The 56879-nt window shown below is 61.8% G+C and carries 54 protein-coding genes (2 of these 54 running past the window's edge); 14 read left to right on the top strand and 40 right to left on the bottom strand.

From position 1 onward, the window contains the following. Positions 1-171: the 5' portion of an S-(hydroxymethyl)glutathione dehydrogenase/class III alcohol dehydrogenase gene (locus tag OUY36_RS08130; protein ID WP_133455894.1), read on the bottom strand. 945 nt of this gene lie to the left of the window's left edge; the window shows 171 of its 1116 coding nt (coding positions 1-171); it begins with the start codon at positions 169-171; its stop codon lies beyond the left edge, outside the window. A 165-nt stretch (positions 172-336) separates the two neighbouring features. On the opposite strand from OUY36_RS08130, the gene OUY36_RS08125 reads away from it, so the two are divergent. The 3 genes from OUY36_RS08125 (at position 337) to OUY36_RS08115 (ending at position 2928) form a co-directional block, all read left to right on the top strand. Further along, on the top strand, positions 337-1236 hold the full coding sequence (locus OUY36_RS08125; RefSeq protein WP_200595086.1) for a LysR substrate-binding domain-containing protein: 900 nt from the start codon (positions 337-339) through the stop codon (positions 1234-1236). Positions 1237-1372: 136 nt separating this feature from the next. Beyond that, complete coding sequence (locus tag OUY36_RS08120; protein ID WP_102840862.1) at positions 1373-1687, top strand: HPF/RaiA family ribosome-associated protein; 315 nt, start codon at positions 1373-1375, stop codon at positions 1685-1687. A gap of 74 nt (positions 1688-1761) precedes the next feature. Beyond that, the gene (locus OUY36_RS08115; RefSeq protein WP_267937485.1) at positions 1762-2928 is read left to right on the top strand and encodes a baeRF3 domain-containing protein; all 1167 of its coding nucleotides are present in this window, start codon (positions 1762-1764) and stop codon (positions 2926-2928) included. Positions 2929-2964: 36 nt separating this feature from the next. Here the strand turns inward: OUY36_RS08115 and ispD are convergent, their stop codons facing one another. The 23 genes from ispD to rpsB all read right to left on the bottom strand — a co-directional run bounded on the left by ispD (position 2965) and on the right by rpsB (position 28942). After that, positions 2965-3681 carry a 2-C-methyl-D-erythritol 4-phosphate cytidylyltransferase gene (gene ispD / locus OUY36_RS08110; protein WP_267937483.1) on the bottom strand — a complete coding sequence of 239 codons (717 nt, stop codon included), beginning with the start codon at positions 3679-3681 and terminating at the stop codon, positions 2965-2967. After that, on the bottom strand, positions 3678-3956 hold the full coding sequence (ftsB, locus tag OUY36_RS08105) for a cell division protein FtsB (RefSeq protein WP_063543813.1): 279 nt from the start codon (positions 3954-3956) through the stop codon (positions 3678-3680). Before ftsB ends, ispD begins: the two co-directional genes overlap by 4 nt. A gap of 140 nt (positions 3957-4096) precedes the next feature. Further along, the gene (gene eno / locus OUY36_RS08100; RefSeq protein ID WP_230725799.1) at positions 4097-5386 is read right to left on the bottom strand and encodes a phosphopyruvate hydratase; all 1290 of its coding nucleotides are present in this window, start codon (positions 5384-5386) and stop codon (positions 4097-4099) included. 34 nt (positions 5387-5420) lie between these two features. Further along, positions 5421-6266: a 3-deoxy-8-phosphooctulonate synthase gene (gene kdsA / locus OUY36_RS08095; protein WP_102840858.1), complete on the bottom strand. Its 846-nt coding sequence runs from the start codon at positions 6264-6266 to the stop codon at positions 5421-5423. Further along, complete coding sequence (locus OUY36_RS08090) at positions 6263-7894, bottom strand: CTP synthase (protein ID WP_063543807.1); 1632 nt, start codon at positions 7892-7894, stop codon at positions 6263-6265. Before OUY36_RS08090 ends, kdsA begins: the two co-directional genes overlap by 4 nt. A 167-nt stretch (positions 7895-8061) precedes the next feature. Then, positions 8062-9351 carry a tRNA lysidine(34) synthetase TilS gene (gene tilS / locus OUY36_RS08085; RefSeq protein WP_267937481.1) on the bottom strand — a complete coding sequence of 430 codons (1290 nt, stop codon included), beginning with the start codon at positions 9349-9351 and terminating at the stop codon, positions 8062-8064. Between the two features lie 126 nt (positions 9352-9477). Then, positions 9478-10428 carry an acetyl-CoA carboxylase carboxyltransferase subunit alpha gene (locus OUY36_RS08080; RefSeq protein ID WP_014819915.1) on the bottom strand — a complete coding sequence of 317 codons (951 nt, stop codon included), beginning with the start codon at positions 10426-10428 and terminating at the stop codon, positions 9478-9480. A gap of 184 nt (positions 10429-10612) precedes the next feature. Continuing rightward, on the bottom strand, positions 10613-14134 hold the full coding sequence (dnaE, locus tag OUY36_RS08075) for a DNA polymerase III subunit alpha (RefSeq protein ID WP_267937480.1): 3522 nt from the start codon (positions 14132-14134) through the stop codon (positions 10613-10615). Between the two features lie 155 nt (positions 14135-14289). After that, positions 14290-14928, bottom strand: coding sequence for a ribonuclease HII (gene rnhB / locus OUY36_RS08070; RefSeq protein ID WP_110777614.1), 639 nt, complete (start codon positions 14926-14928; stop codon positions 14290-14292). Continuing rightward, positions 14928-16061 carry a lipid-A-disaccharide synthase gene (gene lpxB, locus OUY36_RS08065; protein ID WP_267937479.1) on the bottom strand — a complete coding sequence of 378 codons (1134 nt, stop codon included), beginning with the start codon at positions 16059-16061 and terminating at the stop codon, positions 14928-14930. The genes rnhB and lpxB overlap by 1 nt, the downstream gene beginning before the upstream one ends. A gap of 1 nt (position 16062) precedes the next feature. Further along, complete coding sequence (lpxA, locus tag OUY36_RS08060) at positions 16063-16839, bottom strand: acyl-ACP--UDP-N-acetylglucosamine O-acyltransferase (protein ID WP_063543797.1); 777 nt, start codon at positions 16837-16839, stop codon at positions 16063-16065. Continuing rightward, a complete protein-coding gene (gene fabZ, locus OUY36_RS08055; RefSeq protein WP_264884526.1) occupies positions 16836-17276 on the bottom strand; it encodes a 3-hydroxyacyl-ACP dehydratase FabZ in 441 nt (146 codons plus the stop codon). Before fabZ ends, lpxA begins: the two co-directional genes overlap by 4 nt. Positions 17277-17378: 102 nt before the next feature. Continuing rightward, a complete protein-coding gene (lpxD, locus tag OUY36_RS08050) occupies positions 17379-18437 on the bottom strand; it encodes a UDP-3-O-(3-hydroxymyristoyl)glucosamine N-acyltransferase (RefSeq protein ID WP_267937476.1) in 1059 nt (352 codons plus the stop codon). A gap of 1 nt (position 18438) precedes the next feature. After that, positions 18439-18942, bottom strand: coding sequence for an OmpH family outer membrane protein (locus tag OUY36_RS08045; protein ID WP_063544005.1), 504 nt, complete (start codon positions 18940-18942; stop codon positions 18439-18441). Positions 18943-18990: 48 nt separating this feature from the next. Beyond that, entirely contained in the window at positions 18991-21342 is a 2352-nt protein-coding gene (bamA, locus tag OUY36_RS08040; protein WP_156244559.1) for an outer membrane protein assembly factor BamA, read from the bottom strand. A gap of 69 nt (positions 21343-21411) precedes the next feature. Next, the gene (gene rseP / locus OUY36_RS08035; protein ID WP_133455905.1) at positions 21412-22764 is read right to left on the bottom strand and encodes an RIP metalloprotease RseP; all 1353 of its coding nucleotides are present in this window, start codon (positions 22762-22764) and stop codon (positions 21412-21414) included. Between the two features lie 61 nt (positions 22765-22825). Beyond that, a complete protein-coding gene (gene ispC, locus OUY36_RS08030; protein ID WP_267937473.1) occupies positions 22826-24016 on the bottom strand; it encodes a 1-deoxy-D-xylulose-5-phosphate reductoisomerase in 1191 nt (396 codons plus the stop codon). Continuing rightward, positions 24013-24828 (bottom strand): phosphatidate cytidylyltransferase, encoded by an 816-nt coding sequence (locus OUY36_RS08025; protein WP_267937472.1) that lies wholly within the window; start codon positions 24826-24828, stop codon positions 24013-24015. Before OUY36_RS08025 ends, ispC begins: the two co-directional genes overlap by 4 nt. Continuing rightward, on the bottom strand, positions 24822-25583 hold the full coding sequence (gene uppS, locus OUY36_RS08020; protein ID WP_102840848.1) for a polyprenyl diphosphate synthase: 762 nt from the start codon (positions 25581-25583) through the stop codon (positions 24822-24824). Before uppS ends, OUY36_RS08025 begins: the two co-directional genes overlap by 7 nt. A 133-nt stretch (positions 25584-25716) precedes the next feature. Beyond that, positions 25717-26274, bottom strand: coding sequence for a ribosome recycling factor (frr, locus tag OUY36_RS08015; protein WP_063543781.1), 558 nt, complete (start codon positions 26272-26274; stop codon positions 25717-25719). Further along, positions 26271-27014, bottom strand: coding sequence for a UMP kinase (pyrH, locus tag OUY36_RS08010; protein ID WP_102840847.1), 744 nt, complete (start codon positions 27012-27014; stop codon positions 26271-26273). Before pyrH ends, frr begins: the two co-directional genes overlap by 4 nt. Positions 27015-27210: 196 nt before the next feature. Continuing rightward, positions 27211-28074 (bottom strand): translation elongation factor Ts, encoded by an 864-nt coding sequence (tsf, locus tag OUY36_RS08005; RefSeq protein ID WP_102840846.1) that lies wholly within the window; start codon positions 28072-28074, stop codon positions 27211-27213. 127 nt (positions 28075-28201) lie between these two features. Next, a complete protein-coding gene (rpsB, locus tag OUY36_RS08000; protein ID WP_063543775.1) occupies positions 28202-28942 on the bottom strand; it encodes a 30S ribosomal protein S2 in 741 nt (246 codons plus the stop codon). A gap of 286 nt (positions 28943-29228) precedes the next feature. Here rpsB and map point away from each other — a divergent pair, with 286 nt between their 5' ends. Together map and OUY36_RS07990 are read left to right on the top strand one after the other, a co-directional pair. Beyond that, the gene (gene map, locus OUY36_RS07995; protein ID WP_110777623.1) at positions 29229-30011 is read left to right on the top strand and encodes a type I methionyl aminopeptidase; all 783 of its coding nucleotides are present in this window, start codon (positions 29229-29231) and stop codon (positions 30009-30011) included. A gap of 35 nt (positions 30012-30046) precedes the next feature. Next, complete coding sequence (locus tag OUY36_RS07990; protein ID WP_156244564.1) at positions 30047-32749, top strand: [protein-PII] uridylyltransferase; 2703 nt, start codon at positions 30047-30049, stop codon at positions 32747-32749. 44 nt (positions 32750-32793) lie between these two features. On the opposite strand, the gene OUY36_RS07985 is transcribed toward OUY36_RS07990, so the two are convergent. The 7 genes from OUY36_RS07985 to OUY36_RS07955 all read right to left on the bottom strand — a co-directional run bounded on the left by OUY36_RS07985 (position 32794) and on the right by OUY36_RS07955 (position 39180). Beyond that, positions 32794-33123, bottom strand: a complete 330-nt coding sequence (locus OUY36_RS07985) for a Na+/H+ antiporter subunit G (protein ID WP_152481068.1) — start codon at positions 33121-33123, stop codon at positions 32794-32796. A gap of 9 nt (positions 33124-33132) precedes the next feature. After that, positions 33133-33402 carry a K+/H+ antiporter subunit F gene (locus OUY36_RS07980; protein WP_063543767.1) on the bottom strand — a complete coding sequence of 90 codons (270 nt, stop codon included), beginning with the start codon at positions 33400-33402 and terminating at the stop codon, positions 33133-33135. Beyond that, positions 33396-33887, bottom strand: coding sequence for a Na+/H+ antiporter subunit E (locus OUY36_RS07975; RefSeq protein WP_156244565.1), 492 nt, complete (start codon positions 33885-33887; stop codon positions 33396-33398). Before OUY36_RS07975 ends, OUY36_RS07980 begins: the two co-directional genes overlap by 7 nt. Then, entirely contained in the window at positions 33884-35383 is a 1500-nt protein-coding gene (locus OUY36_RS07970) for a monovalent cation/H+ antiporter subunit D (RefSeq protein ID WP_156244566.1), read from the bottom strand. The genes OUY36_RS07975 and OUY36_RS07970 overlap by 4 nt, the downstream gene beginning before the upstream one ends. Further along, positions 35380-35709 carry a Na+/H+ antiporter subunit C gene (locus tag OUY36_RS07965; RefSeq protein WP_063543761.1) on the bottom strand — a complete coding sequence of 110 codons (330 nt, stop codon included), beginning with the start codon at positions 35707-35709 and terminating at the stop codon, positions 35380-35382. The genes OUY36_RS07970 and OUY36_RS07965 overlap by 4 nt, the downstream gene beginning before the upstream one ends. Continuing rightward, entirely contained in the window at positions 35709-38501 is a 2793-nt protein-coding gene (locus tag OUY36_RS07960; RefSeq protein WP_267937471.1) for a monovalent cation/H+ antiporter subunit A, read from the bottom strand. Before OUY36_RS07960 ends, OUY36_RS07965 begins: the two co-directional genes overlap by 1 nt. Before the next feature lie 217 nt (positions 38502-38718). After that, positions 38719-39180: a glycine zipper domain-containing protein gene (locus OUY36_RS07955; RefSeq protein WP_125868501.1), complete on the bottom strand. Its 462-nt coding sequence runs from the start codon at positions 39178-39180 to the stop codon at positions 38719-38721. 163 nt (positions 39181-39343) lie between these two features. Here OUY36_RS07955 and OUY36_RS07950 point away from each other — a divergent pair, with 163 nt between their 5' ends. Beyond that, positions 39344-39580: a hypothetical protein gene (locus OUY36_RS07950; protein WP_063543755.1), complete on the top strand. Its 237-nt coding sequence runs from the start codon at positions 39344-39346 to the stop codon at positions 39578-39580. A gap of 70 nt (positions 39581-39650) precedes the next feature. Here OUY36_RS07950 and pdxH read toward each other — a convergent pair whose 3' ends face one another. The 4 genes from pdxH to dinG form a co-directional block, all read right to left on the bottom strand. Next, a complete protein-coding gene (pdxH, locus tag OUY36_RS07945; RefSeq protein WP_156244568.1) occupies positions 39651-40298 on the bottom strand; it encodes a pyridoxamine 5'-phosphate oxidase in 648 nt (215 codons plus the stop codon). A 188-nt stretch (positions 40299-40486) separates the two neighbouring features. Continuing rightward, positions 40487-41116 (bottom strand): OmpA family protein, encoded by a 630-nt coding sequence (locus OUY36_RS07940; RefSeq protein ID WP_156244569.1) that lies wholly within the window; start codon positions 41114-41116, stop codon positions 40487-40489. A 135-nt stretch (positions 41117-41251) separates the two neighbouring features. Further along, a complete protein-coding gene (locus tag OUY36_RS07935; RefSeq protein WP_267937470.1) occupies positions 41252-42400 on the bottom strand; it encodes a serine hydrolase domain-containing protein in 1149 nt (382 codons plus the stop codon). A 115-nt stretch (positions 42401-42515) separates the two neighbouring features. Continuing rightward, positions 42516-44660 (bottom strand): ATP-dependent DNA helicase DinG, encoded by a 2145-nt coding sequence (gene dinG / locus OUY36_RS07930; RefSeq protein ID WP_200595058.1) that lies wholly within the window; start codon positions 44658-44660, stop codon positions 42516-42518. 86 nt (positions 44661-44746) lie between these two features. Between dinG and OUY36_RS07925 the strand changes: the two genes are divergently transcribed. After that, positions 44747-45211, top strand: a complete 465-nt coding sequence (locus OUY36_RS07925) for a CopD family protein (protein WP_125868495.1) — start codon at positions 44747-44749, stop codon at positions 45209-45211. A gap of 58 nt (positions 45212-45269) precedes the next feature. On the opposite strand, the gene OUY36_RS07920 is transcribed toward OUY36_RS07925, so the two are convergent. Further along, the gene (locus tag OUY36_RS07920) at positions 45270-45872 is read right to left on the bottom strand and encodes an OmpA family protein (protein WP_063543743.1); all 603 of its coding nucleotides are present in this window, start codon (positions 45870-45872) and stop codon (positions 45270-45272) included. Between the two features lie 219 nt (positions 45873-46091). Between OUY36_RS07920 and OUY36_RS07915 the strand changes: the two genes are divergently transcribed. Continuing rightward, a complete protein-coding gene (locus tag OUY36_RS07915; RefSeq protein WP_442807064.1) occupies positions 46092-46541 on the top strand; it encodes a DUF6231 family protein in 450 nt (149 codons plus the stop codon). A 1-nt stretch (position 46542) separates the two neighbouring features. Continuing rightward, complete coding sequence (locus OUY36_RS07910) at positions 46543-47028, top strand: YchJ family protein (protein ID WP_253747898.1); 486 nt, start codon at positions 46543-46545, stop codon at positions 47026-47028. Between the two features lie 59 nt (positions 47029-47087). Here the strand turns inward: OUY36_RS07910 and fpr are convergent, their stop codons facing one another. After that, positions 47088-47864 carry a ferredoxin-NADP reductase gene (gene fpr, locus OUY36_RS07905; RefSeq protein WP_019407133.1) on the bottom strand — a complete coding sequence of 259 codons (777 nt, stop codon included), beginning with the start codon at positions 47862-47864 and terminating at the stop codon, positions 47088-47090. 113 nt (positions 47865-47977) lie between these two features. Between fpr and OUY36_RS07900 the strand changes: the two genes are divergently transcribed. Continuing rightward, entirely contained in the window at positions 47978-48904 is a 927-nt protein-coding gene (locus tag OUY36_RS07900) for a LysR family transcriptional regulator (RefSeq protein WP_063543739.1), read from the top strand. 21 nt (positions 48905-48925) lie between these two features. Here OUY36_RS07900 and erdR read toward each other — a convergent pair whose 3' ends face one another. Further along, a complete protein-coding gene (gene erdR / locus OUY36_RS07895) occupies positions 48926-49576 on the bottom strand; it encodes a response regulator transcription factor ErdR (RefSeq protein ID WP_063543737.1) in 651 nt (216 codons plus the stop codon). 247 nt (positions 49577-49823) lie between these two features. Between erdR and OUY36_RS07890 the strand changes: the two genes are divergently transcribed. Then, complete coding sequence (locus tag OUY36_RS07890) at positions 49824-50723, top strand: DMT family transporter (protein ID WP_063543735.1); 900 nt, start codon at positions 49824-49826, stop codon at positions 50721-50723. Here OUY36_RS07890 and OUY36_RS07885 read toward each other — a convergent pair. Then, positions 50718-51428 (bottom strand): tRNA-uridine aminocarboxypropyltransferase, encoded by a 711-nt coding sequence (locus OUY36_RS07885; protein ID WP_156244574.1) that lies wholly within the window; start codon positions 51426-51428, stop codon positions 50718-50720. The genes OUY36_RS07890 and OUY36_RS07885 overlap by 6 nt on opposite strands. Before the next feature lie 124 nt (positions 51429-51552). On the opposite strand from OUY36_RS07885, the gene OUY36_RS07880 reads away from it, so the two are divergent. Beyond that, positions 51553-51951, top strand: coding sequence for a PA3611 family quorum-sensing-regulated virulence factor (locus OUY36_RS07880; RefSeq protein ID WP_063543731.1), 399 nt, complete (start codon positions 51553-51555; stop codon positions 51949-51951). A gap of 24 nt (positions 51952-51975) precedes the next feature. On the opposite strand, the gene OUY36_RS07875 is transcribed toward OUY36_RS07880, so the two are convergent. Beyond that, on the bottom strand, positions 51976-54384 hold the full coding sequence (locus OUY36_RS07875) for a xylulose 5-phosphate 3-epimerase (protein WP_267937467.1): 2409 nt from the start codon (positions 54382-54384) through the stop codon (positions 51976-51978). 132 nt (positions 54385-54516) lie between these two features. Here OUY36_RS07875 and OUY36_RS07870 point away from each other — a divergent pair, with 132 nt between their 5' ends. Then, positions 54517-55926 carry an MBL fold metallo-hydrolase RNA specificity domain-containing protein gene (locus tag OUY36_RS07870; RefSeq protein WP_267938123.1) on the top strand — a complete coding sequence of 470 codons (1410 nt, stop codon included), beginning with the start codon at positions 54517-54519 and terminating at the stop codon, positions 55924-55926. Between the two features lie 106 nt (positions 55927-56032). Further along, on the top strand, positions 56033-56879 hold the 5' portion of the coding sequence (locus OUY36_RS07865; protein ID WP_267937466.1) for an LOG family protein. Its footprint extends 245 nt past the window's final position; 847 of the gene's 1092 nt are visible here — the first part of the coding sequence; it begins with the start codon at positions 56033-56035; its stop codon lies beyond the right edge, outside the window.

Raw genomic sequence — 56879 nt, 5'->3', positions numbered from 1 at the left:
TACACCTTCCGAATCCTCTCCGGAGAGGGTGTAGGCGTCGGTATGGCAAACACCGGTGGCGACGATACGGATCAGGACCTCGCCAGCCTTGGGCGGGGCGACATCCACTTCAACGATCTGCAGGGGCTGGTTGGGGCCGAAGGCAACGGCGGCGCGCGATTTGACGGTCATAAACATCACTCTCGACTGATGCAGGAAAAACAGAGAGTGTAATTCACGACTCCGTGGGGATTGACCGGCGTCCAAGGAAACATTGTTGCGGTACAGGGACAATCAGCAAACATCAGGCTAGGATTCGTATCTGTTTCACTGCTGTACCCATTTTGCGGAGCCAACATGAATCGCTGGGAAGGCCTCGATGAGTTCGTCGCCGTGGTCGAGTGCGGCAGTTTCATGCGCGCCGCCGAGCGACTGCGTGTTTCTACCTCGCACGTCAGCCGCCAGATTGCTCGTCTGGAAGAGCGCCTGCAGGCCCGCCTGCTCTACCGCACCACTCGCCGCGTGTCGCTGACCGAGGCCGGCCATACATTTTTTGCACGCTGCCAGCGATTGATCGAGGAGCGTGACGATGCCTTCCTCGCCATCAGCGACCTGCACAGCGCGCCGACCGGCCTGCTGCGCATGACCGCCGCAGTGGCCTACGGCGAGCGCTTCATCGTGCCGCTGGTAAACGAGTTCATGGCGCGTCATCCACAGCTGCGTGTCGATATCGAGCTATCCAACCGCACCCTGGATCTGGTCCAGGAAGGCTACGACCTGGCCATTCGCCTGGGCAGACTCGGCGAGTCACGCCTGGTCGCGACGCGCATCGCGCCACGCGCCATGTACCTGTGCGCCGCGCCGGGCTACCTGGAGCGCTATGGCCGCCCGCACACGCTCTCCGAGTTGGCCCGGCACAACTGTTTGATCGGCACGAGCGACACCTGGGTATTTCAGGTCGATGGGCGCGAGCAGCATTTCAAGCCCAGCGGCAACTGGCGCTGCAACAGTGGCGAAGCGGTGCTCGACGCCGCCCTGCGCGGCTTCGGTCTTTGCCAGCTGCCGGATTACTACGTGCAGGAGCCGCTGCGCCGCGGTGAGCTGGTCTCGCTGCTGGAACACAACCAGCCGCCAGACACGGCGGTCTGGGCTGTCTACCCGCAGCGACGTTACCTGTTGCCGAAGGTGCGCCTGTTGATCGAAGCACTCAGGGACGGTCTCGCCCGGCGTTCCGAATACGCCGAAAGCGCGAGCTGAGCGCCGTCGGACCGCGCGTCCGAGGTCGGCATCGAGGTGGAACCCGCCCCTGCCCGCCACGTCGTACGTTGTGTAGCTGCGACGCTTGGCGCCGCCAGCGCCTAACGCGCGCAGCGCTGCAAATCAGGAGGAGACCATGCAGGTTCTGGTGAACAGCAACCACAGCATCAGCGTTACCGCCGACCTCGAAGAACGGGTCAAGGCGACAGTCGAGACCGAACTGGAACGCTTCGATGACCATCTGACCCGAATCGAAGTGCATCTGAACGACGAGAACAGCAACAAGAGTGGGCCGCACGACAAGCGCTGCCAGATGGAGGCGCGGGTCAAGGGCCATGAACCCCTCTCCGCGACCCACAAGGCCGAGACATTGGAATTGGCTATCAACGGGGCAGCGGAAAAGCTCAATCACGCCCTCAGCCACGCCCTGGACAAGTTCAACCGCCACTGACCTGGCCACCGATGGCCATTGAACGCGCCATCGTCACTCTGCGAGGGACCGGACCATACCACTGGAGGCCACGCATGAATCGACTGCTCGATCGTGAAACCCTGACCCAACTGCTGAAACACCGGGACGGCCCCTGCCTTTCGCTGTACCAGCAAACACATCGCAGTTTTCCGGAGCGCCAGCAGGACCCGATCCGCTTCAAGCAGCTGGTCAAGCAACTGGAGGATTCGCTCAGGCAGCAGGGCCATGTCGACCAGGTGCAAAGCCTGCTCAAGCCCTTCTACGCGCTGATCGATGACAACGATTTCTGGAACCACAGCCTCGATGGCCTAGCGGCGTTCGGCGCAAAGGACTATTTCCAGGTCTATCGGCTGCAGCGCAGCGTGCCAGAGATGGCTGTCGCCAACGACCGCATGCATCTCAAGCCGTTGGTACGCATTGCACAATCGGCCGATCGCTACCAGATCCTCTGCCTGTCACGCGACTCGGTGCGCCTGTTCGAGGGCAACCGGGATGCTCTGGATGAGGTGCCGCTGCATGAAGCGGTGCCCAGAACGCTGGCCGATGCCCTGGGTAACGATCTGACCGAGAAAGGTCAGAGCGGCTTCCCGCAGGGCTACAGTCGCGCCAGCGAACGGGGCGATCCGATGCAGGTCGAGGCTGGCGGCAGCGGCAAACAGGCGGAGATCGACCGCGACCGTGACCGCTATTTCCGCGAGGTCGATCGCGCAATCACCGAACACCACTCCCGGCCGTCCGGCCTGCCGCTGATCCTCGCGGCCCTGCCGGAACAACAGCCACACTTCCGCCGCATCAGTCACAACGAGTACCTGCTACCAGAAGGCATCGAGAACGGGCAGCGCGCCCTCGGCGTCGACGAACTGCGGGACAAGAGCTGGATGGTGATGCAGCCGCGCTACCTGAAGCGGTTGGAAGGGCTGCTGAATCAGTTCGGCGCCTCCCATGGTCAGGGCCTCGCCTCGGATCAGCTCGAAGACATCGGTCAGGCGACCCGCCAGGGTCGGGTTGCCACGCTGCTGGTCGAGGCAGAGCGGCAGATCCCCGGACGGGTCGACAAGAACGAGGGAAGCGCCGTGTCGGCAAGCGCCGAGGCTGCGAACACGCCCGACGTGCTGGACGAGCTGACCATCTGGACGCTTGAGCAAGGTGGTGAAGTCGTCGTGGTGCCGACCGAACGGATGCCGACGGCTACCGGAGCAGCGGCAATCTACCGCTTCTAACGAGGCTGGCGGGCAACGCTGGTTGCCCGCCGCGCTTCAGGTGTGACGCTCGCCTTGCCAGCAGCGCTCCAACCAGGCGAGATCTTCAGGCCGGGTGACCTTGAGGTTATCGGCGCGACCTTCGACCACTCGCGGTGAATGGCCGGCCGACTCCATTGCAGACGCCTCGTCGGTCACCTGCAGGCCACCGGCGAGCGCCGAGTCCAACGCCGCGCGCAACATGCCCAAGCGGAACATCTGCGGCGTAAAGGCTTGCCAGATGACGCTGCGGTCCACCGTTTCCACGACCCGCCCCTGCGGCCCTACACGCTTGAGCGTGTCCCGCGCAGGCACAGCCAGCAGTCCCCCAACCGGATCATCGGCAAGCTCGACGAGCAGGCGACTCAGATCGTCGCGCGCCAGATTGGGTCGGGCGGCGTCATGCACCAGCACCCAGTCGTCCGCGCTCGCCCCCGCCTCGGCAAGGCGCTGCAGGCCGTTGAGTACCGAATCACAACGCTCGCGCCCGCCTGCCGCCCGCAGGATGCGCGCATCCCTGGAGTAGTCCAGGTTCGGCCAGAAGGGATCGTCGGACGCCAGACAGACCACCAGTCCGGCCAGGGCCGGGTGGTCGATGAAACGATCGAGGGTATGCTCGAGAATGCAGCGCCCAGCCAACCGCAGGTACTGCTTGGGACGGTCTGCACGCATGCGACTGCCGATCCCTGCTGCCGGAATGACGACCCAGAACTTCGACAACTGGACTTGGCTCATTCGACGAACTGGTAGAGGGTTTCGCCCTCTTTGACCATGCCCAACTCCTGACGCGCACGCTCCTCGACGGTTTCCATGCCCTGCTTGAGCTCCAGGACTTCAGCTTCGAGGATTCGATTGCGCTCCAGCAGCCGCTCGTTCTCGCCCTGCTGGTCGGCAATCTGCTTGTTCAGACTGTTGACCTGCGCCAGGCTGCCCTCGCCCACCCAAAGACGGTACTGCAGCCCGCCGAGAAGCAGGATCAGCACGACGAACAACCAGTAGGGGCGACGCATAGCAGGCATGAAACGACTTCGGCGGCAGTTCGAATGAGGAAGACAACACAGCCTTGGCGCGGGAGTGATCGCTCACCAAGACGATGCCGATTGAAACAAAAAAGGGCGACTCGCGCCGCCCTTTTTTAATGCCGCAGGGATCAGCCGCGGAATTCGGCACGACCGTTGTACGGTGCCTTGCCGGCCAGCTGCTCTTCGATACGCAGCAGCTGGTTGTACTTCGACACGCGGTCGGAGCGGCACAGCGAACCGGTCTTGATCTGACCAGCGGCAGTGCCTACGGCCAGGTCGGCGATGGTGCTGTCTTCGGTCTCGCCGGAACGGTGCGAGATCACCGCGGTGTAACCGGCCGCCTTGGCCATCTGAATGGCTTCCAGGGTTTCGGTCAGCGAGCCAATCTGGTTGAACTTGATCAGGATCGAGTTGCCGATTTTCTCGTCGATGCCGCGCTTGAGGATCTTGGTGTTGGTCACGAACAGGTCGTCACCGACCAGCTGAACCTTCTCGCCGATCTTGTCGGTCAGCGCCTTCCAGCCAGCCCAGTCGGACTCGTCCATGCCGTCTTCGATGGAGATGATCGGGTAGCGCTGAGTCAGGCCCGCCAGGTAATCGGCGAAGCCCTCGGCGTCGAACACCTTGCCTTCACCGGCCAGGTCGTATTTGCCGTCCTTGTAGAACTCGCTGGAAGCGCAGTCCAGAGCCAGGGTGACGTCGCTGCCCAGCTTGTAGCCGGCCTTCTCGACCGCCTCAGCAATGGCACCCAGCGCATCCTCGTTGGAGGCCAGGTTCGGCGCGAAGCCGCCCTCGTCGCCCACTGCGGTGTTCAGGCCTCGAGCCTTCAGCACGGCCTTCAGGTGATGGAAGATCTCGGCACCCATGCGCAGCGCGTCGGCGAAGGTCTTGGCGCCGACAGGCTGGACCATGAACTCCTGGATGTCGACGTTGTTGTCTGCGTGTTCGCCGCCGTTGATGATGTTCATCATCGGCACCGGCATCGAATACTGGCCAGGGGTGCCATTGAGGTCGGCGATGTGCGCGTACAGCGGCACGCCTTTGGCTTGGGCAGCGGCTTTGGCAGCCGCCAGGGACACGGCGAGGATCGCGTTGGCGCCGAGCTTGGCTTTGTTCTCGGTACCGTCGAGCTCGAGCATCGCGTGGTCCAGCGCTTTCTGATCGGCCGGATCCTTGCCCAGCAGCAGATCGCGAATCGGGCCGTTGACGTTGCCCACAGCCTTCAGCACGCCCTTGCCCAGGTAACGGCTCTTGTCGCCATCGCGCAGTTCCAGAGCCTCGCGCGAACCGGTGGATGCACCGGACGGCGCGCAGGCGCTGCCGATGATGCCGTTATCGAGGATCACATCGGCTTCCACGGTGGGGTTGCCACGGGAGTCGAGAACTTCACGCCCCTTGATGTCGACGATCTTTGCCATTGTTGTTAACACTCCATAGATAGCTGCAAGGCTTTCAAGCAGTTTCGATTGGCGGGAAATTCTTGACCAGATCATCCAGCTGCTTGAGCTGGGTGAGGAAAGCTTCGAGCTTGTTCAGACGCAGCGCGCACGGACCGTCGCACTTGGCATTCTCCGGTTCCGGATGCGCCTCCAAGAACAGCCCGGCCAGCCCCTGGGACAGGCCGGCCTTGGCCAGGTCGGTGACCTGGGCACGACGCCCACCAGCCGAGTCGGCGCGACCGCCCGGCATCTGCAGGGCATGGGTGACGTCGAAGAACACCGGGTATTCGAATTGCTTCATGATGCCGAAGCCGAGCATGTCGACGACCAGATTGTTGTAGCCGAAGGACGAGCCGCGCTCGCAGAGGATCAGCTGGTCATTACCAGCCTCCTCGCACTTCTTCAGGATGTGCTTCATTTCCTGGGGTGCGAGAAATTGCGCTTTCTTGATGTTGATCACCGCACCGGTCTTGGCCATCGCCACCACCAGGTCGGTCTGCCGCGAGAGGAAGGCCGGCAGCTGGATGATGTCACAGACATCTGCCACCGGCTGCGCCTGCCACGGCTCGTGTACGTCGGTGATGACCGGCACGCCAAAGGTCTTCTTCACTTCCTCGAAGATCTTCATCCCCTCTTCCAGACCGGGGCCGCGGAACGAAGTGATCGACGAGCGGTTGGCCTTGTCGAAGCTCGCCTTGAACACGTAGGGAATGCCGAGCTTCTCGGTCACCCGCACGTATTCCTCACAGGCCTGCATGGCCAGGTCCCGCGACTCGAGGACGTTGATGCCGCCGAACAGCACGAACGGCTTGTCGTTGGCGATCTCGATGTTGCCTACGCGAATGGTCTTCTGGCTCATGCCTTCTTCGCCTTGTATTCCAGCGCTGCGTTGACGAAACCGCTGAACAGCGGATGACCGTCGCGCGGCGTGGAGGTGAACTCAGGGTGGAACTGGCAAGCGACGAACCAGGGATGATCCGGAGCCTCGACCACTTCCACCAGCGCACCGTCTCCGGAGCGCCCGGTGATTTTCAGTCCGGCTGCCTGCAGTTGCGGCAGCAGGTTGTTGTTCACTTCATAGCGATGACGATGACGCTCGACGATGCGCTCCTGGCCATAGCATTCGAACACCTTCGAGCCCGGCTCCAGACCACATTCCTGCGCACCGAGGCGCATGGTGCCGCCGAGGTCGGAGCTATCGCTGCGGGTCTCCACCGCGCCGCTGGCATCTTCCCACTCGGTGATCAGACCGACGACCGGGTGACCGCTGTCCTTGTCGAACTCGGTGGAGTTGGCATCGGTCCAGCCCAGCACATCGCGAGCGAACTCGATGACCGCCACCTGCATGCCCAGGCAGATACCCAGGTAGGGGATCTTGTTCTCGCGGGCATAGCGCACGGTGGCGATCTTGCCTTCCACGCCGCGCAGGCCGAAACCGCCCGGCACCAGAATGGCATCGACGCCTTCGAGCAGGCCGGTGCCCTGGTTCTCGATGTCTTCGGAGTCGATGTAACGCAGGTTCACTTTGGTCCGACTCTGAATGCCAGCGTGGCTCATCGCCTCGATCAGAGATTTGTAGGCATCCAGAAGTTCCATGTACTTGCCGACCATGGCGATGGTGACTTCCTTCTCCGGATGCAGCTTGGCATCGACGACACGATCCCATTCGGAGAGATCGGCGCCACGGCATTCGAGACCGAAACGTTCGACGACGTAGTCATCGAGACCCTGAGCATGCAGGATGCCCGGAATCTTGTAGATGGTGTCGGCGTCCGGCAGGCTGATCACCGCACGCTCTTCGACGTTGGTGAACAGCGCGATCTTGCGCCGCGAAGACACGTCGATGGCGCGATCCGAACGGCAGACCAGCACGTCGGGCTGCAGGCCGATGGAGCGCAGCTCCTTCACCGAATGCTGGGTCGGCTTGGTCTTGGTCTCTCCGGCGGTGGCGATGTAAGGCACCAGCGTCAGGTGCATCAGCATGGCGCGCTTGGCGCCGACTTCGACACGCAACTGGCGGATGGCCTCGAGGAAGGGTTGCGACTCGATGTCGCCCACGGTACCGCCGACCTCCACCAGCGCCACGTCGGCGTCGCCGGCACCCTTGATCACGCGACGCTTGATCTCGTCGGTGATATGCGGGATGACCTGGATGGTCGCGCCCAGATAATCACCCCGGCGCTCGCGGCGCAGCACGTCCTCGTAGACGCGACCGGTGGTGAAGTTGTTGTTCTGGGTCATGCGGGTGCGGATGAACCGCTCGTAATGGCCCAGGTCGAGGTCGGTCTCGGCGCCGTCATGGGTGACGAACACCTCGCCGTGCTGGAACGGGCTCATGGTGCCCGGATCGACGTTAATGTAAGGGTCCAGCTTGAGCATCGTGACCTTCAGGCCCCGCGCCTCCAGGATGGCCGCCAATGAAGCCGAGGCGATGCCTTTCCCCAATGAAGAAACAACACCACCCGTGACGAAGATGTAGCGCGTCATGAAAAACCCTAGAAGTCTGCGTTAAGCGGCCGGCGCCGCCGGGGGAAAGCGAAGGTGCCATTGCGCGGATCGGCAATAGCGCAACTGCCGCGGATTCGAAGAAACCGCAGAAGCTGTATTGAGACGGGAGCGTAGTCTACCGGAAAGCCCCTATCAGCTCAAACCACTTAGCAGCCCGGCGCGCACCACTTCAGGGCACACCGACCCGCGCTCAGTTGCGGAAGGTTGGCCACTGCGACCAGTTGTTCATCGCAATACAGCAAGGGCAAACGGCCACGGGCAAACGCAGGAACCCCGGCTTCATTCAGCAGGCGCTTGAGGTCTCGCCGGCCGCGACCGGACACAGCCATGACTTCACCACCGGTTCGATAGCGAATCTGCAGCCTGCCAATGGGCGGCGCCCCCTCTAGCCGAAGCGAGCCATTACCGGGAAGCTGCAGCTCGACGGACGGGTCGGGCCAGTCAACCGGCCCACCAACAGACGCAAGCCAGCCGTCCGGTAGCCACCAGACGCGCTCGCCGCTGCGCTGCAGCTCACCACCTGCCAGTCGCCAGCGTGGCGTGGCATCCGCCCTGGCGTCACGCAGACACTCCCAGCCGGCCCAGTGATCTTCATCCGGCGCTAGGGCTCGCCCTGCCAGCCAATGACGCAGCGCATTGCGCTGCCGCGCCGGCGTCAGCTCGCGCAACGGCGCAAGGGCAAGACTCGGCAGATTCAGCCAGTCGAAATCAATGTCGGCTTGGGCAACCGCGAGATCCTGCTGCGCCAGCTCATCGAGCAGCTGCTGCGCGTCAGCCATATGCGCTGCTGTGCGGGCCAGGCTGGATGAAACCTGAGGCCAGCGCTGCTGCAGCAGAGGCAGGACCTGCCGACGCAGAAAATTGCGTGAATATTCCAGCTGCTTGTTGCTGGGATCCTCGACCCACGCCAGGCCGTTGGCACGCGCATAATCTTCGAGTTCGGCCCGCGACACGTCCAGCAACGGCCGAACCAGCTGGCCGCTTGCCAAGGCGCGCGCGACCGGCATCGCTGCCAGCCCCCGTACACCAGCTCCGCGCAGCAGCCGGAACAGCAGCGTCTCGGCCTGGTCATCGCGGTGCTGCCCGGTCAGCAGCAGCTCATCTTCGCCCAGGCGCGCAGCGAACGCCTGATAGCGCGCATCGCGTGCAGCCCGCTCCAGACTGGCGCCTGGAACAACTTGCACGCGCACAACCTCCAGCGCGACGCCAAGCCGGTCGCAGACTTGCTGGCAGTGCGCTGGCCAGTCGTCAGCGGCGACCTGCAGGCCATGGTGCACATGAATTGCGCGAATCGGAGGCAGCGCACGACGTTCCGCCAGCCGCACCAGCGCGTGCAACAGAACAGTGGAATCAAGACCGCCGGAGAACGCCACCCACCACGCCGATGAGCCGCGCCAGGGGGCAAGAACGGAAAGCAGGCGGGAATCGAGGGACATGCTTGGCGCTTCGAATACCGGGAATGCCGGCAAGCATAAGGCTCAGGAGCGAAAGCCGCGAGCGAAGGCCCGACAGCGAATCCTGGCGTGCCTCGCTCAGAGAGGCGAAGCACGCACAGGGATGACTCAGGCGATACCGTAGCTCATCAGACGCTCATAGCGACGCGCCAGCAGTGCATCGGTGTCCAGCGACTTGAGCATGTGCAGCTGGCTGTTGAGCTGCTCGCGCATGGCCGCGGCCATGACGGCCGGGTTGCGATGGGCGCCGCCCAGCGGCTCGGGGATCACCTTGTCGACGATGCCCAGATCCTTCAGGCGCTCGGCGGTGACACCCATGGCCTCGGCGGCTTCCGGCGCCTTCTCTGCAGTACGCCAGAGAATCGAGGCGCAGCCTTCCGGGGAGATTACCGCGTAGGTGGAATACTGCAGCATGTTCAACTGGTCGCAGACGCCGATGGCCAGCGCGCCGCCGGAACCACCCTCGCCGATCACGGTGGCAATGATCGGGGTCTTCAGCCGCGCCATCACGCGCAGGTTCCAGGCGATGGCCTCGCTCTGGTTGCGCTCCTCGGCATCGATCCCCGGATAGGCGCCCGGGGTATCGATAAAGGTCAGGATCGGCATCTTGAAGCGCTCGGCCATTTCCATCAGACGGCAGGCCTTGCGATAGCCCTCCGGACGCGGCATACCGAAGTTGCGACGCACCTTCTCGCGTACTTCACGGCCTTTCTGATGACCGATGATCATCACCGGCTGGCCGTCCAGACGCGCCGTACCACCAACAATGGCCGCGTCGTCGGAGAAATGGCGGTCACCGTGCAGTTCTTCGAACTCGGTGAACAGGTGATTGATGTAATCGAGGGTATAGGGCCGCTGCGGGTGGCGAGCCAGACGGGCGATCTGCCAGCTGGTCAGATTGCCGAAGATGCTTTCGGTGAGCGACTCGCTCTTGTCCTGCAGGCGGGCAATCTCATCGCCGATGTTCAGCGAGTTGTCGTTACCAACCAGGCGCAATTCTTCGATCTTGGCTTGCAGGTCGGCGATCGGCTGTTCGAAATCCAGGAAGTTCGGGTTCATAGGCATCCGTCATGCGTCGACGGCCAGGCGGCCGGGAGGCTGTTCCGTTTTTTGCGCCTTACCTTACGGGAGCGGCGCATTCAGGTCGAACAAAAATTGTTCTGAAACCATGACCCGGTCAGCACCGGGCCGTTCAGGCCTGACTCGGAAAGCACATGTCGATGAACTTTCCGGGCCCGGCCCTCTATCGGTATTGCAGGAAGACGTTGTCGCGTCCGAACTGGTCACGCAATGCCTGAATCAAGTTGTCCGCCGGATCAATTCGCCAGTTCTCGCCGAACTGCAGCAGCGCCCGCGCATCGCGACCGGTGTACTCCAGCGTGATCGGGCAGGCACCGCGATGGCGGCCGCAAACCTCGGCCAGCCAGCGCATGCGTTCGCCCTTGAGCGCCTCGCCGGCGACCTTGACCCGCAGACTCTCGGCCAGACCGGTACGCGCTTCCTCCAGACTCATCACACGCTTGGCGCGCAGGCGCAGGCCGCCGGAAAAGTCGTCGTTGCTCACCTCGCCTTCGACCACCACCAGGGCATCGGTCTGCAGCAAGGCCTGCGCCGTGTTGAACGCCTCGGCGAACAGCGAAGCCTCGATGCGCCCCGAGCGGTCATCCAGGGTGATGAAGCCCATCTTGTCGCCTTTCTTGTTCTTCATGACCCGCAGATTGACGATGAGGCCGGCAATGGTCTGTTCTCCGCGCGCCGGGCGCAGGTCGACGATGCGCTGACGAGCGAAACGACGCACCTCCCCCTCGTATTCATCGATCGGGTGGCCGGTGAGATAGAGGCCGAGGGTGTCCTTTTCGCCTTTCAGACGCTCTTTCAGCGAAAGCTCGCGCGCCTTTCGGTGATTGGCGTAGACGTCGGCCTCCGGCTCGGCGAACAGGCCGCCGAACAGGTCCATGTGGCCGCTCTCGGCGCTGCGTGCGGTCTGTTCGGCGGCCTGTACTGCCTCTTCCATCGCCGCCAGCAGCACTGCGCGGTTGCGGTCGATGTTGGCCTGGTAGGCCTTGGCCTCCTCGAAGAAATACGGTCCGAGGCGATCCAGCGCACCGGAGCGGATCAGTGCTTCCAGGGTGCGCTTGTTGATGCGCTTGAGGTCGATGCGCGCGCAGAAATCGAACAGGTCCTTGAACGGGCCGCCTTCGGCACGGCATTCGGCGATGGCCTCGACCGGCCCCTCACCCACGCCCTTGACCGCGCCCAGGCCATAGACGATACGGCCATCGTCGTTGACGGTGAACTTGAATTCGGAGACGTTGACGTCGGGCGGATCGATGCGCAGCTTCATGCTGCGGCACTCTTCGATGAGGATCACCACCTTGTCGGTGTTGTGCATATCCGCCGAGAGCACGGCTGCCATGAACGGCGACGGGTGATGCGCCTTGAGCCAGGCCGTCTGGTAGGACACCAGGCCGTAGGCGGCCGAGTGCGACTTGTTGAAGCCGTAGCCGGCGAACTTTTCCACCAGGTCGAAGATGTTGCCCGCCAGGTCCCCATCGATCCCATTGTTGGCGCAACCTTCGATGAAGCCGCCGCGCTGCTTGGCCATCTCCTCCGGCTTCTTCTTACCCATGGCGCGACGCAACATGTCAGCGCCACCGAGGGTGTAGCCGGCCATCACCTGGGCGATCTGCATCACCTGTTCCTGATACAGGATGATGCCGTAGGTGGGCTTGAGCACCGGCTCCAGCCCCGCGTACTGGTAGTCCGGGTGCGGATAGGAGACTTCGGCACGCCCATGCTTGCGGTTGATGAAGTCGTCGACCATGCCCGACTGCAAAGGCCCGGGGCGGAACAGCGCCACCAGTGCGATGAGATCTTCCAGGCAGTCCGGCTTGAGCTTCTTGATCAGCTCCTTCATGCCGCGCGATTCGAGCTGGAACACCGCCGTGGTCTCGGCCTTCTGCAGCAGCTGGTAGGTTGGCTTGTCGTCCAGCGGAATGAAGTCGATGTTGACCGGTTCCAGGCCCTTCTTGGCCTGCTCGCGGTTGATGGTTTCCAGCGCCCATTTGATGATGGTCAGGGTGCGCAGGCCGAGGAAGTCGAACTTCACCAGGCCGGCCTGCTCGACGTCGTCCTTGTCGAACTGGGTCACCAGGCCGCCGCCTTCCTCGTCACAGGCGATCGGTGCGAAGTCGGTGAGCTTGGTCGGCGCGATCACCACACCACCGGCGTGCTTGCCGGTACCGCGGGTGATGCCTTCGAGCTTGAGCGCCATATCCCAGATTTCGCGCGCATCCTCGTCGACGGCGAGGAAGTCGCGCAGCGGCTCCTCCATCTCGTAGGCCTTTCCCAGCGTCATGCCGACTTCGAAGGGAATCATCTTCGACAGACGGTCGGCCAGACCATAGGACTTGCCCTGTACCCGCGCCACGTCGCGCACCACCGCCTTGGCCGCCATGGTGCCGAAGGTGATGATCTGGCTCACCGCATTGCGCCCGTACGCCTCGGCCACGTAATCGATGACCCGGTCGCGCCCGTCCATGCAGAAGTCGACGTCGAAGTCGGGCATGGAAATACGTTCGGGGTTGAGGAAGCGCTCGAACAGCAAGTCGTAGGCCAACGGATCGAGGTCGGTGATCTTCAGCACGTAGGCCACCAGCGAGCCGGCACCCGAACCGCGGCCCGGGCCGACCGGCACGCCGTTGTTCTTGGCCCACTTGATGAAGTCCATAACGATCAGGAAGTAGCCGGGGAAGCCCATCTGAATGATGGTGCCCAGCTCGAACTCGAGGCGGTCGATATAGACCTGCTTCTTCGCCTCGTAGTCCGGCGTGTCCTTTGGCAGCAGGACTTCCAGCCGCTCCTCCAGGCCCTCGAACGACACCTGACGCAGGTAGTCGTCGATGGTCATGCCTTCAGGTACCGGGAAATTCGGCAGGAAGTAGGTACCCAGCTGCACCTCGATGTTGCAGCGTTTGGCGATCTCGACGGTGTTTTCCAGCGCCTCGGGCAGGTCGGCGAACAGCTCGGCCATTTCCTCGGGCGTCTTCAGATACTGTTGATCGGAATAAGTGCGCGGGCGACGTGGGTCGTCCAGAGTGCGCCCCTCACCGATGCAGACGCGGGTTTCATGCGCCTCGAAGTCTTCCTGTTTGAGAAAGCGCACGTCGTTGGTCGCCACCAGCGGCGCGCCGCTGCGCTCGGCCAGCGCCACGGCCGCATGCAAGTGTTCTTCGTCATTGACCCGATTGGTGCGCTGCACTTCCAGGTAGAAGCGATCGGCGAACACCTCGCGCCATTCGGCAAGACGCGACGCCGCCAGCGCTTCGTCGCCATTGAGCAGAGCGTGGCCAATCTCCCCTTCCTTGGCACCGGAAAGCGCAATCAGCCCTTCGGCCGCTTCTTTGACCCACTCGCGCTCGATGATGACCAGATCGTTGCGCTGACCTTCGGTCCAGCCGCGAGAAATCAACTCGGTGAGATTGCGATAACCCTTGGGGTTCATCGCCAGCAGCGTCAGGCGGCTAAGCGGACCATCCTCGTCGCAGCCAGCCAGCCAGATATCGGCGCCACAGATCGGTTTGATTCCGGCGCCCTGCGCCGTCTTGTAGAACTTCACCAGCGAGCACATGTTGCTCATGTCGGTCACCGCCACCGCGGGCATTCCGCCCGCCGCCACCGCCTTGATCAGCGGCTTGACGCGCACCAGGCCATCGACCAGCGAGTACTCGGTATGCAGACGGAGATGGACGAAGGAAGCAGGCATGAACAGACCTTGAGCTGGTAGAACGACAAGCGCGCGATTGTACCGGAAAGCGTTCGGCCGCTGGCGAGCGCGGCGACAGCCAGAGACATGGCAAGTGGTAGCAGGAGGGCGCGGCAGGCGAGCGAAGGCTCAGCCGAACGCCGCAAACACTGGCGCTAGACCAGCAGGACGCTGGTCGGAACCTCTACCTCTATGCTCACCTGCTCAAGCATCGCGCGGACGGGCGCAAACGAGCGACGGTGAATTGGCGTTGGCCCGAGACGACGCAGCGCCTCGAGGTGGCTCGGCGTCGGGTAGCCCTTGTGGCCGGCCAGACCATAGCCCGGATAGCACAGATCCAGCGCCTGCATTTCGCGGTCGCGGCTAACCTTGGCCAGGATGGACGCGGCCGCGATGGCCGGAACCTGTGCGTCACCCTGGATCACCGGCGCGCTGGGCACGGCCAGCTTAGGGCAGCGATTGCCGTCGATCAGCGCCAGCCGCGGTGTGACGCTCAGTCCTTCGACCGCGCGCTGCATGGCCAGCATGGTGGCATGCAGGATATTGAGCTGGTCGATCTCCTCTACCTCGGCACGGGCGATGCACCAGGCGACCGCCTTCTCCCGGATTTCGTCGAACAAGGCCTCTCGGCGAGCCTCGGTCAGCTTCTTCGAGTCGTTCAGCCCTTCGATCGGCCGTGCCGGATCGAGGATCACGGCCGCCGTCACCACAGGACCACACAGCGGCCCACGGCCCACCTCGTCGACACCAGCAACCAGCTCTTCCACGAGATTGAAATCGAGCCCGAACTGCATCAGCGTGCTCCCACCAACCGCAGAACCGCATCGGCGGCCTGACCCGAGGCGTCACAGCGCAGCGTTCGATGGATGCTGTCGAATCCCTCCGTCTGCACTTCGCCATCATCCAGCAAGGGCGACAACGCCTGGGCCAGCGCCTCCGGTGTCGCCGCATCCTGCAGCAGCTCCGGCACCAGTAGGCGCTGCGCCAGTAGATTGGGCAATGCGACGTAAGGGCTTTTCACCAATCGGCGCAAGATGCGATAGGTCATCGGCGCCACGCTGTAGGCCACCACCATGGGCCGCTTGAACAGCAACGCCTCGAGCGTGGCGGTACCGGAGGCGATCAGCACCGCGTTGCAGGCGGACAGCGCCTCGTGGGATCGGCCGTCAAGCAGCGTCAGCGGCAAGTCGCGGGCGACCAGCATCTGTTCCAACTGCAGCCGGCGCTCCGGGCTGGCGCAGGGCATGACGAAACGAATGCCGGGACGCATGGCACGCAACCGCTCGGCAGCGCTAAGGAACAGTTCACCTAGGCGGGATACCTCACCACCGCGACTGCCGGGCATCAGCGCAACGATCATGCCCTGCTGCGGCAAACCGAGCGCCTCCCGTGCGGCTACGCGGTCGGCACAAAGCGGAATGGTATCGGCCAACGGATGGCCGACGAAGCGCACCGGCACCTGATGCTCGTCGTAAAACCTGGCTTCGAAGGGGAACAGCGTCAGCATCAGATCGCAGGCTTCGCGGATCTTCAACACTCGCTTCTGCCGCCATGCCCAGACCGACGGGCTGACGTAGTGGACCGTCTTGATCCCGGCTCGACGCAGCTTGAGCTCGAGCCCCAGATTGAAATCCGGGGCGTCGATGCCGATGAATACATCTGGCCGCTGCGCGATCAAAGTGCTCACCAGGCGCTTGCGGCGCGCAAGGAGTTCCGGCAATCGGCCAAGCACTTCGACGAGCCCCATCACCGCCAGCCGTTCCAGCGGAAAGTAGGACTGCAGCCCTTCAGCCTGCATGCGCGAACCACCTACGCCGATGAACTCGACATCGGCATGTTGCGCCTTCAGCGCCTGCATCAGGCCCGCGCCGAGAATGTCACCAGAGGATTCCCCGGCAACCAGCGCGACCCTGAGCGGTCTGCTCATTTCAGCGGGTGATGCCACGAGTCGAAGCCTGGATCGAGTCGCGAAAGATCGCGACCTCGGGGAATGCCGCCGCACTCTCGGCCAGTTCGCTGAGCGCTGCCTCGACCGTCAAGCCTTTGCGGTAGACGACTTTGTACGCATTGCGCAAGGCATGCACGGCTTCGGCACTGAAGCCACGACGACGCATGCCCTCGAAGTTCATACTGCGCGCCTCAGCCGGATTTCCGAACACGGTGACGAATGCCGGCACATCCTTGCCAATCGCCGTCCCCATGCCGGAAAAGCTGTGCGCACCGATATGGCAGAACTGATGTACCAGGGTGTAGCCGGAAAGAATCGCCCAATCCCCGACGTGCACGTGCCCGGCCAGCGCGGTGTTGTTGACCAGGATGCAGTGATTGGCGATGACGCTGTCGTGGCCGATGTGCGCATAGGCCATGATCAGGTTGTGATCACCGATGGTGGTTTCGGAACGATCCTGCACGGTGCCGCGATGGATGGTGACACCCTCGCGAATCACGTTGTTATCACCGATCACCAGCCGCGTCGGTTCACCCTTGTATTTGAGATCAGGAGTGTCTTCGCCGACCGAGGAGAACTGATAGATGCGATTGTTGCGGCCGATGCGGGTCGGCCCCTTGATGACCACGTGCGACGCGATCACCGTACCCTCGCCAATTTCGACATCCGGGCCGATGATCGACCAGGGCCCTACCTGGACGTCATCTGCCAGCCGAGCCGCGGGATCGATAATGGCGCGAGGGTCGATCAAACTCATATTTTCTGTTCCGCGCAGATGATTTCAGCCGAGCAGACCGGCTTGCCATCGACGGTAGCGCGACAATCGAACTTCCAGATGCCGCGCTTGTTGCTCAGGAAGGCCGCCTCGAGAACCAGTTGATCACCTGGACGAACCGGCTGGCGGAAACGCAGCTTGTCAGAACCGACGAAATAGTAAAGCGTGCCATCGGATGGCTTGACGCCCATCATCTTGAACCCCAGCAAGCCAGCCGCCTGGGCCATCGCCTCGATGATCAGCACGCCCGGCATGATCGGATGCTGCGGGAAGTGACCGTTGAAGAACGGCTCGTTGATGGTGACGTTCTTGTAGGCACGAACGCGCTTGGCCTCGATATCCATCTCCGTCACCCGGTCCACCAGCAGGAAGGGGTAACGGTGAGGCAAATATTCGCGAATCTCGTTGATGTCCATCATGTCAGGAAAGCGCCTGTAAGAAAGTAAAGGGCCGCCTGCGCCGAAAGCTCACGCCAGCATTCACAGACAGCACCCCGAAAAAAACCGGATCAGACGGTAAGCTCAGGCATCAGAAGTCGGATTCGGACCCTGAGTCACGGCTGCCAGGCTTTTCTCCAGCTGCTGCAGCCGGCGAGCCATGTCGTCCAGCTGACGAATACGCGCGGCACTCTTTCTCCAATCGGCCGCGCTCTGCATCGCAGTGCCCGATGAATAGCTGCCGGGCTCGGTGATTGAACGAGTGACCATCGTCATACCGGTGACGAACACGTTGTCACAAACCTCGATGTGGCCGACCATGCCGACGCCACCGGCGATCATGCAGTTGCGCCCGATCTTGGTGCTGCCTGAAATCCCCGCACAACCCGCCATGGCGGTGTTATCACCAACCTGCACGTTGTGCGCGATCATGATCTGGTTGTCGAGCTTTACGCCGTTGCCAATCAGGGTATCGGAGAGCGCACCGCGGTCGATCGTGGTGTTGGAACCGATCTCGACGTCATCCCCAATACGCACGCCGCCGATCTGAGCGATCTTCTGCCAGGCACCTTTTTCCTTGGCGAAACCGAACCCCTCGCCGCCGATCACCGCACCCGATTGAATGACGACACGCTTGCCGATCAGAACGTCGTGGTACAGCGTGACCCGCGGCGCAAGGCGTCCACCCTCGCCAATGCGGCTGCGTGCGCCGATGAATGACTGCGCACCGATCACAACATCCTTTTCGATGACCGCGCCGGATTCGATCACCACATAAGCGCCGACGCTGGCAGACGCATCGACATCTGCATCATCGGCCACTATTGCCGTGGGATGGACCCCAGCGCGGACAGCCGGACGCGTCTCGAACAGATGGGAAGCACGTGCGTAGGCAAGATAGGGGTCACTGACGACGATCGCCGAACCACCGAAACTCCCGGCATCCTCAGCTGACAGCAATACCGCTGCGGCGCGGCTGGTCGACAGATACTTGCGGTACTGGGCATTGGCGAGGAAGCTCAGCTGCGTTGGCCCCGCCTCCTGCAGCGTCGCCAAGCCATCGATGACCTGCGCAGCGTCGCCGCGCAGACTGCCACCCAACACCTCGGCCAGCTGACCGAGCGCGAAGACTGCACCGGCCATATCAGCGCAGCTGATTCATGCGCTCGATGACCTGGCGGGTGATATCGAACTGCGGTTTGACATCCACCACGGCACCGCGCTCGAACACGAGATCGTAATTGCCCTTCTTGATCACCTCTTCGACAGCCTGGTCCAGCTTCGGCTTGAGCTGCTTGAGCATGTCGCGGTCAGCCACGGCCTTGGCCTCGTTCAGCTCCTTGGACTGGAACTGAAAGTCACGAGCCTTCTGCTTGAATTCGAGTTCCAGGCGCTCGCGCTCGGCCTGCTGCATCTTGTCGCCATCCTTGACCAGACGGTCCTGGATACGCTTGGCATCGCTTTCGAGCGACTTGAGCTTGCTCAGCTGGGGGCCGAACTTCTTCTCGGCATCGACCGCATAGCGCTTGGCCGCGTCGGACTCGAGCAGTGCCATCTGATAGTTCATGACGGCAATCTTCATTTCGGCAAACGCGGGAGTCGCTACCAGCGCGGCAACGACGAGAAACAGTTGAGTCAACTTACGCACGGTAAACACCACTCCTGAAAGAAAGCACTGAAGCATGGCGCCCCAATGTTAGAACGTTTGTCCCAGCGAGAACTGGAATACCTGGGTGTCGGCCTCGTCCGGCTTGACCACCGGCATCGCCAGACTGAAGCTCAGCGGACCCATCGCGGTGATCCAGGTCAGCCCGACACCCACCGAACTGGCCATGTCGCCAAAGTCGATATCGCTGCAGTTCTTCGATTCCGAAGGACAATTGGTGTTGTAGACGTTACCCACATCCCAGAACACGGAAGTACGCAGCGAACGCTGATCCTTGACGAACGGCATCGGGAACAGCACTTCAAGACCACCCTGAATCAACACGTTACCACCGAACGGCAACGGGTCCTGGTCCGGGTCGGCAATGGTGCCAGGCCGCGAACCGTCGCTCGGAGTACTGCGCGGGCCAAGACTGCTATCTTCGAAACCACGGACGGAATTGAAACCACCCGCGTAATAATGCTCGTAGAACGGCAGGCTTGAGGTCGAGCCATAGGCATCACCATACCCGAGGCGGGTGTGCATGCGCAGGGTATAGTCCTTGGTCATCGGCACGAACAGCTGGCCGTTGTAGTCGAGCTTATAGAACGACAGATCGCTTCCGGGGATAGTCGTTTCGAAAACCAGGCTCTGCGAGTGACCACGTGTCGCCAGCACGCCGCGATTGAGGGTCGATTCCGACCAGCCGGCCGATGCCTTGAAGTTGAGGAAGCTATCGCCCTCCTCTTCCATGAACGTGAAGATCTCGTCCACCGTATAACGACCGGTGTCCAGATCGTCCTGCTGCAATGTAAGGCCGAAGGACAGGCGCGATGTCTCGCTGATCGGATAGCCGATATTGATACCGCCGCCCAGGCTGTCCACCGAATAGCTGGATACGTCGTAGTCCAGCTCATCGTAATCGGTGGTGCGGTAGAAAGCGTTGTAGCCCAGGCTGACGCCGTCTTCGGTCCAGTAGGGGTCAACGAAGCCGAAGTTGTAGCGCGACTGGTACTCGCTGCGGGTCAATCCCAGCGAAACACGGTTACCGGTACCGAGGAAGTTGTTCTGACTGATCGAGCCACCAAGGATCAGGCCGGCGTTCTGCGCGAAGCCGATACTGGCCATGATCGAGCCGGACGGCTGCTCCTCGACGCTGTAGTTCACGTCGATCTGATCGTCGGTACCAGGCACCTGCGGCGTTTCGACGTTAACCTCCTTGAAGAAACCCAGGCGCTCGAGGCGCGTCTTGGATTGATCGATCAGATAGGTCGAGGCCCAGCCACCTTCCATCTGGCGCATCTCGCGACGCAGCACTTCGTCTTCGGTTTTGGTGTTGCCACGGAAGTTGATGCGATTGACGTACGCGCGCTTGCCCGGATCGACCACGAAGGTAATAGAGACAGTATTGTCTTCGTCATGGGCTTCCGGAACGCCGTTGACGTTGGCGAAGGTATAGCCCTCGTTACCCAGCCGCCGCGTGATCAGTTCGGAAGTGGACGTCATCACCTTACGGGAAAATACCTGCCCTTCCTTTGCCAGCAACAGCGCTTCGATCTCTTCCTGCGGAACCTTGAGATCGCCACTGAGCTTGACGTCGCGAACCGTGTAACGCTCACCTTCGTCGATATTGACTGTCACATAGACGTGCTTCTTGTCCGGCGTGATGGATACCTGGGTCGAGGTGATATCCATGTTGATGTAGCCACGGTCCAGGTAATAGGAGCGCAAGCGTTCCAGATCGCCGGACAGTTTCTCGCGGGCATACTTGTCGTCGTTGCGGAAGAAGGAAAGCCAGTTGGTGGTCTTGAGCTCGAACAGGTCGACCAGATCCTCGTCCGGGAACACCGAGTTGCCAACAACGTTGATGTGCTTGATGGCCGCGACCGAGCCCTCATTGATCTTGATTTTCAGCGCGACGCGATTGCGCGGCTGGGCAACCACTTCGGTTTCGATGGTGGCCGAATAACGCCCCTGGGCGACATATTGGCGCTGCAGTTCGTTGCGCACGCCTTCGAGCGTCGCACGCTGGAAAATCTCGCCCTCGGCCAGCCCTGACTGCTGCAGCCCAGAAAGCAGATCCTCGGTCTTGATCGCCTTGTTGCCCTCGATCTCGATCGCCGAAATAGATGGGCGTTCGACTACGCTGATGACCAGCACGTCGCCGTCACGACCAAGCTGGATATCCTGAAAGAAGCCGGTACGAAAGAGTGCGCGGGTCGCTTCAACGAGGCGGCTGTCGTCTGCAGCCTCACCCACATTCAACGGTAGCGCGCCGAAGACGCTGCCGGCAGAAACCCGTTGCAGACCATTGACGCGGATATCGGAGATAGTGAAGGACTCAGCGTGAACTTCGGCGATCATCAATGCGGAGATAACCGCAGGTAGCAGCAGACGTTTCATGAAGTCCTTTCTTATTCAAACCTGATGAATGAACCGGCAATTGGGCACGGCGACACTATGGATTCGGCGTTACAGACGGCCAAGGTCGTTGACCAACGCAAGCAGCATCACGCCAACCACCAGGCTGATGCCGATCTGTACTCCCCATCCCTGCACCCGCTCCGACAATGGACGCCCACGCACCCACTCAACGAGATAGAAGAGCAGATGCCCGCCGTCGAGCACCGGGATAGGCAATAGATTGAGAACCCCCAGACTAATGCTCAGGTAGGCGAGGAAATTGAGGAAATCCCCCAGACCGGACTGGGCAGAAGCGCCCGCCACTTTAGCAATGGTTATCGGGCCGCTCAAGTTTTTTACCGACAGCTCCCCGAACAGCATTTTCTTCAGTGAATCGAGCGTCAGCAGACTCATGGTCCAGGTGCGTCTGACACCTTCAGCCACCGCTTCGAGCGGGCCGAAGCTGACCTCGCGCAACATTTCAGCTGGCCACTCCCCTCCCTCGACGCCAGCTCCAAGATAACCGCGCCGCACTTCGCCCTCGCCGCGGGTGGCCAGTGTTAGCGATACATCCAAGCGCTGCCCTTGCCGCTCGACCTGCAACGAAACTGGCTCGCCAGGCAGAGTCCTTACTGCATCGATGACCTGCTGCCAGTCATCCAGAGGCTGCTGATTCAGGCTGAGCAGACGATCACCGAGACGGATTCCCGCTGCCTGCGCCGGCCCCTCTGGGTCCAGCTGCGCGATCACCGGGACAATCTGCGGCCGCCATGGCCTGATACCGAGCGAGGTGATGGGATCGGGCTCCTCGACCCCCTTCAACCAGTTCTGCAGGGAAATCTGCAGATGTCTCTCGCTGGAGCCGCCCACATCACGCACCGTAACGTCGAGCTGCCCGCTCTCCCCCAGGCGCCTCACCAGCTGCAGATTGACCTCACCCCAACCGCTAACCGGCTTACCGTTGACCGCAACGATTTCCTGGTCAGCGGACAACCCGGCCTGAGCAGCGAGACTACCCGGCTCGACCGCGCCGATAACTGGACGAATCTGCTCGCTACCAAGCATGGCCAGCAGCCAGAAGAACACCAGAGCCAGGAGGAAATTGGCGAGCGGACCTGCGGACACGATGGCAAACCGCTGACGGACGCTCTTTCGGTTAAACGCGCTGTCGATCAGCGCCGGCGGCACGTCCCCCTCGCGCTCGTCCAGCATCTTGACGTAGCCACCCAGGGGTATCGCAGCGATGACGAACTCGGTGCCCTGACGGTCATGCCAGCGGAACAGCGGGCTGCCAAAGCCGACGGAAAATCGCAGCACCTTTACACCGCAACGACGCGCAACCCAGAAATGCCCAAACTCGTGGAAAGTGACCAACACCCCGAGCGCCACGAGGGTACCAATGATCATGTAAAGCGCGCCCATAACTATCCTCCGGGGGTGGGTCTGGTGCTGATATCGCTGCCGGCCGCAGGCCAGCAGACCCCTATCGCCCGTTGCGGTCGAGCCACTGTCCAGCACGTTCCCGTGCACATCTGTCAGCCGCCAACACATCTTCGAGGCAGCCTACGGCCACTGGCGCCTCACGGTTCAATACGTCGTCGATGATACTCGCGATCTCGGTGAAACGGATGCGTCGATTGAGAAACGCCTCGACCGCCACTTCGTTCGCCGCATTCAGCATCGCGGGTGCGGTACCACCGTTTTCAGCTGACTGACGAGCCAGCTGCAGGCAAGGAAACCGCGAATCGTCCGGCGCCTGGAAGTCGAGCCGACCGATCTGCAGGAGGTCCAATGCCGAGACTCCGGACTCGATCCGCTCCGGCCATGCAAGCGCATGTGCGATCGGGGTACGCATATCCGGATTTCCCAGCTGCGCCAGTACCGAGCCATCGACGTAATCGACCATGGAATGGATGACACTCTGCGGATGAATCACTACCTCGACCTGACTCGGGTGAGCGTCGAACAACCAGCAGGCTTCGATCAGCTCGAGCCCCTTGTTCATCATGCTGGCCGAGTCCACCGATATCTTGCGTCCCATCGACCAGTTGGGGTGGGCACAAGCCTGTTCCGGCGTCACATCGATAAGCCGCTCCGGCGCAAACTCGCGGAAGGGCCCACCGGACGCAGTCAGCAGGATACGTCGTACGCCAACCGAACCGAGCCCTTGGGAATAGGCGGACGGCAGACACTGGAAGATCGCGTTGTGCTCGCTATCGATGGGTAACAGCACGGCCCCACTGTCGCGCAACGCCCGCATGAACAGGGCACCGGACATCACCAGCGCCTCCTTGTTGGCGAGCAGCACCCGCTTACCGGACTGTACTGCGGCCAGCGTCGGCTTCAGGCCCGCAGCACCCACGATGGCGGCCATGACCACGTCTGTCTCGGGATGTGCTGCGACCTCGCTCAGACCGCCCTCGCCGCTCATGACCTGAGTCGTCAGACCATCTTCGCGCAGCTGCTGCTGCAGAACTCCGGCCTGGATCTCGTCAGCAGCCACCGCGAAGCGCGGACGATGGACAAGACAGAGCGCCCTCAGCTCGGCAAGCCGGCTGAAACCGGTGAGTGCGAAGACAGCGTAACGATCCGGGTGACGCGCAATGACATCCAGCGTGCTGAGACCGATCGAACCAGTAGCGCCAAGAACGGTTACCTGTAACGGTCGATTCACAGCGCGCCCCAACCTGCTAGCCACAACAGCACAGCGAACACCGGGATCGCAGCGGTGAGGCTGTCGATACGATCCATCACACCACCGTGCCCCGGCAGCAGCTGGCTGCTGTCCTTGATGCCGGCACTGCGCTTGAACATGCTCTCAGTCAGATCACCGATAACCGATATCGATACCACAAGTGCGGCGCCGAGCAGGGCTAGAACCAGTTCGCGAGCCGTCCAACCGCGATACACACCGACCGCGAGCGTGACGAGCAAGCTGGTCAGCAGCCCGCCAACCAACCCCTCCCAGCTCTTGCCAGGGCTCACCTTCGGCGCCAGCTTGCGCCTGCCGAAAGCCCTGCCAGAGAAATAGGCGCCGATATCCGCCACCCATACCAGAATCATCACTGCCAGAATCAGCCAATTGCCCAGTTGCCATTGCTTGAGCACCACAAGACCCTGCCAGGACGGCAAAAGCACCGCCAGGCCGATCAGCAGGCTGCCGCCACGACCACCCCATAGACGACTGCTCTCCGGATAGGTCAGCACCAGATAGGTTGCGACCAGCCACCAGAGCACAGCCAGGGCCAGCATCCAGGGCGCCAACGATGGAAACTGGTAGAGCACACCAAGCAGCATTGCCACCGCCAGCGCGTATCCGACCCGTAATCCCTGACCGGCAAAACCAGCCAGCCGGGCCCACTCCCACGCCCCCAAGACCACAACGAGGCCGATGAAAAGCGCGAAGGCGAGCCCTTGGAGAAGAAAGAAACCTACGATCGCAACAGGCAGAAGTATCGCTGCGGTGATGATGCGCTGCTTCAGCATTCGACCTTGACCTCGCTTTCGACCTGTTCGCCGGTCTTGCCAAAGCGCCGCTGTCGTGTAGCGAAATCCGCGAGAGCCTTACGCATGGCAACGTGCTTGAAGTCCGGCCAGTAAAGATCGGAGAAATACAGCTCCGCGTAAGCCAGCTGCCACAACAGGAAATTACTGATGCGCCGTTCGCCGCCGGTTCGGATGCAAAGATCCGGCAAAGGCATGTCCCCCGTCGCCAGATAACTTTGAAACAAGGCCGGGGTGATTTCGGCAGGGTTCAGCCGCCCGGACTGAGCCTCGCTGGCAAGATGCTGAGCCGCCTGCAGGATGTCCCACTGACCACCGTAATTGGCGGCCACCTGGAGCACGAAGCGGTGATTGGCTGCAGTCATTTCCTCGACTTCCAGCATTGCCGCCTGCAGTTCTGGATGGAAGCGAGTGCGGTCACCGATGATGCGAAGCCGAATGCCGTTCTCGTCAAGCTTGCGCGCCTCGCGACGCAAGGCAGAAAGAAACAGCTCCATCAGCGCGCCAACCTCGTCGGCCGGACGCTGCCAGTTTTCGCTGGAGAAGGCGAACAGTGTCAGCACCTCGACACCGGAATCGGCGCAGACCTCGATCACCGCTCGAACAGCATCGACGCCCGCCTTGTGCCCGGCTACACCAGGCAGCAGGCGCCTCTTCGCCCAGCGGTTGTTGCCATCCATGATGATCGCTACGTGACGGGGAATTTTCCGCCCGGCAATCTGCCTGACCTTTTCCATGAACAACTCTACTTGCGCTAGAACACGCTGCAAACAAAAGACAAAGCTGCCAGCAACAGCTTCCAGGCACCGCTGCCGCCGTGCACAGCGACCGAAGTCGACTGCGGCCACGGCGGCAACTATCCAATAGCGGTCAAACAGCCATCAGATCGCTTTCTTTGGCCTCGAGGGCCTTGTCGATCTCCGCGACGTACTTGTCGGTAAGCTTCTGGACGTCATCCTGGCCACGGCGTTCCTCGTCCTCGCTGATTTCCTTCTCCTTGACCAGATCTTTCAGCTGAGCGATGGCATCGCGACGGATGTTGCGAACCGCAACACGAGCATTCTCGGCTTCGGCCCGCGCCTGCTTGGTGTAACCCCTGCGCGTCTCTTCGGTCAGCGCCGGCATCGGCACTCGGATCGTGGTACCCGCGGTAGCCGGATTGAGGCCCAGATCGGAGGTCATGATGGCCTTTTCGACGGCCTGGATCATGCTCTTGTCAAATACGGTAAGCGCCAGCGTGCGGGAATCCTCGGCCACAACGTTGGCCACCTGGCGCAACGGCGTATCGGCGCCGTAATAGGAAACCATGACGCTATCGAGGATGCTGGGATGAGCCCTACCGGTGCGGATCTTGGCAAAGGCGTGATCCAGCGATTCCAGGGTTTTCTTCATGCGCTCCTGCGCGTCTTGCTTGATCTCGTTGATCATTCGTTCGATTCCTCGATCAGTGTTCCTTCGGCGCCACCCAGCACAATATTGAGCAGGGCGCCGGGCTTGTTCATGTTGAACACACGCAGCGGCATGTTGTGATCGCGGCACAGGCAGATGGCGGTCAGATCCATTACCCCGAGCTTGCGATCGAGCACTTCGTCGTACGTGAGCTCGGCAAACTTCTCGGCGTTCGGATCCTTGAAGGGATCAGCCGTATAGACACCGTCGACCTTGGTGGCCTTGAGCACGACATCCGCCTGGATTTCGATCGCGCGCAGGCAGGCCGCCGAATCAGTGGTGAAGAATGGATTGCCGGTTCCGGCAGAGAAGATAACCACTTCGCCGCTCTTGAGATGGCGCATGGCCTTGCGGCGGTCGTAATGGTCGGTGACACCGACCATGGAAATGGCAGACATGACCAGCGCCGGGATATTCGAACGCTCGAGCGCATCACGCATGGCCAGCGCATTCATGACCGTTGCGAGCATGCCCATATGATCACCGGTAACCCGATCCATTCCCGCTGCGGAAAGCGCCGCGCCACGGAACAGATTACCCCCACCGATCACTAGGCCGACCTCGACACCAATGCCCACCAGCTGTCCGACTTCCAGAGCCATGCGATCAAGCACCTTGGGATCGATTCCGAAGTCTTCGGAACCCATCAAGGCCTCGCCGCTTAATTTGAGCAGAATGCGTTTATAGCGTGGGTTGCGTGCACTCATCTGCTGAGCCATTGGCGTTCTATCTCCTGCGGCGTGGTGTGACTAAGTCTGGCCGAACCCGGCCAGAAAATATCTGCGCTTTGACAGCGCAACCAGCGGTTGGTGCCAAGCGACGAATATAACGTGACGAAAAAATTTCGGCCGCCCCATTCGACAAAGAGGCCGCACGCGTAAGCGGGCAGCCTCTTCGGGAACCGGCTAGCAGTCCTTACTTCTTGGTTGCAGCCACCTGAGCGGCAACTTCGGCAGCGAAGTCGACCTCGGCCTTCTCGATGCCCTCGCCCACTTCGTAACGAACGAAGGACACGATTTCGGCACCGGCTTTCTTGGCCAGATCACCAACTTTGACTTCCGGATCTTTGACGAACGGCTGCTCAACCAGGCTGGCTTCGGCCAGGAACTTGTTGATGCGACCCTTGATCATGTTCTCGACGATGTTCTCAGGCTTGCCGGCGATCTTGTCGGCGTTCAGCTGCAGGAAGATTTCCTTTTCCTTGGCAACCAACTCTTCGGAAACGTCGGCAGGGCTCAGAACGGCCGGGTTGCTGGCAGCTACGTGCATAGCGATGTCCTTGGCCAGCTCGGCGTCACCGCCTTTCAGAGTAACCAGCACACCGATGCGATGGCCATGCAGGTAGGCGCCCACCACATCACCTTCAACGGCAGTCAGGCGACGGATGTTGACGTTTTCGCCGCACTTGGCGACCAGCGCCTCACGAGCGGATTCGCGAGAAGCGATCAGCGGAGCCACTTCGGTCAGCTTCTGCTCGAAGGCCTCGTCCAGGCTTTCCTTGACGAAGGCCTTGAAGTCATCCTGCAGAGCCAGGAAGTCGGTCTGAGAGTTGACTTCGATGATCACACCGCGACCACCCTCGACACGAACGGCGATCGAGCCTTCGGCAGCGATGTTGCCGGACTTCTTGGCAGCCTTGATGGCGCCGGAAGCACGCATGTCGTCGATGGCCTTCTCGATGTCACCGCCGGCGGCAACCAAAGCCTTCTTGCACTCCATCATGCCCTGACCGGTACGCTCGCGCAGTTCTTTGACCAAGGCTGCAGTGATTTCTGCCATGTTGGGAATCCTCTCGATTTGGTTTCTAAACCACTCACCCTTCGCACGGGTGATCAATTCGCAAGAGACAAAAAGGGGGCCTAGCCCCCTTTTTGTTCATCGGGTGTCACGCTGCAATGCGCCGCACTTAGCCCTGAGCCGCTTCGGAAGCCACTTCCTCGACGAACTCGTCAGCACCGCCAGCTGCATTCTGACGGCCGCGCAGAACGGCATCAGCCATGGAGCCGAGGTAGAGTTGCACGGCACGGATGGCATCATCATTACCAGGAATGATGTAGTCGACGCCTTCCGGGCTGCTGTTGGTATCGACGATGCCGATGACCGGGATGCCCAGCTTGTTGGCTTCGGAGATGGCGATGCGCTCGTGGTCGACGTCGATGACGAACATGGCGTCCGGCAGGCCGCCCATGTCCTTGATGCCGCCCAGGCTGCGCTCGAGCTTCTCGAGGTCGCGGGTGCGCATCAGCGCTTCTTTCTTGGTCAGCTTCTCGAAAGTACCATCCTGAGACTGGGATTCCAGCTCACGCAGACGCTTGATGGAAGCACGGATGGTCTTGTAGTTGGTCAGCATGCCGCCCAACCAGCGATGATCGACATACGGCGAGCCGCAACGAGCAGCTTCTTCGCGAACGATCTTGCCAGCGGAACGCTTGGTACCGACGAACAGAATCTTGTTCTTGCCTGCAGCCAGCTTCTCAACGAAACGCAGGGCGTCGTTGAACATCGGCAGGGTCTTTTCCAGGTTGATGATGTGGATCTTGTTGCGCGCACCGAAAATGTATTTGTCCATTTTCGGGTTCCAGTAACGGGTCTGGTGGCCGAAGTGCACACCGGCCTTCAGCATATCGCGCATGGTGACTTGAGACATGATAAGTCCTCGAATAAGTCGGGTTAGGCCTCCACGCGTCCCGATATCCAACTCTTTCGAGCACCCAGGATACCGTGTCGACACGTGTGTGGGGTTAAGCGCAACGGGGTGTCCCCGTCGAGCGGCGCGTTTTATAGCATAAAGACCACCGACAGGCTACTGCTTTGGCTAACCGCCGCACGCTCAGCTGCCTGAGCGGCCCTTACCTGCAGGGCATGGGCGCTTTGGTTTATCATCGCAGCTTTCCGTTTATTGCCTTCGCCTGCGGGCGCACCAAGAGGTTTGCATGACAGTCACAATCAAGACGCCCGAAGATATCGAGAAGATGCGCGTAGCCGGGCGTCTCGCTGCCGAGGTTCTCGAAATGATCGGCGAGCACGTCAAACCGGGCGTCACTACCGAGGAGCTCGACCGCCTGTGCCACGAGCATATCGTCAACGTTCAGCAGGCCATTCCCGCCCCGCTGAACTACAAGGGCTTCCCCAAGTCGATCTGCACCTCGATCAACCATGTCGTCTGCCATGGCATTCCCAATGACAAGCCCCTGAAGGACGGTGACATCCTCAACATCGATATCACAGTTATCAAGGACGGCTACCACGGCGACACCAGCAAGATGTTCCTGGTCGGCAAGGTACCGGAATGGGCCGAGCGCCTCTGCCAGATCACTCAGGAGTGTCTATATAAAGGCATCGAACTGGTCCGTCCCGGCGCCCGCCTCGGCGACATCGGCGAAGTGATCCAGAAGCATGCCGAGAAGAACGGCTTCTCCGTGGTGCGCGAGTATTGTGGTCACGGTATCGGCAAGGTGTTCCATGAAGAACCGCAGGTGCTTCATTACGGGCGCGCCGGCACCGGTCTGGAACTCAAGGAAGGCATGACTTTCACCATCGAGCCGATGATCAACCAGGGGCGTCCGGAAACCCGCCTGCTCGGCGATGGCTGGACCGCCATCACCAAGGACCGCAAGCTCTCGGCGCAGTGGGAACACACCATTCTGGTAACGGCCGATGGCTACGAGATCTTTACCCTGCGCAGCGACGACACCATCGCCCGCACCTCGGCCTGAAATCCGCAGCCGTAGCCCAACCGGAGGATGTTCGTATGCCCCAGGTCGACCCGGAACTGTTCGATCGCAGCCAGTTCCAGGCGGAACTGGCGCTCAAGGCCAGCCCCATCGCTGCCTACAAGAAGGCGATCCGGCAGGCGCGCCAAGTGCTCGACGAGCGCTTCAGGGCCGGCCGTGACATCCGCCGGCTGATCCAGGACCGGGCCTGGTTCGTCGATCAGATCCTGTGCTCGGCGTGGAACCGCTTCGAGTGGGACAAGGGCACCGATATCGCGCTGGTTGCAGTCGGCGGCTACGGACGAGGCGAGCTGCATCCCTATTCCGACATTGACCTGCTGATTCTGCTAGACGAAAGCGACCAGGAAGTCTTCCGTGATTCGATCGAAGGCTTTCTCACGCTGCTCTGGGATATCGGCCTGGAAGTCGGGCAGGCGGTACGCTCTGTCGCCGAGTGCGCCGACGAAGCACGTGCCGATCTGACCGTCCTCACCAACCTGATGGAAAGCCGTACGATCGCCGGGCCCGAACGCCTGCGCCAGGCCATGCTGCAGGTCACCAGCCCTCAGCAAATGTGGCCGAGCAAGGAGTTCTTCCTGGCCAAGCGCGAAGAACAGCGCGCACGCCACGCCAAGTACAACAATACCGAGTACAACCTGGAGCCCAACGTCAAGGGCTCCCCAGGTGGACTGCGCGACATCCAGACGATCCTCTGGATCGCGCGCCGTGAGTTCGGCACGCTGAATCTGCAGGCCATGGTCGATCAGGGCTTTCTCACGGAAGGCGAGCACAGCCTGATGACCGCTGCGCAGGAGTTTCTCTGGAAGGTCCGTTACGGCCTGCACATGCTCGCCGGACGCGCAGAGGACCGCCTGCTGTTCGATCACCAGCGCAGTCTTGCCGCACTGCTCGGCTACGAGGACAGCGACGCCAAGCTGGCTATCGAACGCTTCATGCAGAAGTACTACCGGGTGGTCATGAGCATTGCCGAGCTGGGCGATCTGGTCGGCCAGCATTTCGCCGAAGTGATTCTCTGGGAAGGTGAGTCCGGGCCGATCGTGCCGTTGAACAGTCGCTTCCAGGTCCGCGACGGTTATCTGGAAGTCAGCAACCCGGCGATCTTCAAGCGAACGCCATTCGCCATCCTGGAAACCTTCGTGATGCTGGCACAGCATCCCGATATCCAAGGTGTGCGCTCCGATACGATCCGTCTGCTACGTGACCACCGCTACCTGATTGACGACAGCTTCCGCGAGGACCTGCGCAACACCAGCCTGTTCATCGAGCTGTTCAAGTGCAAGGAAGGCATTCACCGCAATCTGCGTCGCATGAATCGCTACGGCATTCTCGGCCGCTACCTTCCCGAGTTCGGCCATATCGTCGGCCAGATGCAGCATGACCTTTTCCACATCTACACGGTCGATGCGCACACGCTCAATGTCATCAAATATTTGCGCAAGCTGACCAAACCCGGCGTTGCAGAAAAGTACCCACTAGCCAGCAAGCTGGTCGAACGCCTGCCCAAGCCGGAGCTGATCTACATCGCCGGCCTCTACCACGATATTGCCAAGGGCCGCGGCGGCGACCATTCCGAGTTAGGGGCGGTCGATGCAGAGCAGTTCTGCAGCCGACACAAGCTCCCGGCGTGGGACACCCGACTGGTGGTCTGGCTGGTGGAAAACCACCTGGTAATGTCCACCACGGCTCAGCGCAAGGACCTGTCGGACCCACAGATCATCAACGATTTCGCTCAGTTGGTTGGCGACGAGACGCACCTGGACTATCTCTATGTGCTCACTGTTGCCGACATCAACGCCACCAATCCGACGCTATGGAATTCCTGGCGCGCCAGCCTGCTGCGCCAGCTGTACACAGAGACCAAGCGCGCACTCAAACGTGGATTGGAAAACCCGCTGGGTCGCGAAGAACAGATCCGCCAGACGCAGCGCGCAGCACTCGACGATCTGGTACGCCACGGCACTGATCCGGACGATGCCGAGCAGCTCTGGGCGCAACTGGGCGACGACTACTTCCTGCGCCACACCGCTACCGACGTTGCCTGGCATACCGATGCGATCATCGAACACCCTGCCGATAGCGGTCCGCTGGTGTTGATCAAGGAGACCACCCAGCGCGAATTCGAGGGTGGCACGCAGATCTTCATCTACGCGCCGGACCAGCATGATTTCTTTGCCGTGACCGTGGCGGCCATGGACCAGTTGAACCTGAACATCCATGACGCGCGCATCCTGACGTCCAGCAGCCAGTTCACCCTGGATACCTATATCGTGCTGGAGGCCGACGGCAGCCCGATCGGCAACAATCCGGAGCGCATCGAAGAAATCCGCAAAGGTCTGATCGCCGCGCTGCGCAACCCGGATGATTACCTGACCATCATCCAGCGGCGCGTTCCTCGGCAGCTCAAGCACTTCGCCTTCCCGCCGCAAGTGACCATCCACAACGACACTCAGCGGCCGCAGACGATTCTCGAGATCATCGCCCCGGATCGGCCAGGCCTGCTGGCGCGCGTCGGCCAGCTGTTCCTCGATTTCGATCTGTCCGTGCAGAACGCCAAGATCGCGACACTCGGCGAGCGCGTGGAAGACGTGTTCTTCGTTACCGACGCGAACAATCAGCCACTTTCCGATCCGCAGTTCTGCCTGCGCCTGCAACAGGCGCTGGTCAAGGAGCTGCAACAGGAGAACGAGCAACAGCCCTCACCGAGCAGCATCGTGATCTGAGGCTGGGGTCGCGTCCGAGCCTCTGGAACAGCGTTTGTCGCGCCTCAGTCCCAGGGCTTGCCGCGCGTCTGCTCGACAGCAGGCAGCTTCTGCTGCATGGCAGCCTTGGCCAGCATGTGCGCACTGACCGGCGCGGTCAGGAACAGGAACAGGGTGATCAGCAGCTCGTGCATGCTCAGGCCGTCGTTGTGGCTGCTGAAAAAGATCATCGAGGCGATGATGATGCCACCAACCCCGAGCGTCGTTGCCTTGGTCGGCCCGTGCAAACGGGTATAGAAATCCGGCAGCCGGTACAGGCCAATCGCACCGATCAGAGCGAACAGGCTGCCAACGACCAGGAACAGACTCACCAGCGCTTCAATCCAGAATGGCATGTCGCCTCCTCAGTCGATGATGTCGCCGTGCAGCAGGTGTTTGCCCACGGCCACGGTACTGACAAAACCCATCACGGCAATCAGCAGCGCAGCCTCGAAGAACAGGTCGGAGGCCAGCCAGACGCCGAACAGCACGATCAGCGCCAGCGCGTTGATATAAAGGGTGTCGAGTGCGAGCACCCGGTCAGGCATGTCCGGGCCCTGCACCAGGCGGACGACGTTCAGCACGGCGGCCAGTCCCAGCACCGCCAGGCAGAACGGAATCACGTACGCTAGCATTCGAAAATCTCCAGCAGCGTGGCTTCGTAGTTGCGCTTGACCTCGGCGACCAGGGCATCGATGTCCGGTGCATCCAGGGCATGCACCATGAGCATCTTGCGATCAGGACTCAGGCAGGCGGAGACCGTCCCGGGTGTCAGCGAGATGATGCTCGTCAGCGTAGCCAGAGCGAATTCGTTGTCGATGGCCATCGGAATCTCGACGAACGCTGGCCGCAGGCTCCTTCGTGGCCCGAGCACCAGCTTGGCGACGTGCACGTTGGCCACCACGATATCGCGAAGAACTTTCAGCGTGAACAGCACAAGCTTCACAGGCTTGCGCACGCGAGGCACATCGATGAGAAAACCGCTCACGAGCAACGGTATCGCCCAGCCGAGAAACAGCCCAAGCAACAACTGCCCGAAACTCAGGGTGTTGTTGAGCAGCAACCAGAGCAGCGCCAGCAACAGGGTCAGGGCCGGATTCGGCAACCAGCGCGCCTTCATGCCGCACCTCCCTGAACGATCTGCAGATAAGGCCGGAGGTCCAGCAGCTGTGCAGCCGTGGCCTGCATGAATGTCTGCAGCGGCCCGGCCGCGGCAACCAGGACCAGACTGCCGAGCAGCAGTCCCGTGGTGGCCAGCAGGCGTACGGGATCCGCCTTGTGCCCCTGGGCTAGTGCACTGGCCCGCCAGAACACCAGACTGCCGGCCCGGCTCAGTGCGATAAGCATACCCAGCCCGCCAACCAGAACCACCGCCCACAGCGCTATCGCTTCCGCGCCGGGCTCGATCGCGCGAAGCAGCATCAGCTTGCCGAGAAAACCGGAGAACGGCGGCAAGCCCGCCACGGAAATCGCGCCGATGAAGAACAGCGTGCCGAGCAGCAGCGGTTGTTGCAGCGCAGGAGCTGTAATCAGATCGGTTCCCAGGTCACCGCGCTGACGCGCAATCAGATCGGCAAGCAGGAACAACGCACCGGCAATCAGGGTGCTGTGGACAAGGTAATAGAGCGCTGCTGCAAGGCCCGCCTCGCTGCCGAGTGCTATGCCGGCCAGCAATGTACCTACCGAAACGACCACCAGATAAGCGAGCAGCACCTGCAGATTGCGCGCAGCCAGTGCACCGACTACCGCAGCACCAAGCGTCAGCAACGCCAGCGGCCAGAGCCAGGCATCGACCATGTGGCTCAACTCCCCCGCCTCGTTACCGAAAATGAGCGTGAAGACCCGCACGATCGCGTACAACCCAACCTTGGTCATGATGGCGAACAGAGCGGCGACCGGCGCGGTCGCAGAGGCATAGGCGCGCGGCAACCAGAAGTACAACGGCAGGATCGCGCCCTTCAGCGCGAACACCACCAACAGCAGGTAGCCAGCCGCAGCCAGCAGAGGCCCATCCGCGGGATCGGCGGCGCTTACCCGCGCAGCCAGGTCGGCCATGTTCAGCGTACCGAGCAGCCCATAGAGCATGCTCACACCAATGAGGAACAGCGAAGACCCGAGCAAATTCAGCACGACATAGTGCATGCCGGAGCGCACCCTGCGCTGGCCGTGCCCATGCAGCAACAGGGCATAAGATGAAATCAGCAGGATTTCGAAGAAGACGAACAGGTTGAACAGATCCCCGGTCAGGAAGGCCCCGTTTATGCCGAGCAACTGGAACTGATAGAGCGCGTGAAAGTTGGGGCCTCGCTCGTCATCACCGCGGCAGGCATAAAGCACGGCGAAACCGGCGAGCACTGCGGTGACCAGCAGCATCAGCGCGCTCAGGCGGTCGAGCATGAGGACGATGCCGAACGGCGGTTGCCAGCTGCCCAGCGCATAGACACGCAGTTGCCCGTCGTCCGCCAGCGCCAGCAGCCAGATCGCCAGAGGCACCAACGACCAGGTCGCAAGCAGCGACAGGGTGCGCTTGCTCGAGCGTCCTAAGGAATGGGCGAACAGCAACAGGGCTCCGGTGAACAGCGGCACCAGCAGCGGCAGGATCAGAGCATGATTCATTGGCGCGGCTCCTGACCATCGACATGATCGGTCCGCAGCTCGCCAATGCTGCGCAGCGCCAGAACCACCACGAAAGCGGTCATGGCGAAGCCAATGACAATCGCGGTAAGCACCAGCGCCTGGGGCAAGGGGTCACCATACTCGGCACTTCTGCCGATCACCGCAGGAACACCGGTAGCAAGCCGGCCCATTGAAAAAATGAACAGGTTGACCGCATAAGAAATCAGCGTCAGCCCCATAACCACGGGAAAGATGCGAGCTCGCAGAAGCAGATAGACACCGCTTGCTGTCATGACCCCCAGGGTAATCGCGAACAACGCCTCCATTACAGCACCTCCCTGTTCGAGTCGTCCTGGCTCACCTGGCCAATATTGGAAAGGATCAGCAACGTCGCCCCCACCACCACAAGATAAACCCCCAGATCGAACAGCATTGCCGTGGCCAGCTCGAACTCACCGACGAGGGGCAGATGGAAATGACCGAACGACGACGTGAGGAACGAATAGCCGAACACCAGACTCCCCAGCCCGGTCAGGCCGGCGATGAGCAGCCCTGCTCCGCAGAGCCTGTGATAACTGATGGGTTGCCGCTCCTGCGCCCAGCTGACTCCGTGGGAGATGTACTGCAGGATCAATGCGACCGCAGTTATCAGACCGGCGATGAACCCGCCGCCAGGCAGGTTGTGCCCACGCAGGAAGATGAAGACCGAAATCAGCAGCGCCATCGGCAGCATCGCCCGGGCCAGGAGATCCAGCACCATGGGGTGCCTGTCGAGGGACCAGAGCCGACCACCGTAATCGCGAACCGGGTGAGGCAGACGCAAGCCCTTTAGCAGCCCGAAGATGCCGACACCCGCGATTGCCAGCACAGCGATCTCGCCAAGGGTATCGAAGCCGCGGAAATCGACCAGAATGACGTTCACCACGTTGGTGCCGCCCCCGCCAGACACACTGTTTTCCAAAAAGAACGAGGCAATGCTGTCGTACGGCCGCGTCAGCACCGCATAGGCCAGCAGCGCAACCATGGTGCCGCAGCCCGCCGCCAGCACGAAATCACGAAAGCCACGCAGGCTGCTCGACTCGGCCGGGGTACGGTCCGGCATGAAGAACAGCGCGAGGATCAACAGGATGATGGTCACCACTTCGACTGAAAGCTGAGTGAGCGCCAGATCAGGCGCCGAATAGCGCGCAAAGCCCAGCGCGACCATCAGGCCGACCACGCTGAGTACCATCAGCGCCACCAGCCGTCGGCGATGAAACAGCACTGTCAACAACGAGGTGAGTGCCAGAATGGCCATGCCCAATACAGTGATGCCATTCAGCGGCGTCAAGGCAACCGGACCGTGCAGAGCATCCAGAGGCGTCAGCGCGAACACTACCAGTACCAACGTGCTGAACAGCATCAGAGCCAGGTAGCGCTGCAGCGAGCCGTTGTCCAGCAGGCAGGTCAGATGGCGAGCGCCGAGCGTCAACCCGCCCATTATCCGTTCGAACACTTCCAGCGAATCCACCGAGGGGAGTCCCTCGTACCAGCGGAATGCCCACTTGCGCAGCGAATAGATGACGATGCCTCCGACCAGCGCAGCAAAACTCATCGCCAACGGCAGATTGAAACCGTGCCAGATCGACAGGCTGTACTCCGGCACGACACCGTTGAGCGTGCCAGACACCGCCGCCGCCAGAAGCGGCCCTACCGTGAAAGCCGGCAGCATGCCGACCAGCAGGCAGAGCAGCACGAGGATCTCCACGGGAATCTTCATGTAGCGTGCAGGCTCGTGAGGCGGGTACTTGGGCAGGTCGATGGGCTCGCCGTTGAAAAACACGTCGTGCACGAAGCGCAGCGAATACGCCACGGAAAAGGCGCTCGCAAGCGTTGCCACCACCGGAATCGCCCAATAGAAGCTGCCCAGCAGATGCTGATCGAGTGTCTCGGCGAAGAACATTTCCTTGCTGAGGAAGCCATTGAGCAGCGGCACACCTGCCATCGCCAGGGAAGCCACCATGGCGAGTGCCGCCGTATGCGGCATGTACTTCCACATGCCGTTGATACGCCGCATGTCGCGCGTGCCGGTCTCGTGATCGATGATTCCTGCGGCCATGAACAGAGAGGCCTTGAATGTGGCGTGGTTAATGATGTGAAAGATTGCCGCCACTGCCGCCAGGCGGGAATCGAGGCCGAACAGCAAGGTAATCAGGCCCAGGTGACTGATGGTGGAATAGGCGAGCAGTCCCTTCAGGTCGTGCTGGAAAAGCGCCATCACAGCGCCGATCAACAAGGTCGCCAGCCCGGTGATGCTCACCAGATAGAACCACCATTCGGATTCCGCCAGTGCCGGATAGAGTCGTGCAAGCAGAAATACCCCGGCCTTGACCATCGTCGCGGAATGCAGGAAGGCCGATACAGGCGTAGGCGCAGCCATTGCCTGCGGTAACCAGAAATGGAAAGGAAACTGCGCCGACTTGGTGAATACGCCGAGCAAGACGAGAATCAGCGTCAGCGGATACAGGGAATTACCGCGAATCAGATCGCCCGATGCCAGAATCGTCGTCAGCTCGAAGCTGCCGACGATGTAGCCAATCAGCAGGACCCCAGCGAGCAGCGCCAGACCGCCACCACCGGTAATCGCCAGAGCCATGCGTGCGCCCTGGCGGGCGTCGGCCCGATGGCTCCAGTAACCGATCAGCAGAAACGACGACAGGCTGGTCAGCTCCCAGAACATCAGCATCAGCAGCAGATTTTCTGACAGCACGACGCCGAGCATGGCCCCCATGAACAGTAGGAAGAAGCCATAGAAGCGGCCCATCGGATCCTTCTTCGACAGGTAGTAGCGTGCGTAGAGGATGACCAGCAGGCCGATGCCGAGAATCAGCAAGGCAAAGAGAAAGCCCAACCCATCGAGACGCAGGCTGAGGTTGAGCCCAAGCCCGGGCAGCCAGCTGTAGTGGACGATTTCCGTCTGACCGGCAAACACATCGGCACGCTTGGAAAGCAGGAGGATCAGCGCCGTCAGCGGCGCGATACCTGCGCCGAAAGCGCATGCGGAGCGACCAAAACGCTCCAGAAGCAGAGGCAGGCAGATGCCCAAGAATGGCAAAGCGATGATCAGCGCAAGCGCCATGAACGAGACCCCTTAAGCCGCCGATCCGGAGGCATTCTTATCCTTGGCAGGCGAAGTAACTGCCTGAAGCTGCACACAAATGTGCGCCCGATTATCCATACGGATGATGCCGTCGTCATGAATTCATGTATTTCGAAAAACAAAAGGCGCCGCCTCCGCTCCTTTCAGAACGGAAGGCGGCGCCTGGACGTACCGCGCTATTCGCCGGTCTCGATGGTCAAGGCGCCACGCGACTTGTCCCGCTGACGGTCAGAATGCGTACACGTTGGCCGACGCGAAACACCTGGTTGGGCTCCACGGCTTGCACGTAGGCGCGGACATTTCCGTCATCCTCGCGCACGGTGATCTCGACGCCCTGCGTACGGGTAATTCCCTCCTCGGCGGCCGCTCCGAGCATTCCGCCGGCCACCGCCCCGATGACCGCAGCGACAGCACTGCCGCGACCGCCACCCACCCCGCTACCGGCCACCCCGCCTACTATCGCTCCGGCACCGGAACCGATCGGCGTCTTGGTTCCCTCGATCTTCACCGGCCGTAGCGACTCGATGGTACCGTAGCGCACGGTCTGAACGGCACGCGCCTCGTCACGAGAATAGGTATCTCCGGTCAGGCTGGAGGCACACCCGCCCAAGGTCAGCGCCACGGCAGCAAAGGAAGCAACGAAAAAGGAATTGCGCATAGAAAATTCTCCTGCAGACAGCTGTTCGTTCCGGCGGAAGCGGCAGCTGGTGGCGACAAAAAAGCGCTTGGCATCTTCAGCGTCCTGACTCAGCATCTAGCATCAAGCCTAGGTATGCGAGTCGAACCGGCCCTGCCGGGTTCCTTCCAGCGAGATTACCCCCATGGATTACTTCATCATAGCCATCACCACCGTGGCCGGCCTGGCTTTTCACGGCTGGCTGATCGTACGCTTCCGCCGCTGGGCAGACCGCGATCTCGCGCTATCGATCGCCGGTGGCGATCCCGCGAAGCGCGCCTGGATGCTGCAACAGCTTGCCGAAGCGAAAGCCCAAAAGATCCGTCGAAAGGAGCTTCAGCCCTGGCTGGAACAACAGGCCCAGCGCTATACCGAAGCCTGAACCTGGGCCGACTCCGGCTCGAACGGCCAGCAACATCACCAAGCCGCCCGTAGCCAGGCATCGCCCCTGATCAGGGGGCGAGACGTTCGCGCTGCCAGCTGTTGGCGACCAGACGATACTCGAGCCGGTCATGTAGGCGGCTGGCACGCCCCTGCCAGAACTCGATGCACTCTGGCAGCAGGCGATAGCCACCCCAGTGCGGCGGACAATGGGGGGCCTTGTCCAAGAAGCGCTGCTCGGTCTCAGCCAGCAACCGCTCCAGCTCGGCCCGATCACGGATGACCTGACTTTGCGGCGAGGCCCAGGCACCCAGGCGGCTACCCAGCGGGCGCACCTGAAAATAGGCATCCGACTCTTCAGGGCTCACCTTCTCAACCCGCCCTTCGATCCGCACCTGGCGCTCGAGCGTAGGCCAGAAGAAGGTCATGGCTGCAAAGGGCGCCTCTTGGAGCTGCTGGCCCTTTGCACTGTCGTAATTGGTAAAAAAGGTAAACCCACGCTCGTCCAGCGCCTTGAGCAGAAGAATCCGGCAGTGTGGCCGACCCTCGGCATCCACGGTGGCCAGCGACATCGCGTTAGGCTCGACCGGTGCTTGCTCGGTCTTCATCGCCTCACCAAACCACTGCTGGAACAGACCAAAGGGCTCGGCGGGCGCATTGGCCTCGCTAAGACCGTCACGGGTATAGTCGCGGCGCATATCGGCCAGGGTCTGAATCATCGAGGGGCTCCTTTGATGGAAAAGCGGTTCCAGCGTATCAGGCGGCTGGCAAGCAGACGACCGAAACCGGAACCTGACACCCTTGAAAGCATATCCGCGTCAGGGCTCGATACGCTTGATTCAAGGCAACCTCGCCAAACGAAAACAGGCCCGCTTGCGGGCCTGTTTGGTCTGACAATGCAGCGCCTTTACTTCTTCGCCACCTCGGCCTGGGCCACCTGGGTTGCAGGTTGTGCCGGCTGATCGTATTGAGCGACAAGTGCGAGCATAGTGGTTTGCGGCGCCAGCACCATCTCGACGCGACGATTCAGGGCTCGCCCTTCCTGGCTGTCGTTGGCTGCGCGCGGCTTGTCAGAGCCCAAACCCCGAATTCGCAACCGGTCATGCTTGAGACCGCTCAGACGAAAAATGGCGGCCACGGCCCCTGCCCGCTCGCGGCTGATGGTCCGATTGATTTCATCGGAGCCCGTGCTGTCGGCGTGCCCCAGGACCACCACAGAAGTCTTGTCATCCTTCTCGACCAGCTTCGCCACCCGGGTGATCGGTCCGAGCGTCACCGGCAGGAGCATTCCCGGCCGATCTGGGTTGAACGAGGAATCCACCGGGGCCGTCACGACCAGCAGGCCATCACGCCGCTCGACCTCGAAGCGGCTGTTCGCGAGCGCTTCACGCAGGCGCGGCTCGTAGTCGTCGAGCCAGGCCGAATCGACCTTCGGCACCACTGGAGGTCCCACCTCACTCGGCTTTTCATTCTTCGAGCTGCAACCGGCAGCCACGAGCAAGCAGAGAATCAGCGAGGCGCTCTTCAGAAGGTTCATGAGCCAGGGTTCCATCACCAGATGCGTTCAGGGAAAAGCGAACGGACGTAGCCAGATCACACGTGAGTTCGATTTGAAATTGTGGACGCAAGTCCCTCTTTTGGAAAGCCTGCCTGACCAGAAGTGACGAGTGGTTCAACCCAGGCAAACTGCAACGCTGCGAGCCAGAGATTGCGCGCGCGGATCCATCAGCACATAGGGCCCAAGCGTGTTGGTTACGAACCCGAACGCCAGTTCGCGTTCCGGATCGGCGAATCCGACGCTACCGCCCGCCCCGGGGTGACCGAACGCCCTTGGGCCCATACCGAACGTGGCATTCGCCAGATCAGGCTGATCGAGCCAACAGCCCAGCCCGAACCGGGTCTGCGCCAGCAGGACGCGATCCACCCCGATGCTCTGCTCGCGGGTCATTTCGGCCAGCAGCGCCCGATCCAACAACTTGCCCTGCAGCAAGCCGGTATAGAACCCGGCCAGCGACCGTGCATTCCCATGGCCGTTGGCTGCCGGCTGGGCCATGCGTCGCCACTCGGGCTTGTTACCGCTGCTCATGATGGATGGCGGATTATTGAAAGCACGAGCGCTGACAGAATCAGGTTGCGTCATCAGCGCCTTGAACAAACGCTGTGCAGCCGCATCGCCGAAATCGTTCTTGAAGCGCGTCAGATAAGCGACCCGATGCGCTTCACCGTCATGTAAGCCGACATGAAAGTCAAGGTCGAGAGGCCGCGCCGTGCGCCGGACGATCGATTCGCCTGGCCCGCAGCCATCGACACGGCGCAAGAGTTCCCCGACCAGCCAGCCATAGGTCATTGCGGCGTAGCCCTGGTCAGTGCCTGGTACCCACCAGGGCTCCTCGGCAGCGAGGGCACCGGCCATGGCGGCCCAGTCGTACAGAGCCTCCGGCGGCATCGACTGGCGTATCGCCGGTAGCCCGGCCCGATGACAGAGCAGCTGGCGCAGGGTGATCGCGGCCTTGCCGCCGACCGCGAACTCGGGCCAGATCCGTGCGACCGGGTCATCCAGCTCCAACTTGCCTTCCTCTACCAGTTGCAGCAACGCGACTGCGGAGAAGGTCTTGGTGCAGGAGAACAGATTGACCAGCGTATCGCTGTGCCAGACCTGCTCACCCTGATTGTCCGCTGCACCGGCCCACAGATCGACGACCGTCTCGCCGCCAATCTGCACGCAGAGCGCGGCGCCGCGCTGCTGGGTGCCATCGAACAATGCGGCGAACGCGTCGCGTACCGCTTCGAAACGCAGATCGAAGAATCCCTGAACCTGCACGCTGTCACCTCTCGAATCCGAAGTCCGCCATTCTGGCAACCGCGTCGGGCCAGGAAAACCTCACGACGCCACGCTGATGCCTGCTCATCGCAGCCGCTTATCCCGCCCCGGCTGGCTAGCCAATCTCGCGCCGAAACGGCGGCAGCGCATTGAGAATCGCCTTGCCGTAGCGCTGGGTCACCACCCGCCTGTCCAACAGGGTGATAGCACCGCGATCCGCCTCGGTGCGTAGCAGCCGACCACACGCTTGCACCAGCCGCAGCGAGGCATCCGGCACTGCAATCTCCATGAAAGGGTTACCGCCACGCGCTTCGATCCACTCGGCCAGTGCAGCCTCGACCGGATCGTCCGGCACGGCGAACGGGATCTTGGCGATCACTACGTGCTCGCAATAGGCACCGGGCAGATCGACCCCCTCGGCAAAGCTGGCCAACCCGAAAAGTACGCTCGACTCGCCATCGTCCACCCGCGCCTTGTGCTTGTTCAGCGTCTCTTGTTTCGACAGGTTGCCTTGAATGAGCACCCGGCGGCGCCAGTCACGCTCAAGGCCATCGAACACGTCCTGCATTTGCCGGCGTGAGGAGAACAGCACCAGCGTGCCGCGCGATCCCTCGACCAGCTGCGGCAACTCGCGAACGATGGCCGCAGTGTGCGCGGCGGCATCACGTGGGTCGGCTTTGAGATCAGGGACGCGGAGCACTCCGGCGTCCGCGTGATGGAACGGGCTCGGAACCACCGCGGTTACCGCAGCCTTGGGCAGGCCGGCGCGCATCCGATACCGGTCGAAGCTGTTCAACGCCGTCAACGTCGCGGAAGTCACCAGAGCACCGAAGGCGACGTTCCAGAGGTTGCGGCGCAGCGTTTCGGCCGCCAGGATCGGGCTGGCGTTGACCTCGATATCGAACAGCGCGCCGCCTTCGGCCAATGTCAGCCAGCGCGCCATCGGCGGGCTGTCTTCCGGGTCCTCGACGGTAAAGGCCGTCCACAGATCCCAGTTGCCCTGCGAGCGCGTCAGCAGGCTGCCGAACAGCGGGTACCACTCCTCGGCCTGGTGGCTGGCGATGCCGCTGCCGGTCTCACCATCCATCGCTTCCTTGAGCAGTTCGGCGATGCGAGTGAAGAGATCGGTCAGCTTGGCGAAGCCTTTCTTCAATTCGGTGCCAAGTTCGACCAGGTGCTCCGGCACCACGCCACCGACGAAACGGTGTCGCGGCCGCTCGCGTCCCTCCATGTCCTCCCCGGCCTTGAAGTCGGCCACCTGCTCGCAGGCGCTGAACATGAACTGCTGCTGGGTACGCAACTCCCGGGCGATCTCCGGAATGCCTTCGACCAGGCGCCCCAGCTCGCCCGGTAGCGGATGCTGCGCGAGCAGCTTGGTCAGGTTCTTTTCCACCTGTCCCAGCCAGTCGGCCGTCGAGCGCAGCCGGGTGAAATGCGCGAAGTGGCCGATGGCCTTGTCAGGCAGATGATGGCCTTCGTCGAACACGTAGAGGGTGTCGCGAGGGTCGGGCAGCACGGCTCCGCCGCCGAGCGCGAGGTCGGCCAGTACCATGTCGTGGTTGGTGACGATGACATCCACCTTGGTCATGCCCTCGCGCGCCTTGTAGAAGGCACACTGCTGGAAGTTGGGGCAATGTCGCCCAGTGCACTGGCTGTGATCAGTGGTCAGTTGTGACCAGTCCGCATCGCCCAGCTCTTCCGGCCAGCTGTCCCGATCGCCGTCCCAGCGATTGCCGGCCAGCTTTTCGATCATGCTGGTGAATAACTTCTGGCTGCGCTCGTCGACCTCGATGCGAAAGCCTTCCTCTTCGAACAGCTGCGCGGTGGCGCTCTGCGCCTGGCCTTCCTGCAGCAGCATGTCCAGCTTGGACAGGCACAGATAGCGCCCCCGCCCCTTGGCCAGGGCGAAGCTGAAATTGAGTCCGCTGTTGCGCATCAGATCGGGCAGATCCTTGTGCACGATCTGCTCCTGCAGCGCGACGGTCGCGGTGGCGATCACCAATCGCTTGCCGGCAGCCTTGGCCGTGGGAATCGCGGCCAGGCTGTAGGCGACGGTTTTGCCGGTACCGGTACCCGCCTCGACCGCGACGACCGCCGGCTCGCTGCTGCGCCGACCTTCATCGTCGACCTTGACGGTGCCCAGCACCTTGGCCACTTCGGCGATCATCAGGCGCTGGCCATAACGGGCCTTGAGCCCCTTGGCTTCGAGGAAACGAGTGTAGGCGCCCTGGATCTGGGACTTGAGTTCGGTGCTGAGCATGGGCGCGGAGCTGTATATATTTTCAGTACTTCGATCGGGCGGCTATGATAGCGCGCGTTCGCTCAACCGCCACCGGAGATTTGCCCATGACGCCTTTCGCCATGCTCTACGCACTGCACGTACTCGCCGCGACAATGTGGGTCGGCGGCATGTTCTTCGCCTGGATGGTGCTGCGACCAGCGGCCGTGGCGGTGCTGCAGGCACCAGAACGGCTGCGGCTATGGGCCGATGTATTCCGCCGCTTCTTCGTCTGGGTATGGGTCGCGGTGCTGGTGCTGCCGATCAGCGGCATCGGCATGTGGCACATGCGATTCGGCCCGCTGGAGAGCGCGCCGCGCTATGTGCACATCATGGCGGGGCTGTATCTGGTGATGCTGGCGCTGTTCCTGCGCATCCAGCTGCTGCAACTACCTGCGCTCAAAAGGGCCATCGAAGGTGAGCAATGGCCAGCGGGTGGCGCTGCGCTGGGAAAGATTCGCCGACTGGTGGGCGTCAACCTGATCCTGGGCCTGCTGGTGGTTGCCCTGGCCAGCGCGCGCCCGCTCTTCTGACTGCACAAAAAAAACAGCCGGGCGCGGGGCCCGGCTGGATCATTGCTCACCCGACTAATCAGGGACGCGCTTCGACCTCGGCTTCCACGCGACGGTTGATCGCACGGCCTTCCTCGGTGGAGTTGTCGGCGACCGGGCGAGACTCGCCATAACCGACTGCATTTACGCGATTGCCCTCGACACCGAGCTCATCCACCAGCACGTTGCGCACGGCGTTGGCACGACGCTCGGAAAGACGCTGATTGTAGGCGTCGGTGCCGACCGAGTCGGTATGGCCTTCCAGTACGGTAGTGGTCTGGCCATACTCCTTCATGAAATCGGCCAGGTTCTGTATGTCGCTGTAGCTGTCCGGCTTGACCACAGCGCGGTCGAAGTCGAACTTGACGTCCAGCTCGACGCGCACCGGCGCAGCAGCGGGCTCCGGTTCAGGCTGGGTCTGCGGCATCGGCTCGACCGTTTCAACGACCGCCACGGTTTCCTCTTCCATGCCGTTGGCCCAACAATAGGCCGCTGCGACGCCACCACCGATCAGCGCACCCCAACCAGCGTAGCTGCTGCTTTCGATGGCCCCCAGCGCGGCACCGGTCACGCCACCTACGGCTGCACAGGTCGGCCAGTCCTGCTTCTGCACGCCTGCACAACCTGCCAGGAACGTGGTCATGACAATAACGGGTACTGCTGTCCGTAATGTACTCATCGATCAAAACCTCCAGTATGGACATTCAGCCAGAATCGCCACGTATGGGAATCCAGGCGGCTCCGGTTACTTTCAGACTAGGCCGACAAACGGCACCGCGCTAGTCTTCACCTTTGAAACGAGGATTCTCTGTTGAGCGAAAACCCTGTACCGCTGCACACACCGCAGCAAGCGCTTGCGGCAATGCTCGACCACTACGCTCAAACGCGCGTGTTGCTCGTGGGGCGCAGCGATCAACCTGCTCTGACTGCCTACACCGAATGCCATCCGGAGTGCCAGCTTGATCGCGCCGATCCCGCACCGCTGCCTGAAGATCTGGCCAGCCAGCGCTATGACCTGGCTATATTCGTCGACTGCCTCGAACACCTCTCCAAGCGTAACGGCCTGGAGCTGCTCGGCAGCATCCGCAATCTGAATACCAGCCGGATGGCGGTACTCGTCGATCTCGACGCATGCGAATGGCTGACTACGGACTTCTATGCACTGGCACTGCAGGTCAGTGAACGCTTCCAGCGCGACGGACAGACCTTGACGCTATTCACATACGACCTACTGCAATACAAGCAGGTTCCGGACTGGCTCAATGCCAGGTTCTGGGCCAATCCTGAAATGTTCGGCAAGTACTGGTGGTGACATGAGCGAACCGCGTCCAACCGACCTTAACTGCCCTTGCGGCAGCGGTGATGCCCTCGCCGAATGCTGCGGGCGCTATCACGCCGGCGTGGCTGCGCCGAGCGCCGAGCGACTGATGCGCTCGCGCTACAGTGCTTATGTATTGGGGCTGGTGGACTATCTACAGGCCACTACGCTCCCAGCACAGCAGGCTGCGCTGGATGTGGAAGGGATGCGTCGCTGGAGCCTGGAGAGCACCTGGCTGGGGCTGGAGGTGAACGAGAGCAGCGTGCTGGGCGGCAAGCCCGAGCACGCCCTGGTGACCTTCACCGCGCGCTGGCACGACCAGAGCGGCGAACATGCCCACCAGGAGCGCTCGGCTTTCGTCCAGCGCGACGGGCGCTGGTACTTCATCGACCCAACGGTACCGCTCAAGGAAGGTCGCAACGACCCCTGCCCCTGCGGCAGCGGTCTGAAGTTCAAGAAATGTTGTGCGGCTTACCTCTAGACCGCGTCTAACCCTTCCCTGGTGCCGCTGAGCGATTGCAGCGGCACCGGTTTCGGTGGTTATTTCTCGACGAAGGCTCGCTCGATCAGGTAGTGCCCCGGATCGCCCATGCGCGGCGAGACCTTCAGGCCGAAGCTGTCCAGCACCTGGCTGGTTTCGTCCAACATGCTCGGACTGCCACAGATCATGGCGCGATCGTCCTCGGGATTGATTGGCGGCAGGCCGATGTCGCTGAACAGCTTGCCGCTGCGCATCAGATCGGTCAGGCGGCCCTGGTTCTCGAACGGCTCACGGGTCACGGTCGGGTAGTAGATCAGCTTGTCCTTCACCGCTTCGCCGAAGAACTCGTTTTGCGGCAGGTGTTCGGTGATGAACTCGCGGTAGGCGACTTCATTGACGTAGCGAACGCCGTGCACCAATACGACCTTCTCGAAGCGCTCGTAGGTCTCCGGATCCTGGATCACGCTCATGAACGGCGCCAGGCCGGTGCCGGTGCTGAGCAGATAGAGGTGCTTGCCGGGCAACAGGTCGTCCAGGACCAGCGTGCCGGTCGGCTTGCGGCTGATCATGATCGAATCACCTTCCTGCAGATGCTGCAGCCGGGAGGTCAACGGGCCGTCCTGGACCTTGATGCTGAAGAACTCCAGGTATTCTTCGTAGTTCGGGCTGGCAATGCTGTAGGCCCGCATCAGCGGGCGGCCCTCGACCTCAAGGCCGATCATGACGAACTGACCGTTCTCGAAGCGCAGGCCGGCGTTGCGCGTGGTCTTGAAGCTGAACAGCGTGTCGTTCCAATGATGCACACTGAGAACGCGCTCTACGTTCAGATTGCTCATGCTACGGATTCCTCATTGTGTCGCGACGGACATCGTTACGTGGCGCCAGTGTAACGACGGCTGCTATATTCGTTAAACAGATAATCAAGATATATGTTATCGGTTATATAGATATGCATTTTACGCTCCGCCAGATCGAAGTGTTCGCCGCCATCGCACGCCAGGAAAGTGTGTCGCGGGCTGCCGAAAGCCTGTCCTTGTCGCAGTCGGCCACCAGCACCTCGCTGGCGGAGTTCGAACGCCAGTCGGGCTGCCAACTCTTCGACCGTGCCGGTAAGCGCCTGTGTCTCAATGCGCTTGGCCAGCAACTCTTGCCACAGGCTGTCGCCCTGCTCGACCAGGCACGCGCGATCGAGGACCTGCTGAACGGCAAGAGCGGGTTCGGCTCGCTGGCGGTCGGAGCAACACTGACCATCGGCAACTATCTCGCCACGCTGCTGATCGGCAACTTCATGCAGCGCCACCCGGAATGCCGGGTCAAATTGCACGTCCATAACACCGCGCACATCGTGCATCAGATCGCGCAACACGAACTTGATCTTGGTCTGATCGAGGGTGACTGCCAGCATCCCGAGCTGGAAGTCCAGCCCTGGATCGAGGACGAATTGGTGGTGTTCTGCGCGCCGCAGCACCCGCTGGCAAAGCGCGAGGTGGTGGACCTCGACGAGCTGTCCAGGGAAGCGTGGATTCTTCGAGAGCAAGGGTCGGGAACGCGCATGACGTTCGAGCAGGCAGTGCGCCACCGGCCTGGGAAGCTGAATGTGCGACTCGAACTGGAACATACCGAGGCAATCAAGCGCGCCGTAGAGTCGGGCCTCGGCATCGGTTGTATCTCGCGGCTGGCGTTACGTGATGCCTTTCGCCGCGGCAGCCTGGTTCCGATCGTCACACCGGCGCTCGATCTGCGACGCCAGTTTTATTTCATCTGGCACTCGCACAAATACCAGACAGCCGCGATGCTCGAGTTCGTCGAGCAATGTCGGGCGCTGACCTCCGGTATTCGCCGCAGCGATCAGATACAGCTGCCGCCGATCGCCTGAAGCGCCGGCGGTGCAGCTGGCTCAGCTGGTGGGAATGGACCCCATCTGCTGCAGCAGCAACGCTGCCTGGGTCCGGGTGCGCACGCCGAGCTTACGGAAGATCGCGGTGACATGGGCCTTGATGGTCGCCTCGGACACGTTCAGCTCATAGGCGATCTGCTTGTTCAGCAAACCATCGCAAACCATGGTCAACACGCGGAACTGCTGCGGCGTCAGGCTGGCCAAGCCGGCGCTGGCGGCTTTGGCTTCGTCACTGACATTGGCTACGTCCTGAATATTGCTCGGCCACCACACGTCGCCATCTAGAACGGCCCGCACCGCCTCCTGGATGGTTTCAAGCGAACTGGACTTTGGAATGAAACCGCTGGCGCCGAACTCGCGCGAGCGCGCAACGACCGCTGCATCTTCCTGCGCTGAGATCATGACGACCGGAAGGTGCGGATACTGCCCCCTCAGCAGCACCAAGCCGGAGAATCCGTATGCTCCCGGCATGTTCAGATCCAGCAGCACCAGATCCCAGTCGGCGCTCTGGGTCAGAAAACCTTCCAGTTCGGCGATGCTGGCCGCCTCTACCAGATGGACATTCTCACCCAACCCCATGGTCAGGGCTTGCTGGAGGGCACTACGAAACAGCGGGTGATCATCGGCGATGATTATTTGGTAAGCAGCCATTGGCAGACCTGTAATTTTTATTGGCGCTTTTTCATCGGCTTGAGCAGCCGATGCCGACAAGATGACGGCAAAGACCCGAGAAGTCGCCCCGGGGACGGTCCGATGTGAATATTCAGGACGGGCTGGCAAAAAATATCGGCCGCCCGTCGCGACAAATCAAGCGGCGCAAGCATGCCCACCCAGGAATAAGTGGTCAAGCGCAACGCTTTGTAGCAAAGTCTGCGGCTTTCTTCGAACGAGCCGAAACATGCGTAGCCAAGCACTCCGTGCCGATTTCCTGATGTTGATCACTGCCATGATCTGGGGCACCGCCTTCGTTGCGCAGCGCATCGGCATGGACAATATAGGCCCGTTCCTTTTTACCGGGCTGCGCTTCGCCCTCGGCGCCCTCGCACTGCTCCCACTGGTGATCCACCAGGGTCGAACGGCGGCCCGGCATGAGCCTTTTCTACAGCGCGGCCTGTTGCTGGGCGGCATGAGCATGGGCTTGGCGCTGACGGTGGGGATCAATCTGCAGCAGGTTGGGCTGCTGTTCACCAGTGTGACCAACTCGGGATTCATCACCGGGCTCTACGTCATCGTCGTGCCACTGCTGGGCCTGGCCCTTGGCCACAAGACCGGCCTCGGAACCTGGCTCGGCGCCTTCCTGGCGGTCGCCGGCATGGCCTTGCTTAGCATAGGTGAAGACTTCACCGTAGCCTCCGGCGACTGGATTCAGCTGGCTGGCGCCTTCGTCTGGGGCGTGCACGTACTGCTGGTCAGTTTCTTCGTCAGCCGTCACGACGCCATCCGTCTCGCATTCCTGCAATTCGCGACCTGCGCGCTGGTCAGCCTCCTGCTGGCGCTGGTGTTCGAAGAGATCGATCCCGCGAACATCTGGCTCGCCGGCCCTGCCCTTCTTTATGGCGGGCTCTTCGCAGTGGCGGTCGGCTACACGCTGCAGGTGGTCGCCCAGAAACATGCGATCGCCAGTCACGCGGCGATCATTCTCTCGCTCGAAGCGGTGTTCGCGGCCATCGCAGGGGCGCTGTTCCTCGATGAAAGCCTGACATTGCGCGGCTATCTCGGCTGCGTATTGATGTTCATCGGCATGCTGGCAGCCCAGCTATGGCCGCGCAGGCCCGAGCCGGCCGGCCAGACCTCATGACTGTTGCGTCAGTACCTGATGTGCGGCGTTCTGCAGATCCGGCGCGCGATGGTACTTGGCCCCAAGGTAATGCTCGGTGAATACATCGAGCCAGGCATCCAGCGTCGTCGCCGCCCCTGCATCGCCTGCCAGCTCCAGACAGAGTGCGGCGACCTCGGCGGTGCACAGGTGATCGCCGCGCTTCGAGCGTCGCAGTCGGTACCGTGACAACGCCTCGGGCTGCAGGCTCAACACCGGCAGCCCGTCGAGATAAGGGCTTTTGCGGAACATCTTGCGGGCCTCGGTCCAGGTCGCATCGAGCAGAATGAACAAGGGGCGCTTGCCAGGCAGCCGCTCGACCTGCTCGACCACCCGGTCCGATGTCGCATACTCGCCCGGAAAGACCACCACGGGCTGCCACCGGGGATCGGCGAGCAGCGCCATTAGCCGCGGGTCCGCCCCTGTGCGTTGCCAGGTGAATGCGAAGGTGTCGGCCACCACATCGGCGATCAGCCACCCTGTATTGCTTGGCTTCAGCGGCTCGATGTCGTGCATCAGCAGACAGACACCGCATTGGCTGGCGGCCCGCGGCAGCCAAGCACACAGACAGTGACTATGCGGTACGCGACAGCGCGTGCAGCGCGGTGCGCGCGAACCGCGGGCAACGAACGGCTTGAGGCTTCTCGCCAGGCGCTCCTCGCGCAGGCGGGCTACGGCATGGGGCATCGATCGACTCGGGCAGATAACGAAGCCTGCCAGTCTACCAGCCCGCGCCGCAAAGGCCGCAGGACCGGGAATGAACCGTGCCTCGGCCGACCGGTCGAAATAGCGCAGCCATAAGGAGACCGCCATGTACCGCCTGACCGCCCTGCTCGCTCTGAGCATCGCATTTCCCGTTGCTCACGCCGCTTCGCTGCAGGAGCAGCAGCTCAGTCAATTGCTCGATCAGGTTGCCCGCCAGAGCAGCGTAGGCACACCTCGCGCGATCAACGAGGACATCCTCGACCAGGGCTATACCGTGGAAAACAATGTCCTGGTCAACCATCTCAGCGTCCAGCCACGACACGCCGCGCAGATGCGCGACAACCCCGCCGACGTACGTAGCCAACTGGCCGCCAGCGTCTGCGGCAATGAAGGGTTGCGCAAGTTGATGAGCCAAGGTGCCGAGCTGCGTTACGACTTCAGCGAATACCAGAGCAAAAAGCCCATCACCAGCGAGCGCTACACGGCCGCAGACTGCGGCCTGTAGTCGCTGGCGGGGCCTGGGGCGAACTTATCCGCGCAGTATCTGCGGATCGCCCTTGCCAGCCACCGCCGCAGCCTCCTCTCGGGTCAGCAGGGCTGTGCGCGGCACGTTGCGCAGGCGCGCGCAAGCAGCGAGCACGTTGGCCCAGCTGGCGCGGTTGGCGAATTGCATGCCGAACTCATCCAGCGTGCCGCCACGATTGCGATAACCGAGCGCCGAGCATTTGCGCGCATCAGGCAGGATGGGCCATAGGTGTCCACGTGCCACTTCCGGGCGCATGTGCGTCAGCAGCACGCGCATTTCCATCGCATCTGGGAATAACCGCTCCGCGACACCATCGCTGGCGCGCGCCTCGACCTCCCAGTGATCGCGCGGCCCGCGGAAGCGACCCGGCTCCTGCAGATAGACCAATCGATAGGCACATTCGGCTTCCTTGAGCCGCTGGGCCGCACGGAGCATTTCGCCCAGTTGGTAGCTGCCATTGGCGATCAGCAGCAGCGGCTCGTTACCCGCCGCTTCCTCCACCACGATGGCACCGTCGCGCGCCAGCTGCTCGGCCTGGACACGATCGAAGTAGCACGGCCTGTCGCGCTTGGGCATGACCAGACAGGCCAGCTCGCCACGTGCCTGGTAGATCGACGGGAGCAACGCCAGGGCGCTGTTGTGATCGGCCGGAAACAGCACGCGGACCATGTCGCTCATCTCACCGAGCAGGGCCTCGCAGAAGGTCGTGTCCTGGTGTGATTGCTGGTTCTTGCCGTTCTCCCAGGTGTGCGACGTGGCAATCAGGGGCCAGCCGAGCCAGCCAGCCGGCCGGCCTATCTCCTTCTGCTGGCGCGAGAAGATGATGCTCTGACGCACCACGCCAAGCATCTTCACGCAAAAGGCTTCGTAGCTGGCAACCAGATTCAGCCCGCCCTGATTGGCAAGGCACGCTGACACCACGGCTTCTTCGTTAAGTGCGGTAATGACGGCGCCATCGATTGCTTCCAGCTCGCTTTCCGGCTCGATCACGCGGTGCTTGAGCGCCTTGAGCACGCCTCCGAGGCGATTGCTCGCCAGCTCATCCGGATTGCCGACCCGAGGCCGCAATGCCGGGTTGGCCTCGGTCAGTTCGACGAAGAAGCGATCGACCGCAGCCATCGGCGAGCAGGCATCGTCTCGGTAGCTGAGTTTAGGAATGACCGGCGCTGGCGGCCGGCGCGCCGCCAGTGGATTGTCCCGCTCGAGCACCCGGCCCTGGCGGCTGCGAACGAACAACTCCAGAGCGTCATCGAGATCCTGCTGCGCAACGAAGAGGCGCGCCGCATGTTCGTTGAACAGTTCGCGCGAAGTTTCGTCCAGGCGTGGATTATCCGGCAGCGGCAGATTATGAGCGGCATTGCTCCCTGCACCGTAGAAGCCAAAGCCTTTGACCGTTTCGGCGATACCGTATGGCATCGGCAGCGGATAGTTGAGGATACCCCGCTCTTTCTCCTCCACACGGCGTTGCAGGCGCAACTCCATTTCCCAGAGGGTCGCGACGAAGGCGGCCGGATCGCGGCCGTCGAACGGCATCGGATCGAAGCCGCACTGACTTAGATGCTGGCGGAAATCCTCGAGACCTTGCTCCGTGCCCAGCGCCGTACGCTGTTCGATGCGCCTGCCATTGGCGATCATCACCGGCAGTGCTACGCCACAGTCCTCGGCTCGCCACCAGCGTGGTATCCAGTCGCTTCCGCGTTGTTCCTCGGCAGCACCATCGGAAAGAAACGCCACCAGCGTCTCACCCGGCAGCGGCATATGCGCATATTGCAGTTCAGCGAAGCCCAGGTAGCCCCCTTCGGCAATGCCTCCGGCGGTATGTGGATTGACATGGCTGCCCAGCGGCGCGAGCGGGCTGCCATCGGCCGCCTGACGGTAGCCGTAGAAATCCTGAAGCAGGCGATTGATGCCCTTTTCGCCGTCGCCGTAGGCCTGCGCCTGCTCGGGGTGCAGGTTGCCTGTCAATAAATTGAGCGCGTCGACAGCCGCCACGCAATGACCCTGCCCCATCAGCCAAGCACGCGTGCGGCCGGTCAGGGCATTGAGCGCCAAGTAGCCGGCGTAGGCCGGCACCATGTTCAACGCCCCGCCGGTATGGCCTTCGGGGTTTCGCTTGAAATCGTCGGCAGCCAATGGCGTGCCATCCAGATTCGCCTTCTGCGCATAGGTCATGTGGACCACTAGCCAGAGCCCGGCGCTGGCGACTCGATCGACGGCCTGCAGCAACCGGTACACGCTGGCCAGATCCGGCTGGTGCCCGGCCTGTACCAGCTGGTGGGCCAGACGGAACACCGCCGCCTGGGTCTGCGCGGCATGCTCGAACGGACCGAAGCCACCACGCCAGGTGGCGAACTCCGGTTCGGCTTGCGCGTGTTGATCCAGCTCGACGAGGCTGGGCAGTAGCTGACTCATGGGTTCACTCCGTTGGTAAGCGGGATGTGCTGTAGTCTAGGCAGGGCTCGTTTCGCTATCTCTGATATGTATCAAGTGGTCGCGGCAGCCGAGCGAGCACAGTGGACATCATCGTATAGACAGGAAGGCAGCATGGCTTTGCTCAGTTTTCTCGGTGCCATTCAACAGGTGACCGGCTCTTGCTATCTCATTGAGACCCACGACGGCGTAAGGGTTCTGCTCGAATGCGGCATGCACCAGGGCCGTCGCGAGGAAGAAAGCGATAATCGCGGGCCGTTCGCATTCGACCCCAAGAGCTTGCATGCCGTCGTGCTTTCGCATGCGCATATCGACCACAGCGGCCTGCTGCCCCGACTCGTGGCGCAGGGCTACCGAGGCCCTGTGCATTGCACCGACGCCACGGCCGAGCTGGTCGAGCTCATGCTGCTGGACTCTGCTCAGATCCAGGAAAAGGACACCGAGTGGGAAAACAAGTGGCGGGCACGCATCGGCAAACCGATGATCCAGCCGCTGTACACCCGTGAAGACGCCGAGCGGATGCTCGCCCAGCGCAGCCCCCATGCCTATGGCGAGACGTTCGAAGCCGCCCCTGGCGTCGCAGTGACCTTCCACGACGCCGGGCATATTCTCGGATCAGCCATCGTGCAGATGGATGTGCGCGATCACGGCAGAACCCGTCGTCTGGTGTTCTCGGGGGACCTCGGGAACACCTGCTCACCGTTGATGTACGCGCCTGCCGTGCTCAAGGAAGCCGACGTGGTGCTCATGGAATCGACGTACGGCGACCGTGACCATCGCAGCCACGAAGCGACCATCGAAGAGCTGGCCGATATCCTGCAACAGGCGCATCGCGATGGCGGCAACGTACTGATGCCCTCATTCGCGGTCGGCCGCACCCAGGATCTGATCTATTACCTGGGCCGTTTTCACCGCGAAGGACGGTTGCCCCAGCAGGCGGTATTTCTGGACAGCCCGATGGCGATCAGGGCCAACGCCATTTACGCGCACTACAAGGATCAGCTGGATCTCAACGGCCTCGATTCGTCCATGAGCGGTGTCAGTGGCAAGCTCTACGCCGAACGCTGGTTGCCGATTTTGAAATCGACGCCGACCCCTGAAGAATCCATGGCGATCAACCGCTTCAAGAGCGGCGTGATCATCATTGCCGGCAGTGGCATGTGCACCGGCGGGCGCATTCTGCATCACTTCAAGCACAACCTATGGCGAGGCGAATGCCACCTGGTGATTCCAGGGTTCCAGGCGCGCGGCACGCTTGGCCGCGTGATCGTCGACGGCGCCAAGAGCGTCAAGCTGCTTCATCAGCGCATCGCGGTGAATGCCAAAGTGCATACCCTCGGCGGATTTTCCGCCCACGCCGGACAATCCGAATTGATCGACTGGGTGAGCAACTTTGAAAATCGCCCGGAACTCTACCTGGTGCACGGCGAGCTGGAGAAGATGCTGATCCTGCAACGGACCATCCGCGACCGCCTCGGCTGGGAGGCACGGATACCGGAACCCGGTGACCGCATCGCACTTTGAAACGCAGCAGGTCGGGCCGCCGGCGGCCCGGCCTGCCAGCAATCGGCTTGAGCCTGCCGAGTGCACCCTATAGCCTGAACGCGACGCTCATACATGGAGATGTTGTATGTCCTTTGAACCGGATGACTACCTGTCGCGACACTTCCAGACCAGCGGCGCCGACCTGGAAAGCAAGCTCGACGAGCTGGCCGGAATGGTGGTCCCCGCCAACAGCCCGAACCTACCGCTGTACCGAGAAATGCTGGTGACCGTCGTTCGCATGGCGCAGGCCGACCGCAGCCGTTGGGATGCCAAGATCCTGCTGCAGACCATGCGCGAGATCGAGCATGCCTTCGGTCGCCTCGACCAGTTCAAGCGTCGCCGCAAGGTCACGGTATTCGGCTCAGCGCGCACACCGGTCGAACATCCGCTCTACGCTCTGGCGCGTCAGCTGGGCGCGACGCTTGCTCACTTCAACTTCATGGTCATAACCGGCGCCGGTGGCGGCATCATGGCGGCCGCTCATGAGGGGGCCGGGCGCGACAACAGTCTGGGCCTGAACATCACGCTGCCCTTCGAACAGCATCCGAACGCTGTGGTTGGCGGTACCGAGAACCTGCTGTCATTCCATTTCTTCTTCGTCCGCAAACTGTTCTTCATCAAGGAGGCCGATGCCCTGGTGCTCTGCCCCGGGGGGTTCGGCACGCTGGACGAGGCACTTGAAGTGCTCACTCTGATTCAGACTGGCAAGAGCCCACTGGTGCCGATCGTGCTGCTCGACGAACCGGGCGGCACTTACTGGAAGGATGCGTTGCGGTTCATGCGCAGCCAGCTGGAGGAGAATCGCTACATCCTTCCCAGCGACATGCGGCTGATGCGGCTGGTGGAAAACGCCGACGAGGCGGCGAAAGAGATCGCCAATTTCTACCGCAACTTCCACTCTAGTCGCTGGCTGAAAGAGCACTTCGTGTTGC

This window comes from Stutzerimonas sp. R40042, assembly GCF_026642215.1.
Lineage (GTDB): Bacteria > Pseudomonadota > Gammaproteobacteria > Pseudomonadales > Pseudomonadaceae > Stutzerimonas > Stutzerimonas frequens.
Note: the sequence above shows the minus strand (reverse complement) of the source record. Positions and strands in the feature narration are given on the sequence as shown.

Excerpts from the sequence above, each read along its gene's own strand:
- OUY36_RS08125 (WP_200595086.1), top strand. The coding sequence starts at position 337 with ATGAATCGCTGGGAAGGCCTCGATGAGTTCGTCGCCGTGGTCGAGTGC.
- OUY36_RS08120 (WP_102840862.1), top strand. The coding sequence starts at position 1,373 with ATGCAGGTTCTGGTGAACAGCAACCACAGCATCAGCGTTACCGCCGAC.
- OUY36_RS08115 (WP_267937485.1), top strand. The coding sequence starts at position 1,762 with ATGAATCGACTGCTCGATCGTGAAACCCTGACCCAACTGCTGAAACAC.
- ispD (WP_267937483.1), bottom strand. The coding sequence starts at position 3,681 with ATGAGCCAAGTCCAGTTGTCGAAGTTCTGGGTCGTCATTCCGGCAGCA.
- ftsB (WP_063543813.1), bottom strand. The coding sequence starts at position 3,956 with ATGCGTCGCCCCTACTGGTTGTTCGTCGTGCTGATCCTGCTTCTCGGC.
- eno (WP_230725799.1), bottom strand. The coding sequence starts at position 5,386 with ATGGCAAAGATCGTCGACATCAAGGGGCGTGAAGTTCTCGACTCCCGT.
- kdsA (WP_102840858.1), bottom strand. The coding sequence starts at position 6,266 with ATGAGCCAGAAGACCATTCGCGTAGGCAACATCGAGATCGCCAACGAC.
- OUY36_RS08090 (WP_063543807.1), bottom strand. The coding sequence starts at position 7,894 with ATGACGCGCTACATCTTCGTCACGGGTGGTGTTGTTTCTTCATTGGGG.
- tilS (WP_267937481.1), bottom strand. The coding sequence starts at position 9,351 with ATGTCCCTCGATTCCCGCCTGCTTTCCGTTCTTGCCCCCTGGCGCGGC.
- OUY36_RS08080 (WP_014819915.1), bottom strand. The coding sequence starts at position 10,428 with ATGAACCCGAACTTCCTGGATTTCGAACAGCCGATCGCCGACCTGCAA.
- dnaE (WP_267937480.1), bottom strand. The coding sequence starts at position 14,134 with ATGCCTGCTTCCTTCGTCCATCTCCGTCTGCATACCGAGTACTCGCTG.
- rnhB (WP_110777614.1), bottom strand. The coding sequence starts at position 14,928 with ATGCAGTTCGGGCTCGATTTCAATCTCGTGGAAGAGCTGGTTGCTGGT.
- lpxB (WP_267937479.1), bottom strand. The coding sequence starts at position 16,061 with ATGAGCAGACCGCTCAGGGTCGCGCTGGTTGCCGGGGAATCCTCTGGT.
- lpxA (WP_063543797.1), bottom strand. The coding sequence starts at position 16,839 with ATGAGTTTGATCGACCCTCGCGCCATTATCGATCCCGCGGCTCGGCTG.
- fabZ (WP_264884526.1), bottom strand. The coding sequence starts at position 17,276 with ATGATGGACATCAACGAGATTCGCGAATATTTGCCTCACCGTTACCCC.
- lpxD (WP_267937476.1), bottom strand. The coding sequence starts at position 18,437 with ATGGCCGGTGCAGTCTTCGCGCTCGGTCAGCTGGCCGAGGTGTTGGGT.
- bamA (WP_156244559.1), bottom strand. The coding sequence starts at position 21,342 with ATGAAACGTCTGCTGCTACCTGCGGTTATCTCCGCATTGATGATCGCC.
- rseP (WP_133455905.1), bottom strand. The coding sequence starts at position 22,764 with ATGGGCGCGCTTTACATGATCATTGGTACCCTCGTGGCGCTCGGGGTG.
- OUY36_RS08025 (WP_267937472.1), bottom strand. The coding sequence starts at position 24,828 with ATGCTGAAGCAGCGCATCATCACCGCAGCGATACTTCTGCCTGTTGCG.
- uppS (WP_102840848.1), bottom strand. The coding sequence starts at position 25,583 with ATGGAAAAGGTCAGGCAGATTGCCGGGCGGAAAATTCCCCGTCACGTA.
- frr (WP_063543781.1), bottom strand. The coding sequence starts at position 26,274 with ATGATCAACGAGATCAAGCAAGACGCGCAGGAGCGCATGAAGAAAACC.
- pyrH (WP_102840847.1), bottom strand. The coding sequence starts at position 27,014 with ATGGCTCAGCAGATGAGTGCACGCAACCCACGCTATAAACGCATTCTG.
- tsf (WP_102840846.1), bottom strand. The coding sequence starts at position 28,074 with ATGGCAGAAATCACTGCAGCCTTGGTCAAAGAACTGCGCGAGCGTACC.
- rpsB (WP_063543775.1), bottom strand. The coding sequence starts at position 28,942 with ATGTCTCAAGTCACCATGCGCGATATGCTGAAGGCCGGTGTGCACTTC.
- map (WP_110777623.1), top strand. The coding sequence starts at position 29,229 with ATGACAGTCACAATCAAGACGCCCGAAGATATCGAGAAGATGCGCGTA.
- OUY36_RS07990 (WP_156244564.1), top strand. The coding sequence starts at position 30,047 with ATGCCCCAGGTCGACCCGGAACTGTTCGATCGCAGCCAGTTCCAGGCG.
- OUY36_RS07985 (WP_152481068.1), bottom strand. The coding sequence starts at position 33,123 with ATGCCATTCTGGATTGAAGCGCTGGTGAGTCTGTTCCTGGTCGTTGGC.
- OUY36_RS07980 (WP_063543767.1), bottom strand. The coding sequence starts at position 33,402 with ATGCTAGCGTACGTGATTCCGTTCTGCCTGGCGGTGCTGGGACTGGCC.
- OUY36_RS07975 (WP_156244565.1), bottom strand. The coding sequence starts at position 33,887 with ATGAAGGCGCGCTGGTTGCCGAATCCGGCCCTGACCCTGTTGCTGGCG.
- OUY36_RS07970 (WP_156244566.1), bottom strand. The coding sequence starts at position 35,383 with ATGAATCATGCTCTGATCCTGCCGCTGCTGGTGCCGCTGTTCACCGGA.
- OUY36_RS07965 (WP_063543761.1), bottom strand. The coding sequence starts at position 35,709 with ATGGAGGCGTTGTTCGCGATTACCCTGGGGGTCATGACAGCAAGCGGT.
- OUY36_RS07960 (WP_267937471.1), bottom strand. The coding sequence starts at position 38,501 with ATGGCGCTTGCGCTGATCATCGCTTTGCCATTCTTGGGCATCTGCCTG.
- OUY36_RS07955 (WP_125868501.1), bottom strand. The coding sequence starts at position 39,180 with ATGCGCAATTCCTTTTTCGTTGCTTCCTTTGCTGCCGTGGCGCTGACC.
- OUY36_RS07950 (WP_063543755.1), top strand. The coding sequence starts at position 39,344 with ATGGATTACTTCATCATAGCCATCACCACCGTGGCCGGCCTGGCTTTT.
- pdxH (WP_156244568.1), bottom strand. The coding sequence starts at position 40,298 with ATGATTCAGACCCTGGCCGATATGCGCCGCGACTATACCCGTGACGGT.
- OUY36_RS07940 (WP_156244569.1), bottom strand. The coding sequence starts at position 41,116 with ATGAACCTTCTGAAGAGCGCCTCGCTGATTCTCTGCTTGCTCGTGGCT.
- dinG (WP_200595058.1), bottom strand. The coding sequence starts at position 44,660 with ATGCTCAGCACCGAACTCAAGTCCCAGATCCAGGGCGCCTACACTCGT.
- OUY36_RS07925 (WP_125868495.1), top strand. The coding sequence starts at position 44,747 with ATGACGCCTTTCGCCATGCTCTACGCACTGCACGTACTCGCCGCGACA.
- OUY36_RS07920 (WP_063543743.1), bottom strand. The coding sequence starts at position 45,872 with ATGACCACGTTCCTGGCAGGTTGTGCAGGCGTGCAGAAGCAGGACTGG.
- OUY36_RS07915 (WP_442807064.1), top strand. The coding sequence starts at position 46,092 with ATGCTCGACCACTACGCTCAAACGCGCGTGTTGCTCGTGGGGCGCAGC.
- OUY36_RS07910 (WP_253747898.1), top strand. The coding sequence starts at position 46,543 with ATGAGCGAACCGCGTCCAACCGACCTTAACTGCCCTTGCGGCAGCGGT.
- fpr (WP_019407133.1), bottom strand. The coding sequence starts at position 47,864 with ATGAGCAATCTGAACGTAGAGCGCGTTCTCAGTGTGCATCATTGGAAC.
- OUY36_RS07900 (WP_063543739.1), top strand. The coding sequence starts at position 47,978 with ATGCATTTTACGCTCCGCCAGATCGAAGTGTTCGCCGCCATCGCACGC.
- erdR (WP_063543737.1), bottom strand. The coding sequence starts at position 49,576 with ATGGCTGCTTACCAAATAATCATCGCCGATGATCACCCGCTGTTTCGT.
- OUY36_RS07890 (WP_063543735.1), top strand. The coding sequence starts at position 49,824 with ATGCGTAGCCAAGCACTCCGTGCCGATTTCCTGATGTTGATCACTGCC.
- OUY36_RS07885 (WP_156244574.1), bottom strand. The coding sequence starts at position 51,428 with ATGCCCCATGCCGTAGCCCGCCTGCGCGAGGAGCGCCTGGCGAGAAGC.
- OUY36_RS07880 (WP_063543731.1), top strand. The coding sequence starts at position 51,553 with ATGTACCGCCTGACCGCCCTGCTCGCTCTGAGCATCGCATTTCCCGTT.
- OUY36_RS07875 (WP_267937467.1), bottom strand. The coding sequence starts at position 54,384 with ATGAGTCAGCTACTGCCCAGCCTCGTCGAGCTGGATCAACACGCGCAA.
- OUY36_RS07870 (WP_267938123.1), top strand. The coding sequence starts at position 54,517 with ATGGCTTTGCTCAGTTTTCTCGGTGCCATTCAACAGGTGACCGGCTCT.